This window comes from Paracoccus cavernae (assembly GCF_042430175.1).
Taxonomy (GTDB): Bacteria; Pseudomonadota; Alphaproteobacteria; order Rhodobacterales; family Rhodobacteraceae; genus Paracoccus; species Paracoccus cavernae.
The window spans coordinates 556231-611707 of record NZ_JBHMDZ010000001.1 but is presented as its reverse complement, the minus strand read 5'-3'; the positions used below and the strand labels follow the sequence as shown (position 1 = coordinate 611707).

The 55477-nt window shown below is 64.1% G+C and carries 53 protein-coding genes (2 of these 53 running past the window's edge); 27 read left to right on the top strand and 26 right to left on the bottom strand.

The features are described from left to right. Both addA and trxA (ACFFUC_RS02980) read left to right on the top strand, forming a co-directional pair. Positions 1 to 2505, top strand: partial view of a double-strand break repair helicase AddA gene (gene addA, locus ACFFUC_RS02985; protein WP_377683368.1) — the 3' portion only. The gene continues 891 nt to the left of window position 1, outside the view; 2505 of the gene's 3396 nt are visible here — the last part of the coding sequence; its start codon lies off the left edge, out of view; its stop codon occupies positions 2503 to 2505. 54 nt (positions 2506 to 2559) lie between these two features. Further along, the gene (gene trxA, locus ACFFUC_RS02980; RefSeq protein WP_377683366.1) at positions 2560 to 2880 is read left to right on the top strand and encodes a thioredoxin; all 321 of its coding nucleotides are present in this window, start codon (positions 2560 to 2562) and stop codon (positions 2878 to 2880) included. A 101-nt stretch (positions 2881 to 2981) separates the two neighbouring features. On the opposite strand, the gene ACFFUC_RS02975 is transcribed toward trxA (ACFFUC_RS02980), so the two are convergent. Further along, a complete protein-coding gene (locus ACFFUC_RS02975) occupies positions 2982 to 3884 on the bottom strand; it encodes a hypothetical protein (protein ID WP_377683364.1) in 903 nt (300 codons plus the stop codon). An 81-nt stretch (positions 3885 to 3965) separates the two neighbouring features. On the opposite strand from ACFFUC_RS02975, the gene hslV reads away from it, so the two are divergent. The 4 genes from hslV (at position 3966) to ACFFUC_RS02955 (ending at position 8250) form a co-directional block, all read left to right on the top strand. Beyond that, positions 3966 to 4529, top strand: a complete 564-nt coding sequence (hslV, locus tag ACFFUC_RS02970; protein WP_377683363.1) for an ATP-dependent protease subunit HslV — start codon at positions 3966 to 3968, stop codon at positions 4527 to 4529. A 77-nt stretch (positions 4530 to 4606) separates the two neighbouring features. Next, positions 4607 to 5680: a hypothetical protein gene (locus tag ACFFUC_RS02965; RefSeq protein ID WP_377683361.1), complete on the top strand. Its 1074-nt coding sequence runs from the start codon at positions 4607 to 4609 to the stop codon at positions 5678 to 5680. Continuing rightward, positions 5677 to 6984, top strand: coding sequence for an ATP-dependent protease ATPase subunit HslU (gene hslU, locus ACFFUC_RS02960; RefSeq protein ID WP_377683360.1), 1308 nt, complete (start codon positions 5677 to 5679; stop codon positions 6982 to 6984). The genes ACFFUC_RS02965 and hslU overlap by 4 nt, the downstream gene beginning before the upstream one ends. Before the next feature lie 165 nt (positions 6985 to 7149). Beyond that, entirely contained in the window at positions 7150 to 8250 is a 1101-nt protein-coding gene (locus ACFFUC_RS02955; RefSeq protein WP_377683358.1) for an alpha/beta hydrolase, read from the top strand. Here ACFFUC_RS02955 and ACFFUC_RS02950 read toward each other — a convergent pair. Then, positions 8235 to 8858 (bottom strand): Smr/MutS family protein, encoded by a 624-nt coding sequence (locus ACFFUC_RS02950; protein WP_377683356.1) that lies wholly within the window; start codon positions 8856 to 8858, stop codon positions 8235 to 8237. The genes ACFFUC_RS02955 and ACFFUC_RS02950 overlap by 16 nt on opposite strands. Positions 8859 to 8861: 3 nt before the next feature. Further along, positions 8862 to 9521 carry a Tim44/TimA family putative adaptor protein gene (locus ACFFUC_RS02945; RefSeq protein WP_377683354.1) on the bottom strand — a complete coding sequence of 220 codons (660 nt, stop codon included), beginning with the start codon at positions 9519 to 9521 and terminating at the stop codon, positions 8862 to 8864. A gap of 154 nt (positions 9522 to 9675) precedes the next feature. On the opposite strand from ACFFUC_RS02945, the gene ACFFUC_RS02940 reads away from it, so the two are divergent. From ACFFUC_RS02940 to ACFFUC_RS02930, 3 genes are all read left to right on the top strand, one after another. Beyond that, entirely contained in the window at positions 9676 to 10224 is a 549-nt protein-coding gene (locus ACFFUC_RS02940; RefSeq protein WP_377683352.1) for an FxsA family protein, read from the top strand. Between the two features lie 50 nt (positions 10225 to 10274). After that, complete coding sequence (gene secB / locus ACFFUC_RS02935; protein ID WP_377683350.1) at positions 10275 to 10787, top strand: protein-export chaperone SecB; 513 nt, start codon at positions 10275 to 10277, stop codon at positions 10785 to 10787. 140 nt (positions 10788 to 10927) lie between these two features. Next, positions 10928 to 11533, top strand: a complete 606-nt coding sequence (locus ACFFUC_RS02930; protein WP_377683615.1) for a YfbR-like 5'-deoxynucleotidase — start codon at positions 10928 to 10930, stop codon at positions 11531 to 11533. 56 nt (positions 11534 to 11589) lie between these two features. Here the strand turns inward: ACFFUC_RS02930 and ACFFUC_RS02925 are convergent, their stop codons facing one another. From ACFFUC_RS02925 to ACFFUC_RS02915, 3 genes are all read right to left on the bottom strand, one after another. Continuing rightward, positions 11590 to 11898 (bottom strand): H-NS histone family protein, encoded by a 309-nt coding sequence (locus ACFFUC_RS02925; RefSeq protein WP_377683348.1) that lies wholly within the window; start codon positions 11896 to 11898, stop codon positions 11590 to 11592. 70 nt (positions 11899 to 11968) lie between these two features. Then, positions 11969 to 12514 (bottom strand): ActR/PrrA/RegA family redox response regulator transcription factor, encoded by a 546-nt coding sequence (locus tag ACFFUC_RS02920; protein WP_377683346.1) that lies wholly within the window; start codon positions 12512 to 12514, stop codon positions 11969 to 11971. A gap of 117 nt (positions 12515 to 12631) precedes the next feature. Further along, a complete protein-coding gene (locus tag ACFFUC_RS02915; RefSeq protein WP_377683344.1) occupies positions 12632 to 13264 on the bottom strand; it encodes an SCO family protein in 633 nt (210 codons plus the stop codon). Positions 13265 to 13353: 89 nt separating this feature from the next. On the opposite strand from ACFFUC_RS02915, the gene ACFFUC_RS02910 reads away from it, so the two are divergent. Continuing rightward, positions 13354 to 14694 (top strand): ActS/PrrB/RegB family redox-sensitive histidine kinase, encoded by a 1341-nt coding sequence (locus ACFFUC_RS02910; RefSeq protein ID WP_377683342.1) that lies wholly within the window; start codon positions 13354 to 13356, stop codon positions 14692 to 14694. Positions 14695 to 14784: 90 nt separating this feature from the next. After that, on the top strand, positions 14785 to 16440 hold the full coding sequence (locus tag ACFFUC_RS02905; protein ID WP_377683341.1) for a PAS-domain containing protein: 1656 nt from the start codon (positions 14785 to 14787) through the stop codon (positions 16438 to 16440). A gap of 122 nt (positions 16441 to 16562) precedes the next feature. Here ACFFUC_RS02905 and ACFFUC_RS02900 read toward each other — a convergent pair whose 3' ends face one another. From ACFFUC_RS02900 to ACFFUC_RS02870, 7 genes are all read right to left on the bottom strand, one after another. Further along, positions 16563 to 18194: a DUF4139 domain-containing protein gene (locus ACFFUC_RS02900; RefSeq protein WP_377683339.1), complete on the bottom strand. Its 1632-nt coding sequence runs from the start codon at positions 18192 to 18194 to the stop codon at positions 16563 to 16565. A gap of 161 nt (positions 18195 to 18355) precedes the next feature. Then, on the bottom strand, positions 18356 to 19378 hold the full coding sequence (locus tag ACFFUC_RS02895; RefSeq protein WP_377683337.1) for an aspartate-semialdehyde dehydrogenase: 1023 nt from the start codon (positions 19376 to 19378) through the stop codon (positions 18356 to 18358). A 156-nt stretch (positions 19379 to 19534) separates the two neighbouring features. Then, positions 19535 to 20149 (bottom strand): glycosyltransferase family 29 protein, encoded by a 615-nt coding sequence (locus ACFFUC_RS02890; RefSeq protein WP_377683335.1) that lies wholly within the window; start codon positions 20147 to 20149, stop codon positions 19535 to 19537. Further along, positions 20146 to 21192 carry a glycosyltransferase family 4 protein gene (locus ACFFUC_RS02885; RefSeq protein ID WP_377683333.1) on the bottom strand — a complete coding sequence of 349 codons (1047 nt, stop codon included), beginning with the start codon at positions 21190 to 21192 and terminating at the stop codon, positions 20146 to 20148. Before ACFFUC_RS02885 ends, ACFFUC_RS02890 begins: the two co-directional genes overlap by 4 nt. Further along, on the bottom strand, positions 21185 to 22378 hold the full coding sequence (locus ACFFUC_RS02880) for an MFS transporter (RefSeq protein ID WP_377683332.1): 1194 nt from the start codon (positions 22376 to 22378) through the stop codon (positions 21185 to 21187). Before ACFFUC_RS02880 ends, ACFFUC_RS02885 begins: the two co-directional genes overlap by 8 nt. 58 nt (positions 22379 to 22436) lie before the next feature. After that, on the bottom strand, positions 22437 to 23399 hold the full coding sequence (locus ACFFUC_RS02875; protein WP_377683330.1) for a glycosyltransferase: 963 nt from the start codon (positions 23397 to 23399) through the stop codon (positions 22437 to 22439). A 73-nt stretch (positions 23400 to 23472) separates the two neighbouring features. Then, entirely contained in the window at positions 23473 to 24747 is a 1275-nt protein-coding gene (locus ACFFUC_RS02870; RefSeq protein WP_377683328.1) for an MFS transporter, read from the bottom strand. A gap of 181 nt (positions 24748 to 24928) precedes the next feature. On the opposite strand from ACFFUC_RS02870, the gene ACFFUC_RS02865 reads away from it, so the two are divergent. Next, entirely contained in the window at positions 24929 to 25516 is a 588-nt protein-coding gene (locus ACFFUC_RS02865) for a glutathione S-transferase family protein (protein WP_377683326.1), read from the top strand. Here the strand turns inward: ACFFUC_RS02865 and ACFFUC_RS02860 are convergent. The 5 genes from ACFFUC_RS02860 to ACFFUC_RS02840 form a co-directional block, all read right to left on the bottom strand. After that, positions 25495 to 26667, bottom strand: a complete 1173-nt coding sequence (locus ACFFUC_RS02860) for a TIGR03862 family flavoprotein (RefSeq protein WP_377683613.1) — start codon at positions 26665 to 26667, stop codon at positions 25495 to 25497. The genes ACFFUC_RS02865 and ACFFUC_RS02860 overlap by 22 nt on opposite strands. 41 nt (positions 26668 to 26708) lie before the next feature. Further along, positions 26709 to 27737 carry a DNA polymerase III subunit delta gene (holA, locus tag ACFFUC_RS02855; protein ID WP_377683324.1) on the bottom strand — a complete coding sequence of 343 codons (1029 nt, stop codon included), beginning with the start codon at positions 27735 to 27737 and terminating at the stop codon, positions 26709 to 26711. Next, complete coding sequence (lptE, locus tag ACFFUC_RS02850) at positions 27734 to 28237, bottom strand: LPS assembly lipoprotein LptE (RefSeq protein ID WP_377683322.1); 504 nt, start codon at positions 28235 to 28237, stop codon at positions 27734 to 27736. The genes holA and lptE overlap by 4 nt, the downstream gene beginning before the upstream one ends. Continuing rightward, positions 28224 to 30758 (bottom strand): leucine--tRNA ligase, encoded by a 2535-nt coding sequence (leuS, locus tag ACFFUC_RS02845; RefSeq protein ID WP_377683320.1) that lies wholly within the window; start codon positions 30756 to 30758, stop codon positions 28224 to 28226. The genes lptE and leuS overlap by 14 nt, the downstream gene beginning before the upstream one ends. A gap of 115 nt (positions 30759 to 30873) precedes the next feature. Then, positions 30874 to 31395: a DUF3576 domain-containing protein gene (locus ACFFUC_RS02840; protein ID WP_377683319.1), complete on the bottom strand. Its 522-nt coding sequence runs from the start codon at positions 31393 to 31395 to the stop codon at positions 30874 to 30876. 279 nt (positions 31396 to 31674) lie between these two features. On the opposite strand from ACFFUC_RS02840, the gene ACFFUC_RS02835 reads away from it, so the two are divergent. Both ACFFUC_RS02835 and ACFFUC_RS02830 read left to right on the top strand, forming a co-directional pair. Next, on the top strand, positions 31675 to 32655 hold the full coding sequence (locus ACFFUC_RS02835; RefSeq protein ID WP_377683317.1) for a porin: 981 nt from the start codon (positions 31675 to 31677) through the stop codon (positions 32653 to 32655). A gap of 81 nt (positions 32656 to 32736) precedes the next feature. Continuing rightward, on the top strand, positions 32737 to 33390 hold the full coding sequence (locus tag ACFFUC_RS02830) for a YggS family pyridoxal phosphate-dependent enzyme (RefSeq protein ID WP_377683315.1): 654 nt from the start codon (positions 32737 to 32739) through the stop codon (positions 33388 to 33390). On the opposite strand, the gene ACFFUC_RS02825 is transcribed toward ACFFUC_RS02830, so the two are convergent. Beyond that, complete coding sequence (locus ACFFUC_RS02825) at positions 33381 to 33926, bottom strand: L,D-transpeptidase family protein (RefSeq protein ID WP_377683313.1); 546 nt, start codon at positions 33924 to 33926, stop codon at positions 33381 to 33383. The genes ACFFUC_RS02830 and ACFFUC_RS02825 overlap by 10 nt on opposite strands. Further along, positions 33923 to 34984, bottom strand: coding sequence for a GTP cyclohydrolase II (gene ribA / locus ACFFUC_RS02820; protein WP_377683312.1), 1062 nt, complete (start codon positions 34982 to 34984; stop codon positions 33923 to 33925). The genes ACFFUC_RS02825 and ribA overlap by 4 nt, the downstream gene beginning before the upstream one ends. A gap of 133 nt (positions 34985 to 35117) precedes the next feature. On the opposite strand from ribA, the gene ACFFUC_RS02815 reads away from it, so the two are divergent. The 5 genes from ACFFUC_RS02815 to ACFFUC_RS02795 all read left to right on the top strand — a co-directional run bounded on the left by ACFFUC_RS02815 (position 35118) and on the right by ACFFUC_RS02795 (position 38903). After that, a complete protein-coding gene (locus ACFFUC_RS02815; RefSeq protein WP_377683310.1) occupies positions 35118 to 35804 on the top strand; it encodes a response regulator transcription factor in 687 nt (228 codons plus the stop codon). A 318-nt stretch (positions 35805 to 36122) separates the two neighbouring features. Beyond that, positions 36123 to 36908, top strand: a complete 786-nt coding sequence (locus ACFFUC_RS02810; protein ID WP_377683308.1) for an exodeoxyribonuclease III — start codon at positions 36123 to 36125, stop codon at positions 36906 to 36908. A gap of 245 nt (positions 36909 to 37153) precedes the next feature. Continuing rightward, positions 37154 to 38065 carry a thioredoxin gene (trxA, locus tag ACFFUC_RS02805; protein WP_377683306.1) on the top strand — a complete coding sequence of 304 codons (912 nt, stop codon included), beginning with the start codon at positions 37154 to 37156 and terminating at the stop codon, positions 38063 to 38065. After that, on the top strand, positions 38065 to 38703 hold the full coding sequence (locus tag ACFFUC_RS02800) for an LON peptidase substrate-binding domain-containing protein (RefSeq protein WP_377683611.1): 639 nt from the start codon (positions 38065 to 38067) through the stop codon (positions 38701 to 38703). Before trxA (ACFFUC_RS02805) ends, ACFFUC_RS02800 begins: the two co-directional genes overlap by 1 nt. Before the next feature lie 38 nt (positions 38704 to 38741). Then, complete coding sequence (locus ACFFUC_RS02795) at positions 38742 to 38903, top strand: Trm112 family protein (RefSeq protein ID WP_377683609.1); 162 nt, start codon at positions 38742 to 38744, stop codon at positions 38901 to 38903. Positions 38904 to 39008: 105 nt separating this feature from the next. On the opposite strand, the gene argC is transcribed toward ACFFUC_RS02795, so the two are convergent. From argC to ACFFUC_RS02765, 6 genes are all read right to left on the bottom strand, one after another. After that, complete coding sequence (gene argC / locus ACFFUC_RS02790; RefSeq protein WP_377683304.1) at positions 39009 to 39917, bottom strand: N-acetyl-gamma-glutamyl-phosphate reductase; 909 nt, start codon at positions 39915 to 39917, stop codon at positions 39009 to 39011. A gap of 52 nt (positions 39918 to 39969) precedes the next feature. After that, positions 39970 to 40299 carry a DUF779 domain-containing protein gene (locus ACFFUC_RS02785; RefSeq protein WP_377683303.1) on the bottom strand — a complete coding sequence of 110 codons (330 nt, stop codon included), beginning with the start codon at positions 40297 to 40299 and terminating at the stop codon, positions 39970 to 39972. Between the two features lie 70 nt (positions 40300 to 40369). Further along, positions 40370 to 41896 carry an aldehyde dehydrogenase gene (adh, locus tag ACFFUC_RS02780; RefSeq protein ID WP_377683301.1) on the bottom strand — a complete coding sequence of 509 codons (1527 nt, stop codon included), beginning with the start codon at positions 41894 to 41896 and terminating at the stop codon, positions 40370 to 40372. Between the two features lie 109 nt (positions 41897 to 42005). After that, on the bottom strand, positions 42006 to 43040 hold the full coding sequence (locus ACFFUC_RS02775) for a GAF domain-containing protein (protein WP_377683299.1): 1035 nt from the start codon (positions 43038 to 43040) through the stop codon (positions 42006 to 42008). A 176-nt stretch (positions 43041 to 43216) separates the two neighbouring features. Next, positions 43217 to 48745 carry an alpha-2-macroglobulin family protein gene (locus tag ACFFUC_RS02770; RefSeq protein ID WP_377683297.1) on the bottom strand — a complete coding sequence of 1843 codons (5529 nt, stop codon included), beginning with the start codon at positions 48743 to 48745 and terminating at the stop codon, positions 43217 to 43219. Positions 48746 to 48818: 73 nt separating this feature from the next. Then, a complete protein-coding gene (locus tag ACFFUC_RS02765) occupies positions 48819 to 49880 on the bottom strand; it encodes a quinoprotein relay system zinc metallohydrolase 2 (RefSeq protein ID WP_377683295.1) in 1062 nt (353 codons plus the stop codon). A gap of 333 nt (positions 49881 to 50213) precedes the next feature. Between ACFFUC_RS02765 and pqqA the strand changes: the two genes are divergently transcribed. The 8 genes from pqqA to ACFFUC_RS02725 all read left to right on the top strand — a co-directional run. After that, positions 50214 to 50306: a pyrroloquinoline quinone precursor peptide PqqA gene (gene pqqA, locus ACFFUC_RS02760; RefSeq protein ID WP_312524661.1), complete on the top strand. Its 93-nt coding sequence runs from the start codon at positions 50214 to 50216 to the stop codon at positions 50304 to 50306. A gap of 70 nt (positions 50307 to 50376) precedes the next feature. After that, on the top strand, positions 50377 to 51267 hold the full coding sequence (gene pqqB / locus ACFFUC_RS02755; RefSeq protein WP_377683292.1) for a pyrroloquinoline quinone biosynthesis protein PqqB: 891 nt from the start codon (positions 50377 to 50379) through the stop codon (positions 51265 to 51267). Then, positions 51264 to 52040, top strand: coding sequence for a pyrroloquinoline-quinone synthase PqqC (gene pqqC / locus ACFFUC_RS02750; protein WP_377683291.1), 777 nt, complete (start codon positions 51264 to 51266; stop codon positions 52038 to 52040). The genes pqqB and pqqC overlap by 4 nt, the downstream gene beginning before the upstream one ends. After that, complete coding sequence (pqqD, locus tag ACFFUC_RS02745) at positions 52040 to 52345, top strand: pyrroloquinoline quinone biosynthesis peptide chaperone PqqD (protein WP_377683289.1); 306 nt, start codon at positions 52040 to 52042, stop codon at positions 52343 to 52345. The genes pqqC and pqqD overlap by 1 nt, the downstream gene beginning before the upstream one ends. Next, a complete protein-coding gene (gene pqqE, locus ACFFUC_RS02740; protein ID WP_377683287.1) occupies positions 52342 to 53478 on the top strand; it encodes a pyrroloquinoline quinone biosynthesis protein PqqE in 1137 nt (378 codons plus the stop codon). Before pqqD ends, pqqE begins: the two co-directional genes overlap by 4 nt. Next, a complete protein-coding gene (locus ACFFUC_RS02735; RefSeq protein WP_377683285.1) occupies positions 53475 to 54269 on the top strand; it encodes a quinoprotein dehydrogenase-associated SoxYZ-like carrier in 795 nt (264 codons plus the stop codon). The genes pqqE and ACFFUC_RS02735 overlap by 4 nt, the downstream gene beginning before the upstream one ends. A gap of 194 nt (positions 54270 to 54463) precedes the next feature. Next, complete coding sequence (locus ACFFUC_RS02730; protein ID WP_377683283.1) at positions 54464 to 55168, top strand: response regulator transcription factor; 705 nt, start codon at positions 54464 to 54466, stop codon at positions 55166 to 55168. Further along, positions 55165 to 55477, top strand: partial view of an FIST N-terminal domain-containing protein gene (locus ACFFUC_RS02725; RefSeq protein ID WP_377683282.1) — the start only. Its footprint extends 857 nt past the window's final position; only the first 313 of its 1170 coding nucleotides appear in the window; it begins with the start codon at positions 55165 to 55167; its stop codon lies off the right edge, out of view. The genes ACFFUC_RS02730 and ACFFUC_RS02725 overlap by 4 nt, the downstream gene beginning before the upstream one ends.

The window sequence follows — 55477 nt, the reverse complement described above, 5'->3', positions numbered from 1 at the left end:
TTCATGGACGATCTCGATCATCTCATGGCACGGGTCGAGGGGGCGCGGGCGCAGCGCCTCGCGCTTTCCCATGCCGAGCGCACGCTGGCGCTGCAGCGGTTCGGCCATGCGTTCCATCTGCGCTACGAGGCGGCGAAACGCGGGGCGGGCTGGCTCGATTTCGACGATCTCATTGGAAAAACGGCGGCGCTTTTGTCGGAAAGCTCGATGGCGCAATGGGTGCTCTTCCGGCTGGACGGCGGGATTGACCACATTCTGGTCGACGAGGCTCAGGATACCTCGCCCGAGCAATGGCAGGTGATCCAGCGGCTGACCGACGAGTTCACCTCCGGCGACGGCGCGCGGGCCGATGACGAGCGCACGCTTTTCGTCGTGGGCGACCCGAAACAGTCGATCTATTCCTTCCAAGGCGCGGATATCGCGGTTTTCGAGGAGCGCCGTCAGGGTTTTTCCGAGGCGTTCGAGGCCGTCGGCCGCCCGATGCAGGTGCTGGAACTGCGCCATTCCTTCCGCTCTTCGGCTGCGATCCTGTCGGCGGTGGATGCGGTTTTTGCGGGCGATGCGGCGCGGGGCTTGGGCGATCCGCCGCGCCATATCGCTTTTCGGACCGCCCTTCCCGGCCGCGTCGATCTGTGGCCGGCAATTCCCAAACCCGATGCACCCGAGCCGGGCGACTGGACCGATCCGGTCGATCAGGGGGCGGAAAACTCGGAAACATCCGAGCTGGCGCGTGCGATTGCCGAAGGGATCGCGGGGATGTTGGGCCAGCCGATTTTCGATGCCAAGACCAACAAGATCCGCCGCATTCGCGCTGGCGACGTGCTGATCCTCGTCCAGCGCCGCTCGGATCTTTTCGCCGAGGTCATTGGCGCGCTGAAAGCCGCGCGGCTGCCGGTGGCGGGGGCGGACCGGCTCAAGCTGGCGGCCGAGCTGGCGGTGATGGACATCCGCTCGACGCTGGCGGTGGTGGCCACGCCCGAAGACGATCTGGCGCTGGCCGAGGCTTTGCGCTCGCCGCTTTTCGGCCTTTCCGAGGATGACCTTTACCGCCTCGCGGTCGGGCGCGAGGGCAAGGCCTATCTCTGGCAGCGCCTGCGCGAATCCGACCATCGCCAAGCGGTCGAGATCCTGTCCGACCTGATGGGCCAGACCGGCTTCATGCGGCCCTACGACATGATTTCGCGCCTGCTGATCCGCCATAACGGCCGCGAAAAGCTGATCGCGCGGTTGGGTCCCGAGGCCGAGGACGGTATCGACGAGCTGCTGTCGCAGGCCTTGGTCTACGAGGGCTCCGACGTGCCCTCGCTGACGGGGTTTCTGGTCTGGCTCGAGGGAGACGAGGTCGAGGTCCGCCGTCAGGCCGGCTCGGCCAGTGAAGAGGGCGAGGGGCTGATCCGCGTGATGACGGTTCACGGCTCCAAAGGGCTCGAAAGCCCGATCGTGATCATGCCCGATGCCGCCAAACGCCGTGCCCCGCGCGAGGCGCAGATCATGCGCGTGCCGGGTGCGGCACCGGTCTGGCGCGGCCGCAAGGACGAGCGGCCCGCCGATATCGCGACCCTCGCCGCCGAGCAGACCGAGCGCCAGATCCTCGAGCGCAAACGCCTGCTTTATGTCGGGCTGACCCGAGCCGAGACATGGTTGATCGTCGCGGCGGCGGGCGAGGTCGGACTGGGCGAAGACAGCTGGCACGCGCAGGTCGGCGACGGGCTGGCGCGTCTGGAGGGCATGGTCGAAAGCCGTCACAAAGCGCCTTTCGGCGGCGAGATCCGCCGCTTCAGCCACGGCGACTGGCCCGAGAGCGCCCCCGAGACCGCGCCGCGCGAAGAGGTCGTCATTGCCGAGCCTGACTGGCTGCGCCAACCCGCCCAGACCCGCAGCCGCCCGCCGCGTCCGGTGGCTGCGACCGCGCTTGGCGGGGCCAAGGTGATCGGCGCACCCTCGGATGTCGAAGGCGATATCGCGGCGGCGATGCTGGCGGGGACGCGGCTTCACCTGCTGCTCGAACATCTGCCCGACCATGACCCCGACGAATGGGAGCAATTGGCCCGCGACATCCTGTCGAACGAAGAAGGCGGCCTGCCCGATGACGAGACCCTCGCCGAGCTTCTGACCGAGGCTGCGGATGTCGTCGGCGCGCCCGAATTGGGTGAAGTCTTCGATCTGCCTGCGGATGCGGTGGTTCTGCGCGAAGTTTCTCTGGTCGGCGAACTCCCCGATTTCGGCGTGATCACCGGCGCGGTCGACCGCCTGATCGTGACGCCGGCGCGGGTGCTGGCGGTCGATTTCAAGTCGAACCGCGAGGTTCCCGAGGGTCCAGCCGCCACGCCTTTGGGGATTTTGCGCCAGCTTGCCGCCTATCGCGCCGCGCTGCGCCAGATCTATCCCGACCGCGCGGTTGCGGTTGCGGTACTGTGGACAAAGGCGCGGCGGATGGAGGTGATCGGGGACGACCTGCTCGATCAATCGCTGGTCGGGGTTGACCAGAGGCTGTTCGGCTCCTAGCTCTTTACCAACAGAATTGATCCGGTGCGTCCGGATGGGAAACAGGAGTTTCAGATGGCCACGACCGCCGTTACCGATGCGAGCTTCGATATCGAAGTCAAACAATCCTCTGTCCCCGTCGTCGTCGACTTCTGGGCGGAATGGTGTGGCCCCTGCCGCATGATCGGCCCGTCGCTCGAAGAGCTTGCCGCCGAATATGGCGACAAGGTCAAGATCGTGAAGGTCAATGTCGACGAGAACCCCGAGAGCCCTGCCGCCCTCGGCGTGCGCGGCATTCCGGCGCTGTTCCTGTTCAAGGACGGCGAAGTCGTCTCGAACAAGATCGGTGCTGCGCCGAAAGCGGCACTCAAGGCCTGGATCGACGATTCGATCTGAACGGATCCGGCCGGAGCATGAAAATGCCGGCGCATGCGTCGCCGGCATCTGTTCCACGTGAAGGCGAGCGCCCGAAAGGGCGGACAATCAGGGGGCGGCGGTCAGATGGGCCAGCCGCCCCTTCTCATTGCGGTGCGGATCTGTTCGGTCGCATCGGGGGCGGTGGCATTCACGGCCATGCGGCGCAGGAACCAGAACAGATAAAGCGCGAAATCGGGCCGGTAATGCGGCGCGAGCGCCAGCGCCTGCGCGGCCCCGAGCTCGGCCACATTCAGCGCGATATGGTGGAAATCGGACTGGCCGAAGAGAACGGCGGGTTTGTCGAAGAGAAAACCCTCGAAGGCCGCGGCGCTGTTTTGGGTCGCGACAAAGGCGCATTCGGGCAAAAGCGCCGCCGTCTGGCCGCCGATGGTCAGATTGGGGAAGCGCGCCGCCAGCTCGTCCAGCGCCTCGCGGTCCCTTGACGAGTAATCCTCGCCCGGATGCAGGGTGGCTATGGCGGGGCGGCCGGTTTCGGCAACGGCCGCGACCATGTCGATCGGGCTCATGGTCTGGAACGAGCGGCAGATGCGGATGCGGCCCTGGAGCGGGATCAGCACGAAATTGCCCCTGCTGGCGGTCTTGCCGGGGGCGACGCGGGCGCGGAGCTTGGCGGTGAAGCTCTCGGCCTCCTGCACGGCATGTTCCTGCGGCGCGAAAGTCTCGGTCGCGACATGGAAGCGCCAGCGTTGCTGATGCGGCTCGATCTGCCAGAACGGGTAGAAATAGGCGCGCCGGAAGCTGAGCGCGCGCGCATGGGTCGGGGCTTCGGCGTGAAACAACGCATAGCCGGATTCAGCGGGGGCTTCGTTGCGGGCAATGGCGCCGGTTTCGCGCCATTCGAGTTCCCATCCGGCCTCGGTGACCGCGGCCTTGACCTGATTGAGGAAGTTGAAGGTTCCGGCCCGTGCCGTTTCCAGCATGGGCGCTTCGAGATAGACACGCAGACGCTTGATTTCGCTCATGACGGGAACTCTAGCCAGAGGTGGCGGCTTGCGAAAGCCCCTGTGCGGCCATATTTCAAAGCCAACGAAGGAGTTAATCGCATGGCGGAAGACAAGTTTCCCGGTTGGCATGGCACGACGATCCTTGCGGTCAGACGCAACGGCCGCGTTGTGGTCGCGGGTGACGGACAGGTGAGCGTCGGGCCGACCGTGATGAAGGGCACCGCGCGCAAAGTGCGCCGGCTCTCGCCCGGCGGGCGCGATGTGGTGGTGGGTTTCGCGGGCTCGACCGCGGATGCCTTTACGCTGCTGGAGCGGCTGGAGAAGAAGCTGGAGGCCCTGCCCGGCCAGATGGCGCGCGCCTGCGTCGAACTGGCGAAGGATTGGCGCACCGACAAATATCTGCGCAACCTCGAGGCGATGCTGATCGTCACCGACGGCGTCGATATTTTCGTGGTGACCGGCGCGGGCGATGTGCTCGAGCCCGAACATGATGTCGCGGCAATCGGCTCGGGCGGGAACTACGCTTTGGCTGCGGCGCGCGGCCTGATGGAGGGCGGCGAGGATGCCGAGACCATCGCGCGCAAGGCGATGAAGATTGCCTCGGACATCTGCGTCTATACCAATGGAAACCTGACCGTCGAAGTTCTGGGTTCGGATGCATGATGGGGGCTCTGCCCCCGTCCTGCGGACTCCCCCGGGATATTTCGGCATGAAAGATCGGGCGCGGAGGTAACCGGCTGATGGTGGAAGTGACGCAGGGTGATTTGCGGGCGGCAGTGGCGGCCGGCATGGTGAGCGAGGCGCAGGCGGCCTCTGTGCAGGCTTTGGCCGCGCAGCGATTGGCCGGTGCCCCTGCCCGCGATGACGAGGCCTTCGAGCTGTTTCGCGGTTTTGCCGAGATTTTCATCTCTGTCGGGCTGCTCATCCTGATGTCCGGGATCATGGGATTGGCCGCGATGAGCGGGGATGCCTTGGTCCTGAGCATTGTCGGCATCGTGCTGAGCATGGGGCTTGCGCGCTACTTCACCCTGAAGCGGCGGATGGTCCTGCCGTCGATCGTGCTGGTTTGCGGCTATGCCCTCGCGGTTCTTGTGCTGCTGGGCTGGCTGGTCTTGTCGAACATGACGACACAGACCGGTCTGCGCGGCAGCCTGTTGACGGTCTTCGGCGGAACATTGGCGGCACTGCTTCTGTGGTACCGCATCTTCCGCCTGCCCTTCACCATGCTGCTAATCGGCTTGAGCGGGCTGATGGTGATGCTGGCCGTGGCGGCGCCATACGAGACGATGGCTTTTCTGGGCCGCCAGGATTTCGACGTGATGTTCGACCTCTGGCAGGGCTCGCGGCTGGCCTTCACGACGCTGGTCTTCGGTCTGGCGGCTGCGGCGGCAGGGCTGTGGTTCGATATGCGCGACCCCCATCGCCTGGGGCGCTATTCGGCCTCGGCCTTTTGGCTGCATCTGCTGGCTGCGCCCGCGATCGTTAATACTCTGGCGCAGACCGCGCTGGGGTTGGTCGGCGCGGCGCAGTTTGTCGCAATGGCATGCGTTCTGGTCGTGATGACCATTTTCGCGCTGGTCATCGACCGGCGCAGTTTTCTGACTGCGGGCCTCGGCTATCTGGCCTGGCTGATCTGGGCGCTTGCGTCGCGGAGCGGCGAGGGGCTGGACTGGCCCGTGGTCCTGATCCTGATCGGCGGTGCGGTTACCGCTTTGGGCGCGTGGTGGGTTCCTTTGCGGGCCCGACTGATGCGCGTTTTGCCCGATTTCCCGGGCAAGGACCGCCTGCCTCCCTATGCAAAAGGTGCACTATGACTGACCTCACCCCGCGCGAGATCGTAAGCGAGCTGGACCGCTTCATCATCGGGCAAAAAGACGCCAAGCGCGCCGTTGCCGTTGCGCTTCGCAACCGTTGGCGCCGAAAGCAGTTGGGCGACGACCTGCGTGACGAGGTTTATCCCAAGAACATCCTGATGATCGGGCCGACCGGCGTCGGCAAGACCGAGATCTCGCGCCGTCTGGCCAAGCTGGCGCGTGCGCCTTTCCTCAAGGTCGAAGCGACGAAATTCACCGAGGTCGGCTATGTCGGCCGCGATGTTGAGCAGATCATCCGCGATCTGACCGATGCCGCCATCGTCGAGACCCGCACCCGTATGCGCGAGGAGGTCAAGGCAAAGGCCTATCAGGCCGCCGAGGACCGCGTCGTGGCCGCTTTGGCAGGCGAGAACGCCCGCGAGCAGACCCGCGAGATGTTCCGCGACAAGCTCAAGCGCGGCGAGCTGGACAAGACCGAGATCGAGCTGGAGGTCACGGACAATTCCAACCCGCTCGGCGCGATGGAGATCCCCGGCCAGCCGCCGGGTGCGATGGGCGGCATGATGGATCTGGGCAGCCTGATGAAGGCGTTCGGCGGTCGTCGCGTGCGCCGCAAGGTGACGGTGGCCGACAGCTACGAGCTGCTGATTTCGGAAGAAGCCGACAAGCTGCTGGATGACGAGGTCGTCAAAGAGGCCGCACTGGAATCGGTCCAGCAGAACGGCATCGTTTTCATCGACGAGATCGACAAGGTTGCCGCGCGCTCTGATGTTCGGGGCGGCGATGTTTCGCGTGAAGGCGTGCAGCGCGACCTGCTGCCGCTGATCGAGGGCACGACGGTTTCGACCAAATACGGGCCGGTCAAGACCGACCATATCCTGTTTATCGCATCGGGCGCTTTCCATATCTCGAAACCCTCGGACCTGCTGCCCGAGCTTCAGGGCCGCCTGCCGATCCGTGTCGAGCTGCGCGCTTTGACCGAAGAGGATTTCGTCCGCATCCTGACCGAAACCGACAATGCCCTGACGCGCCAATATACCGCGCTGATGGCGACCGAGGGCGTGACCGTCACCTTCACTGCCGACGGGATCGCCGCTTTGGCGCGGATCGCCGCGGATGTGAACGGATCGGTCGAGAATATCGGGGCGCGCCGTCTTTACACCGTGATCGAGCGCGTCTTCGAAGAGCTCTCCTTCAGCGCGCCCGACCGTTCGGGCGAGGCGGTTCAGGTCGATGCCGCTTTCGTCGAGAAGCATCTGGGCGATCTGTCGCGCTCGAGCGATTTGTCGCGCTACGTTTTGTAAGTGCTGCAAGGGAAGGCGCTTTGGTGCCTTCCCTTCTGCCCGATCGCGCGCGCAGGGCGGAATGCGCGTCCCTGCCTTTGACGCTTTCAGGTTGCGCGAATTTCGGTTTTCAACCGGAGCCGGCTTTGGCATGGTATGTCCAGACAGGCTGGCGGGAGCGTCGATTTGCGCAAGTATCTGATTTCATTTGTTATCATTCTGTCAGCCTGCGCGCCGCGCGGCGAGGTCAGGGTTGATCCCTCTGCCGCTACTGTCGGCGAGGTGCAGGAAATTCTGGTCGGCACCACCCGCGCCTCTGAAGGGCCGGAGCGCAGCGAAGAGGTACGCTACGGGCGGGTCGATGTCTCGGTTCCGCCGCAACGCAAGGTCGGGACCATCAAATTCCCCGTCAAGGACCAGCCCGCAAATCCGCAAACCGACTTCCTCACGACGCAGCGCCTGTCCTATCCCACCCGCGAGGGCTTCCGTCAGGCGGTGCGCGAGCAGCTGCGCAATCCGCAGGTGCAAAGCGACGGGGACGCGGTGATTTTCGTTCACGGCTACAACAACACCTTCGCCGAGGGGCTCTATCGCTTCGCGCAATTCGCGCATGATCTGGATATGCCGGGCACCTATATGCACTTCGCATGGCCCTCGCGCGGGCAGACGCTGGCCTATGCGGCCGATCGCGATTCCGTGCTGTTTTCACGCGACGGGCTGCAACAGATGATCGAGGATACCCAAGCGGCCGGGGCACGTCAGGTCGTGCTGGTCGGGCATTCCATGGGCACCGAACTGGTGATGGAGACCTTGCGCCAGATGGCGATCGGCGGCAAACGCAAGGAACTCGACAAGATCGGCGGCGTGGTGCTGTTCTCGCCCGATATCGATGTCGATGTTTTCCGCATGCAGGCCAAGGCGATCGGCAAGCTGCCCCAGCCCTTCCTGATTTTCACCTCCTCCAAGGATAGCGCGTTGCAGCTTTCGGCGCGTCTGTCGGGCGAGCCGGTGCGTCTGGGCAGCTTGCAGGACGCGCGGCGGGTCTCTGATCTCGAGGTGATGCTGGTCGATACGGCCGCATTCAATACCGGCAGCGGCCATTTCGATGCGGCCAGCTCTCCCGCGCTGCTGTCGATCCTGACACGGGCCGGCGATATCGGTTCTGCCTTCGCCAATGATGCGGGCGGGCGTGTCGGGCTGTTTACTGGGGCGGCGCTGACGGTCGAGCGCGCGGCGCAGGTCGTGCTGCTGCCCGATCAATATGCGGCGGATTACTTCCGCAGATAGACGTAATAGGCGCCCTCGCCGCCGTGGCTGCGGTGCGCGGGGGTGACCTGAAGGACCAAGGGTGCCAGCGGCATCATCTGCAGCCAGTGCGGCACGTTGTGACGCAGCGCGCCCGGCCGGATCGGCAGAGGCGCATCGGGGCCTCCCGCTTTGCCCTTGCCCGTGATCACAAGAACCAGACGGCTGCCGCGGCTATGCGCGCCCATGACGAAATTGATCAGCGCGGGCTGGGCCACGGCCAGCGTCATGCCGTGAAGGTCGATGCGCGCCTCGGGACGCAGCTTGCCGCGCGTCATATGGCGATGTGTCTTGGCATCCATGCGCAGGGGCTGGGCGGCGAGACGCTCGCCCGGTTTGGGCGCGAGATCCTGATTGATGCGGGGATTGCGGCCCAGAGGCTCCGACGGCACGGAAAAACCGCCGATCCGGAAGGACGGCGGCAGCGGGGCCGGAGCAAAGGCGGCTGCGGCTTTCGCAATCACGCTTGCGGGCTTGGGCGGAGGCTCCGGCTTGGGATCCTTGCGCAAAGGCTGCATCGGCGCGATCGTCGCCGCGACACGGGACCATAGTGCCTTGTCTTCGGCCGAAAGACCCCGCTTGCGGCTCATGGTTCAGGCCGTAGCGACGAGTTGCCAGTTCGGATCGGACTGGCCCATATGGCGCGCAAAGGTCCAGTTGTCGCGCTGTTTGCGCGAGGTTTTGGCATCGCCTTCGACAATCTCGCCCGCGGCATTGCGCACGACAAGGCTGAGTTCGCCGACAAAGCGCACGGTGATCTCGGCAAGGCCTGTCGCGGGGTTGAATTCTGCGGCGGCCAGCGCGGTTTCGCGGGTGCCGAGGTAATTGGCTTCGGTTACGAGGCCCTTGGCCTTGCGGTCGGCAATCACGCTGTCGAAAGCCTCGGCCACCTGCGGCGCAAGGAAGGCGCGCACATCGGAAATATCCCCGCGCTCAAAGGCGAGAAGGATCATCTCGTAAGCGCCCTTTGCGCCCGAAAGGAACGGTCCGACCTCGAAATCGGGCTCGACGCGGCGCATCGCCTTGAGCGCGTTGGCGGCGGCGCTACCCGGCTCGGCATGGTCGGCGATATCGCCGTCCTCCTGGTTGGCGGTCCCCTCGATCACGTCGAAATTGCGGCGCGGCTGCTGTGCCTGCTGCTCGTTCTGGCTCGGCTCGAAACCATCGCGCGAGCCGAGGACGTTGCGCAGGCGCATGATCAGGAAAACCGCGATCGCGGCCAGCACGAGAAGTTGCAGAAAGGCATTCGACATCTGTTAACCTTGGCCGGAGTAACGTGAGTGGTGAGTTCCTGAGGGCAGGACGGTTGGTTTTGGCGGGATCACTCTCTATGTAGGGTTCAGGTCGCGACAAGTCTAGTTTCGGCTGTGAATTCAGTCGAAGTTGCTTCGACAAAGGAGATGAAAAATGCGCCTTTCCTGGGTTTTTATGTTGCTGCCCATCATAGAGATCGCGCTTTTCGTCATAATCGGCGGTGAAATCGGCGTTTTGGCGACGCTGGCGTGGCTGTTTCTCGCCGGTATCGCGGGTATGGCGCTGATCCGCCATCAGGGCGCGCAGGCGGCGATGGATCTCCAGCAATCGTTGCAGCAAATGCGCGGGACGACGACGCCGATGGCCGACCGGACGCTGCTGATGATCGCGGGCGTCCTGCTGGTCGTGCCGGGCTTTTTCACCGATTTTCTGGCGGGACTTTTGCTGATCCCGCCGCTGCGTAAACAGATCGTGAAGCAGATCGCGGCGCGCACAACCGTGACGGGCGCGAGCTTCGGTTTCGGCGGCGCGCAAAGCCGCTACCACGATGCCGGCGTGATCGATGGCGAATATGTCATTCAGGACGACCCCTATGTGCCGCCGTCCGATGTCGGCCTGCCGCGTCCGGGCGCCGACGGAGCGAACGGCAGTGGTCGCGATCGCGGCAACAGCAACGGAAATTCCGGCTGGACGCAGCATTGAGCGCCTCGTTGTGCAGTGCTAGAACCTTGTGAAATCCAAGGAGGATAGTAATGAGCGACGATACCCCGAACGGCGCGGCAGCCGGTCAAGCGCAGCCCGCAGCGGTTCGCATGCAGATCCTGACCCAATATGTCCGCGACCTCTCCTTCGAGAATGCCGTGGCCCAGAAGGGCGCGCCGGGTGGCGAGGTCCAGCCCGAGATCAACGTTCAGGTCAGCCTCGACGCGCGCAAGCGCCAGACCGAGAACCAGTATGAAGTCATTACGAAATTCCGCGTGACCTCGACCAATGCCGCCGACAAGACCCCGCTGTTTCTGTGCGAGCTGGACTACGGCGGGATCTTCCACATCGAGGGCGTGCCGGAAGACCAGATGCATCCGTTCCTGCTGATCGAATGCCCGCGCATCCTGTTCCCCTTCGTGCGCCGCATCATCTCGGACATGACCCGCGACGGCGGCTTCCCGGCCTTCAACATGGATCCGGTCGATTTCGTCGCGCTCTACCGTCAGGAAATCCAGCGCCGCGCGCAGAACGAAGTGCCGGCGAACCAGCCGCTGTCGTAATGTGACGTCACGGCAATTCATCGGGGCCGCGCCATTCAAGGGCGCGGCCCTTTTGTTTCGTGCACGGGATTGCGGATTTGAAGGTGAACTATTCTTTAACGAATGTTCCCTATTCAGAACGCAGCTTTAAGGAGATCGACATGGCATCGCAGCCGAAACGGGCATGGCAGAGAATGCTGTCTGGGCGCAGGCTTGATCTGCTTGATCCGACGCCCGTCGATATCGAGATCGAGGATATTGCCCACGGCCTTGCTTTCGTTGCCCGCTGGAACGGTCAGACCAGAGGTGATTGGGCGTATAACGTCGCGGAACATTCGATATTGGTCGAAGAGATATTCACTCTGCTCAATCCCGACGGGGCAATTCGCTGGCGCTTGGCGGCATTGCTTCATGATTCTCCCGAATATGTGATCGGGGATATGATCTCGCCGGTAAAGTCGGCGCTGGGTTCCGAATATGGCGAAATGGAGGCGCGTATCGCCGCGGCCGTGCATCGCCGTTTCGGATTGCCCGCGCAAATCCCCGTGGCGATCAAGCGCTCGATCAAACAGGCCGACCGGATCTCGGCGCGGATGGAGGCAATCCAGATTGCCGGATTCTCGCCGGAAGAAGCCAGAAAGCTATTCCCGACAATCGGCGGGGATATTGCTGCCGGCCTGACAATCCGCCTGCGTCCGCCAGCAGAAGCGCGCGCGGCATTCTTGCAAAGATTCAATGATATCATTCGTGGAATGGACGGCGGTTAAAGGCCGTCCAATTCCCGATCTAAAAAGAAAAATCCCACCGCTTGGTGGGATTTCAATCAGATTTCCAACTCGCCCATCGGCTTGCCATTGTCGAGGTGCTCTTGCACCCAACGCGGCTTGCGACCACGACCGCTCCAGGTCTGGCTGGCGTCTTCGGGGTTGGCGTATTTGGCGGCAACTTTCGATTTCGACAGTTTGATACCGGTGAGCTCGGCGAGGTTGAAGCCATGCTCGCGGGCGGCGCTTTCAATAGCCGCCATTGCTTCTTTGCGGCGACGGTCTTCGTAAGAAGAGATCGCGCGTTCGACTTTGTTGCGCAGGTCGCGCAGTTCGCTCAACGAAAGAGCGTCAAGATCAATAGGCATTCCAAATCCCGGAATAATAGGTTGTGTAATTTGATATTACGCCCTTTCAGGGAATTGCAATAGAATTGATTTATTTGGGACTGCGCTTGGCCAAAATCCGCTGGAGGGTCCGGCGATGCATGTGAAGACGGCGCGCGGTCTCGCTGACATTACGTTCGCATTGTTCAAAAACACGTTGAATATGTTCCCAACGCACGCGATCGGCCGACATTGGCGCTTCGGGCGGCGGCGGCAATGTTTCACCGCGTGCCAGGAGGGCGCGGGTGACATCATCTGCATCGGCGGGTTTGGAAAGATAATCGGTCGCGCCCATTTTCACGGCAGCCACCGCAGTCGCAATCGCGCCATAACCGGTCAAAACGACAATACGCGCGTCGACGCGGGCTTCGCGAATGGCATCGACCACATCAAGGCCGTTGCCGTCCTCGAGCCGCAAATCGACCACGGCATAAGCCGGAGGGCGGGCGAGTACCGCCGCACGCGCTGCCGCCACCGAAGGAGCCGCAACAACGTCAAAGCCGCGCTTTTCCATGGCGCGGCTCAAGCGCGTCAGAAAGACCTCGTCGTCATCGACAAGAAGCAGGCTGGGATCGGGACCGATTTCAACTGTATTCACGGTTAGGGATCTTTCACGATGTGACGGGACAGGGCGGGTCCGCAAATGGGCAATGCGCACAGGCTCTTGCCGATTGTTTTAAAGACGCCGGCCCTTCCCGTCAAAGTTTGCGGCCGCTTATCCGGCAGCTTCGACGAAACAACCGACGCGCGCTGCCATATCTTCGGGGGTGACGTCACGTCCAAAGAATTCCACCGTGCCCTGACCGGGCATGACGAGGAAAGTATTGGTCATGTGATCCACGAGATAGTTCTCGGCATCATCCTGATTGTTGAGTTTGTAATAGGTCCGCCAGCCTTTGGCGACCGCATCGATTTCCTCGGCCGAGCCGGTCAGGCCGACCATGCGCGGATGCATCGCATCGGTAAAGCTGCGCAGTACCTCGAGCGTATCGCGGGCGGGATCGACGCTCACGAAGACCGGATTGATCGACATGCCCTTGTCCTCGAGCAAGGCCGTAACCTCGCCATTGCGCGCGGCATCGAGCGGGCAGACATCGGGGCAGAAAGTATAGCCGAAATAAAGCAGCGTCGGTTCGGTGAAGACCTCTTTATCCGTGACCCGCGTGCCGTTCTCGTCGGTCAGGGTAAAGGGCGTGCCGAAGGATTCCATACCGCCGGCGACAACCGATTTGCGGCATTGCGCAAATTCGTCGCCCGATTTCGCTTTGGATAGCCACAGGCCACCCGTGACCAGAACAAGCACCGCTGCGACAGCGCCCAAAGCCAGAATCCGTTTATCGGCGGCCATGTCATACTCCTATCGAATGCGGGCGCATTGATTGCTTATCCGGCCGTCAGTATCAATGCCCCGTGCCGTCCTAGAACCGGAGCCGCCCCTTGCCTCTCGAACTCGTTTCCCGCCGGATAACCATGCTGCCGGGCCAACCGGCGCCCGAGCCGATCCGGCTCCGGACGCTTTTGCTGCTGCGCTGGGTTGCGGTTTGCGGCCAGCTTGGCGCGGTCGCGGCGGCGCTTTTGATCGGGGTCTATGTGCCTCTGGTACCGGTCCTGTCGACTATCGCATTGACAATACTACTGAATATCTGGCTGTCATGGCGCCCCGCCCATCGGGTCTCGGACCGCGAGGCAGCGCTTCAGCTCGGCTTTGATCTTTGGCAGATCGCGACGCTTCTGGCTTTGACCGGCGGAATGACCAATCCATTCGCGCTTTTGGTTCTCGCTCCGGTCACAATTGCGGCAACTTCGCTTCCGGCGCGACATATGATCGCGCTCGGGTTGGCCTCGCTAGTGATGGTGACGATTGCGGGTCTGGTGGCCGAGCCGCTGAGTTACGAGGGCGGCGGGACTTTGGCCTTGGACGAGCCCTACCAATTCGGCCATTGGGTCGCGATCGTGATCGGGGTGGTCTTTCTTTCGGCCTATGCGCATCGGGTCTCGAGCGATCTGGTCACGACCTCGAACGCGCTTTTCGCGGCGCGGATGGCGCTCGAGCGCGAGCAGAAACTCCAGCATCTGGGTGGGGTGGTCGCCGCCGCGGCCCACGAGATGGGCACGCCGCTTGCGACGATCAAACTGGTCAGCGCCGAGCTGGTCGACGAACTTTCGGATCTTCTGCCCGAGCGCCCCGATATTGCCGAGGATCTTGCCATTCTGCGCCAATCGGCGGACCGCTGCAGTACGATCCTCAAATCCATGGGTCGCGCGGGCAGGGACGATCTGCTGATCCGCGCCGCGCCGCTCGAAAGCATGCTCGCCGAGGCCGCCCGCCCGCATATGGAGCGCGGCATCATCGTCGATATCGTCGTGAGCGAGCCAGAGCAGACGGTCCTGCGCGATGCGGCCGTGGTGCATGGATTGCGCAACCTCATCCAGAATGCGGTCGATTTCGCCGGTAGTCGCGTCACGGTTTCCGCCGACTGGACGCCAAGCCAGCTGATCTTGCAGATTGCCGATGACGGCCCGGGCTATCCGCCGGCGCTGATGCCGCGTCTCGGCAGCCCCTTTCTCACCACGCGTCCCCGGGCCGAGGACGGCCGCGGATATGACGGGATGGGCTTGGGTCTTTTTATCGCCAAGGCGCTTCTGGAGCGCTCGGGCGCGCATCTGGCCTTTGCCAATTCGGGCAAGGGTGCCGTGGTGACCGTGACATGGCCGCGCGACCGGATCGAGGCCGATATGCGCGGCGCTCTGGGCGAAAATCCCGAAATCGAGAGCTGATCGCCCCGTCACGGCCTTCCTTCCGGCGCCGGTTAACCCTTCTTTAACCCGCATTTGCTAGGGCTTTGATGAAATGGGGGACCGAAGCAGATGGTGACGACTCTCTTATTGGCGCTCGGGGTCAGTGTTTGTGCGGTGATCGCCGCTGTCCTTTTCATCATGACGATGGAGGGCAGATCACAAGGAAAATCGCCCAAAGGCGGGCGGCTTGACCGTGACGTCGAGCCTCTGGCCCTGCTGTTTCGCAACAACAAGCTGGTGGACGGGACGGCCCCCGCGCGGGCCTTGCTCGACCTTCTGCCGGGCGAGGGAGAGTGGCAGCGGCTGATGGCTTGGGTCTCGATGCGGCTCCCCGAGGCGGGGGATGCCCTTGCCCATCTCGAAGAGGACGGGCGGATCGAGATCGGGGGCGATACCCGCGCGGGGCACCGGCGCTTGCGGGTTCTGATCGAACAGCTCGACAACCATTTCATCCGCGTCACGCTGAACGATCCGACCTCGGAAAATGCGGGGATCGTGGTGGATTCGCTGACGCTTTCCGCCATGGAAGAAGAGCTGGAAATGTTGCGCAACACCATGGACCGCTCACCCATGCTGGCATGGCGCGAGGATGCGGACGGTATGGTGACCTGGGCCAATTCGGCCTATATCCAGATCGCCGAACGGCAGGCCGAAGGCCAGACCGTCTGGCCTCTGCCTCGGCTGATCGACCTGCCGGTGCGTGCCGGTTCCTCCGATGCGCCGCGCCGCGCCCAGATCGAGGATCGGGGCCAGACGCTTTGGTACGAATGCCACGGGCGCGTTGTCGGCGATCATGTCGTCGGCATGGCGCTTCCTGCCGATACGGCCGTGCGCGCCGAGCGCAGCCTGCGCGATTTCGTCCATACTTTGACCAAGACTTTCGCGGATCTGCCGATCGGCCTTGCGATTTTCGACCGCGACCGGCGGCTGCAGCTGTTCAACCCCTCGCTGATCGATCTGACCACGCTGTCGGCGGGCTTTCTGACCGCGCGCCCGACGCTTTACGCCTTTCTCGACCGTCTGCGCGAGGCGCGGATGGTGCCGGAGCCCAAGGATTACCGCAGCTGGCGCAACCGCATGAGCTCGCTCGAGACGGCGGCGGCTTCGGGTCATCACGTCGAAACATGGTCGCTCCCCGGCGGACAGACCTACCGCGTGACCGGACGGCCCCATCCCGACGGCGCGATTGCTTTTCTGTTCGAGGATATCACCTCGGAAATCTCGCTGACCCGCAAGTTCCGCGCCGATTTGTCGCTGAACAAGGAGGTATTGGATACGCTCGCCAATGCGGTCGCGGTTTTCGACAGCAACGGCATGATCGCGATGTCGAACCGCGGCTATGGCGAGCTATGGGGAACCGAGATCAAGGAGTCACTTGCGGATCATCTGGGCGCATGGCGCGAGCAGGCCGGCGACGGGCCGGGCCTCAAGACCCTGCGCGAGGGCTTTCACGCCGCGCTTTTCGCCCAAGGCGACAAGGAAACGGTGCGCGGCGTCATGGCGGGGCCCTCGGGCGAGCTGCTGTCCTGGGTGCTGCGCTTTCTCAAAGGCGGGCGGGCGATGGTTACCTTCGAAGAGGTCGCGCCGCTCGCCCTTCCCGCCAAGGAGGGACGCCTCGCCTTCGGGCCGCATGGCCGTCCCAGCGACATTGCGGGAACCGCGACGGGCGGAAGCGCGACGGGGCTGCCGCCAATCACGCCCGTTCTGCCGGCTGCTACGGGATAGGATCCCGTGGGGCTAGAGCTTCTGCCGCACCCTAGGCCCCGCGCGAGGCATTGTGGACATGAAATCGGGCCGTGAAGCCCGATCCGGTATCCTGATCGCGGGGGTCTCGGGAATGGCGGGACTTAGTAATTGCCGAGAATCGACATTCCGTCCGGCCAGTTCAGATCGATAGTGAGCGAGATGTCCTGAACCTGTGCCGGCGCGATGGTCGAATCCCATTCCAGAATCCCGCGCTGGCCGTCGCGGTCCTGCGTCGTGGGTTCGGGCGTGGACGACCAGCCGATCTTGAGATCGTCCTGGCGCGTGACCGGAACCTGACCGATCACCCGCAAAGGCCAGCTCTCGTTGGTCAGATTGCTGACCCGCAGGATCGCCGAACGCGTTGCCGTATTCGATTTCGACAGAATACCGCGATCGCCGGTCGCCTCCTTCGGGATCTGGTACTCGACCTTCATGCCGTCGATCGGGCCGAAGCCCAGTTGCAGCCGGTCGCGGGTAGGGGTCTGCTCGATGCGGCTTTGGCCGGCCAAAAGGCCGTCGCGGTAGAGCGTGACCCGACCGGGGAGCAGAAGGTCATCGAGAGAGTTGGTGGTCTCGGCCACGAGATAGGCGGTGCTGTCGCGGGTCGGGACGGCTTCGGCGCGGATCTCGGGGGTCAGCTGGTGCGTATCGAGCTCGAGGCGCAGCGCATCGACCCCGTCGCGGATGGTGACAGGCTCGGGATAGACATAGGTCACGACTTCGCCCGCATATTGGATGCCGGCCGTGATCACCGAAGCCGCCTCGGCCATGACCGGCGCGGGGGCCATGGCCACACGCGCCGAGCCTTCGTCATAGCTGTAATCGGACATCCTCTTGTCGGCCGAGGGCTTGTAGGTCTCCTCGAAAATCGGGGTCAGGACGCTGGGCGCGGTCTGGTCGGCGGGCCGCGAGTTCGAGAGCATCAGCTTCACGTCGCGCCAATCCTCGCCCGAATTCTGCGCGATCATCAAGCCGCGGTCGAGTGTCAGCGTCTTTGCCTCGCGCTGAAGCCATGCGTCATAGATCGGCTCCCATTGCGCATCCGCGGTCAGGCTGGTGACCGACAGCCGGACCGGCTCCGCACCGGCTTCGATCGCGACGACAAGGGTGCGGCCTTCGCCTTCGGGCGGGCGCAGCGCGTCAAGGCGGGCGCGGGCGTTTTCCAGCGCGCGCTCGGCATCGTCGCGGCCCTGGGCTGCGGCTGCGGCCTCGGTATTGGCGGCAATCGCGGTCTCGCGCGCCTTGAGGATCTCGGCGCCGACGCTATTGGCGAGGGTGGCGATATCGCTTTGCGCCAGCCCGTCGGATTCCGCCATGGCCAGCAGGAAGGCGACCGTGTCCTCGGCGGCCTGCGCGCGGGCGAGGATCGCATTCACGCGGGCGTCACGCTCGAGCAGGGCGGTTTCGAGCCGGTTGACCTCGGCCTCGGCTGCCGCAATCTCGGGGGTTTTCCCGGCATCCGAGGGCAGCGCCCGACCTTCCTGCAGCGAGACCGCGCCCAGAACCGCGCCATCGGCAGTGACGCGCAGGGTCGCGGGATCGGTGCCTTCGGGCAGTCCGGGGATGACGAGCTCGTGTTTGCCGGCGGGGACCGTCAGCTCGGCGCTGCGCGTCACGCTGGCACCCCACGGGAAGACCGTGACCTCGCGGACGGGGGCCGCGGTTTCGATCTGATCGGCGAAGGCCGGAGAGCACAGGGCCGCGACCGCGGTGGAGATCAGGAAAAAGCGCATGGAAGCCTCGTGACTGGAAAGGCCGCGCGGAGCCGTGTCCGGAGACGGGCGCATGCGGAGCCGGATGCCCGAACGCTCGGCGAGGAGGGATCAAAAAGCAAGAGGGCGCCCGCCGGACGCCCTCTGACTTTCGTTCACGCTTGAGTTAGCGATTTGGCCGATCAGCCTTTTTTCAGGACGCGGTTGCCCAGAAGCTCGGCGATCTGGACGGCGTTCAGCGCCGCGCCTTTGCGCAGGTTGTCCGAGACGCACCAGAAGTTCAGGCCGTTTTCAACGGTCACGTCCTGACGCAGACGGCTGATGAAGGTCGCGAAATCGCCGACGGATTCGACCGGCGTGACATAGCCGCCCGGCTCGCGCTTGTCGACGACGAGAAGGCCGGGGGCCTCGCGCAGCAGGTCGCGGGCTTCGTCTTCATCGAGGAAGTCCTCGGTCTCGACGTTGATCGATTCCGAATGGCCGACGAAAACCGGAACGCGGACGCAGGTCGCGGTGACCTTGATCGAGGTATCCAGGATCTTCTTGGTCTCGGCCGCCATTTTCCACTCTTCCTTGGTGTCGCCACTGTCGAGGAAGACGTCGATTTGCGGGATCACGTTGAACGCGATCTGCTTTTGGAATTTCTTGGGCGAGACTTCCTGACCCGGCACATACATGCCCTTGGTCTGGTCCCACAGCTCGTCGATGCCGTCTTTGCCCGCGCCCGAAACCGACTGGTAGGTCGAGACGACGACGCGTTTGATGCGCGCGCGGTCATGGATCGGCTTCAGCGCGACAACCATCTGCGCGGTCGAGCAGTTGGGGTTCGCGATGATCATTTTGTTGCGGTAATCCTCGATCGCCTCGGGGTTCACCTCGGGCACGATCAGCGGGATTTCCGGGTCGTAGCGGTAGAGCGACGAGTTATCGATGACGACGCAGCCCTGGCTGGCGGCGATCGGTGCATATTGCTTGGTCGCATCCGAGCCGATGGCGAAAAGCGCCATGTCGTAGCCGGTAAAGTCGAAACCCTCGATGTCCTTGGTCTTCAGTGTCTTGTCGCCATAGCTGACTTCAGTGCCCATGCTCCGGCGCGAAGCCAGAGCAACAACCTCATCAGCAGGGAACTGGCGCTCGGCCAGAATATTCAGCATTTCGCGGCCCACGTTCCCCGTGGCGCCGGCGACAACAACCTTGTAGCCCATTCGGGGGTCTCCTTCAAAACAAGACGAGCCGATATAGGTGGGAATTCGCGAAAGTAAAAGCGAGTATCGGTCATTTTGACTGGCAGAGCGGCAAAAATCAGGCATTCTGCCAAGACTTTTGGCGAAGTGACCGATCCGGCTTTGCCGTAGCGGGCCCTAGCGGCGGATGATGCGGGCGTCGCGCTGCTGCAAAGCCCCGACCCAGGCCGCTTCGCTGCCGAAATCATGGGGCACCTGCGCGGCGGTGCGGCTGCCCGACAAGGATTGAGAGGCGAAGAAGTCGAAGCCGTAGAGCCGCAGCTCCGCCATATCCGAGCGCGCGATCAGGTCGATCATCATTGCTCCGGTCGTGGGCGGGGCACCGATCTCGGTCTTGAGTGCCGCGTAATCGGACAAAGGATGCAGGTAAAAGCCCGGACTGGTCGCGCTGGCGTAGTCCAGCCGCTTGCGTTTGTGCGACATCCACAGGAGGCGCGCCGGTTCGAGGCGGGCGCGGTCGGCATCGGGCAGGCGGGTCGCCAGCGCCAGCCAATCGGTACGCGTGCCGTGGCTTGCGGGCGCAGGCATCGGCGCGCGGTTGATGCGGATCACCAGGTCGGCGGCGTCGATTTCCGCGCCAAAAGCGCTCTCGGCCAGCGCGCGGGCATTGCCGATCAGCGCGATCCTTTTGCCCTCCAGCGCATCCGTCAGCACGCTTTGCGGGATCGAAAGCTGTTGCAGCGCCGCCTCGTCGCGCAGCAGCCGCGCGAGATAAAAGCGCAGCCGGTTCATCCCAAAAGCCCGCGATAGACGCCGACAATGGCGCGGGCTTCGCCCTCGATCGCGTGGTTTTCGACGACATGGGCGCGCGCGGCCTGACCTGCCGCGACGCGGCCGGCATCGTCGTCGAGCCAACGCGCCAGCGCGGCGGTCAGTGCCTCGGCATCATCCTTGGCGACCAGAGAGCCGGTGACATCCTCGCGGATCAGCGCCTCATAGGCCCCGACGCGGCTCGCCACGGTCGGAATGCCGCAGGCCATCGCCTCGAGCGGGGTCAGGCCGAAGCCCTCCCATCGTGCGGGGGCCGCGAAAAGATCGAGGGCCTGATAATGGCGCACGACCTCTTCCCACGGGATTTCGCCCAGAAAGCGCACGCGGCCATCAAGCCCTGCGGCCTTCAGTTTCGCCAGCAATTCGTCGGCAAAGGCACGGTTGTCGGCGGTGATGCGGCCGGTGAAGATCATCTGGGCGCGGGGGCGCGAGGGGAACAGCCGCAGCGCGGCCTCGACGAGAAGGTCGACGCCTTTTTGTGCGCGTACGCGGCCGAAACAGCCGATCAGCACCGCATCGGGATCAAGGCCCAGCTCGCGGCGGAGCGCGGACTTGTCCGTTGTCGGGTGGAAAATCGTGGTGTCGACGCCGTGCAGGATGACCGTCGCCGGACGCTCGAGATAGCTTGCCGCCTGCGGCGAGGTCGCGATCAGCGCATCCTGCTTGCGGATCAGCCAGCGGGTGAAACCGGTGTGGTGGCGCTGCGCCGCCGAGGTGAAAAGCAGCCGGTATTTGCGCCGCAGCACATGGCGCAGCAACAGCCCCAGCGCCATTTCCGTGTTGCGCCGCGCATGCCAGACGCGCCAGCGGTTGCGTGGAATGAGCGCGGCTTGGCCGAGCGTGATATGCGGCAGCTCGGCCGGCAGGCCCGGTCCGGTGGTCGTGATCGCGATCATTTTGCGCTGGATCGGGATCAGCCGCACCACGGTCGAGGTCACGCCGGACAGCCGTTTCTTGAGGTTGGGCGCGACGACCTCGATGTCGGAAAGGGATGTGTCAGACATGGCCGTCCTCGGGGCTGAAGAAGTAAAAGACCAACCCGATGATGAGCGGAATCAGGAAAAAGAGGAAGATATAGCTATAGGCGGCTGCAGGAGCATGGTTGGCCGAAGCCGCCAGATAGACCGGCCGCGAGATGAACTGCATCACGCCCACCCCTGCAATCGACACCATGTTGAGGAAGGTGATGCCCCTTCCCACCAGATGTTGCGGGATGAAGGCGCGGCCATGCGCCATGATAAGCGAATAGCTGCTGTCCGAGATGCAGACCATAACCAGCAGGATCGCCGATAGCGTCAGGCTGGTGCCGGGGAACAGCCACAGGCTGGTCAGTACACCGACCAGCAGCAAGGTATTGGCGATCGAGGTGCGCTTGTCCGATCCGAAGAGCCGCACGACCCTTCCGACCGAGAGGTTCGCGGTGACCATCGCGATCCCCATGCCAAGGGTCACCCAGCCGATCAGATTGTCGCTCGCGCCGAAGACTTCCGTCAGATAGGGGCCGGCCCAAAGCCCGCGGATACAGGCCGAGGCCGCATAGGTCACGCCCAGAAGCGGCAGGATGAAGCGCAGCTCGCGCACCTTCAAAAGTCCCCTCAGCGAGCTTTTGGGCTGGTCCGAGGCAAGCTTGGCCGGATCGGTCACGAAGGCGAAGATCGTCGCCGCGACCATCAGCGTGACGACGGCAAGGCCGATCATGGTCGGACGCCAGCCGATCTCTCCGATCAGCCAGACCAGCGGCGCGGCCCCCAGCATATTGCCGAGCGAGCCGATCCCGACCACCGCGCCGCCGGCCGTGCTCATGGCGGTCGCGGGCAGGGTGCGGGCGAAGATGAAATAGCTGCCGACCATGACCGGCGCGCAGCCGATCCCCAGCATGACCATCGCGACATGCAGGTGCCAGGGCGCGGTGGCCAGCGAGAAAAGCGCGGCTCCGCCGCCGCCGCCCAAAGCCAGCAGGGTCGAAACCGTCAGCCGCGGCCCGAACTTGTCCAGAGCCCAACCGACCGGCAGCTGCATCGCGGCAAAGGAGATATACCAAAGCCCTGAAGACAATGCCAAATCCGCAGGGCCCGCGCCGATCTCGGCCGAAAGGGTCGGGGTCAGGACGGCAAGGAAGGCCCGGTAAAACTGGCTCATCGTATAGCCGAGGATCAGGCTCAGGATCCCCGGCGACAATATCAGGCGCATATTCCCTCCGGATGCGGTTGGCGCGAAGCTGGCTGAGCGGGGGCCAAAGTTCAACCCGTCAGAGCCAGCCGAGCGCGGTGCTCAGCCAAAGGGCGGATTGCGCGGCGGTGGTTTGGCGGCGGATCTTGCTGCGGCGCAAAGCCGCGAGCCGTCTGAGCGCCCCGCTGCCCTGCATCACCGCGAAATCGTCGAGCACCGCGCGGTTTTCGGGGGTCAGGCGCAGTCGCGAGGCTGCAAGCGCGGCGAGAGTGACCCGGTTCCAGCTTTGGTGTTCGTCGCCGCCCATGCGCCGCATCGCCGCCCATTGCGCCATCGCGCCGCCCTGCCCGCCGACCGCATTGCGGCGGTGCTGCCGGTAAAGCGTCGAGGGCGCGTCGCTCCAAACCACCCTGCCGCCGGCACCGCTCACGAGCTGGTAGATCCACCAATCATGCATCACGACCGGGCCCGCCTCGGCATTGGCGGCGGCGACCAGCGCAAAAGCCGCGCGGTTGAGGGTCAGCGTGTGGCCGATCACGATGTTCTGGATCAGCGCATTGGTGAAAGAAGGCGGATGTCTGGGCGCGGGGGTCAGGCCGAGCGGGGTCAGGGTATCGGAGGTCACCTGCGCGCGGCTGCACCAGATCGCGGGCCCCTGCTCTGCCGCCAGATCGCCGATTGCCCGCGCCAGCTTGTCCTCCATCCAGATGTCGTCCTGATCGCAGAAAGCGACGAAACCGGCATCATGGGGGACATGCGCCAGCAGATGGCGGAAATTCGCGGCCGGACCTTTGCGCGGCCCGTCGATCAGGCGGATCTCGCGGTCGGGATGGGCGGCCGCGAAGGCCTCGGCAAGCGCGCGGCTGTCGTCCTGCGAGCCGTCATCGCTGATGGTCAGGCTCCAGCTGCCGTGGCTTTGCGCGACCAGACTATCAAGCTGTTCGCGCAGAAAATCGGCACCATTATAGAGCGCAAGCAGGATCGCGACCTTGCTTGTGGCGGAACTTGCCGCGCCGTCAGGAATGCTGCGATGCCCATACATTGGCGACCGTTACCTTGGTTTCGGGCCGCCCTCCATGCCGAAACGGAATGCGGGGGCGGCCGGTTGTGCAATCTCAGGCCGCGACGGCCGAAATGTTCATCGGTTTCTCGCGGATCGGCAGATGGATCAGCGCCGAGAAGGCACCAATGCCGACGCCCACCCACCAGACCAGCGTGTAGTCGCCGTAAAGGTCATACATCCAGCCGCCCAGCCAGACCCCGAGGAAGGACCCCAGCTGATGCGACAGGAAGACGAACCCGTAGAGAGTGCCCATATAGCGCAGCCCGTAGATATAGGCGACCAGCCCCGAGGTCAGCGGAACCGTGGCAAGCCAAAGCGCGCCCATGACCAGCGAAAAGACCAGCACGCTTGTCGGCGTGATCGGCATCAGGATGAAGGTCGCCGAGGCGATGGTGCGCAGCGTATAGATCGCGGCCAGCAGGTATTTCTTGGTATAGCGCTTGCCCAGCCAGCCCGCGAAGATCGAGCCCGCGATATTGGCCAGACCGATCACCGAAATCGCCACCGCGCCGAGAATGGATGTCGTTGAAATCCCGACGGAATCCAGCATCCCGCCCGGCATGATCGGGCCGCACATCTCGGCGATCATCGCGGGGAAATGCGCGGTGATGAAGGCAAGCTGGTAGCCGCAAGAGAAAAAGCCCGCGAAGATCATCAGATAGGACGGGTCGCGGAAAGCGCGTTTGAGAACCGTTCCGAGGCTTGCTTCCAGCTCGCTGCGGCTGGCCATCGGCGCGGCCTTTTTACCCAGAAGCGGCAGGAACAGCAGGATCAGAAGCGACAGTGCGCCGAAGATGATGAAGACGCTCTGCCAGCTGAAATAGGCCAGCAGGATCTCTGCCAGAGGGGCGCCGACGACCTGCCCCGCCGATCCGGCAGCCGTCGCGATCCCGAGTGCAAGGCTGCGGTTCTCGTCGCTCGCCGCGCGGCCGATCACCGCAAGGATGACGCCGAAACCCGTGCCCGCAACGCCGAATCCGACCGCGACCTCCCAAAGCTGCATCGCCTCGGGGGTGGTGGCATAGGCGCTCATCACCAGTCCCAATGCGTAAAGGAAGACGCCCAGAACGATGGCGAAACGGTCGCCCCATTTCTCGGCCAAAGCGCCGAAAAGCGGCTGTCCGATGCCCCAAGCAAGGTTCTGGATCGCGATGGCCAGCGAGAAATCGGTGCGCGGCCAGCCGAATTCTTCGGCGATCGGAATCTGGAAGACGCCGAAACTGGCGCGCAAGGCGAAGTTGATCAGCAAGATGATCGAGCCGCCGATCAGGATGGGCGTGAACAGCGACGCGCGCGCCGCTGGGGAATGGCTTGGGGTTTGCGACAAAGGCGTGCTCCGGATCGGGATGACGGCGAAGCCTGCGCCTCCGGCCGTGCTGCGTCAACCGGCCGCACCGCGCAGGACGCATAGCGGCGGGCAAAGCCATGCAAAAAGCGCATGGCTAGGATGCGTTGCCGGTCAGGCGCGCGCGCGGTATTCTTGCCGAAGGGGAAATGGGGGGGGCGAGATGTATCAGGTGATCGGAACCACCAGAAGCCGCGCGATGCGCGTTCTGTGGATGCTCGAAGAAATTGGTGCGCCTTATCAGCATGTTGCGGAGAATCCGCGCTCGCCCGGCGTCGTTGCGCTCAATCCCGCGGGCAAGATCCCGATCCTGATCGTCGACGGTACGCCGGTCACGGATTCGACGGCGATCCTGACCTATCTTGCCGATCACCACGGCACGCTGACCCATCCGGCAGGCACGCTGGCACGGGCGCGCCAAGACAGCCTGACGCAATTCCTGCTCGACGAATTTGACGCGGCGCTTTGGCTCGCCGCACGTCACAGCTTCATCCTCCCCGAGGAAATGCGGCTTGCGGGCATTAAAAACACCCTGCGCTGGGAGTTCGAGCAAAGCCAGAAGGTGCTGGTCAACCGCATGGGCGAGGGCGCTTACCTCATGGGCGACCAGATGACGGTGCCCGATTTCATCCTCGCCAATTGCCTCTCATGGGCGCTGACCGCGAAATTCCCGATCACCGAGCATCGCCTGACCGATTATCTCGAAAGAATGCGCGCGCGTCCGGCCTATCAGCGCGCTTTGGCGAGATAGGCCAAGGCACCCTGCCCCGCCTTGCGGCCCGAGGACAGGCAGCCGGTCAGCAGATAGCCGCCCGTCGGCGCCTCCCAGTCGAGCATCTCTCCCGCCGCGAAAACATGGGGCATGGCCCTGAGCGAAAGATCGGCATTCAGGGCATCCGCGCTGATCCCGCCGGCCGAAGAAATCGCGCGCTCCAGCCCCGCAGGGCCTGCATGGCGCAACGGCAAAGCCTTGAGAAGCGCGGCCAAAGCGCCCGCATCCGCAGGCAGAGGCCGCCCCCATTCCAGCGCCAAAGCCGCACGGACCGGATCGCCCAGAACCCGCCGCAAGCGGTTGCCGAGCGAGAGTTTCGCGGGTGCTTTGGCCAGCCGCGAAGCCAGTACGTCAAGGCTTACATCAGGCGCAAGATCGACGGTGGCAAGCGCTCCGTCGCGGATCGCCGAAGCCAGCTCGTAGATCCCGCCGCCCTCGATTCCGTCTTGTGTGACCACCCATTCGCCGCGCCCGATCCGGCCGCCGACATGGATGGCGACGCCCTTGACCGCCGCCCCGAAGTGCCGGGCCATCTGTTCGGACCAATCGACGCGAAAGCCCATATTCGCCGGACGGAAACCGGCAATCCCGACCCCTGCCCCGCGCAGCCCTTCAACCCATGCCCCGTCCGAACCGAGTTTGGGCCAGCTCGCCCCGCCAAGCGCGAGAACCGCGACTTGGGGACGCAGGAACTGCGCGCCCTCCGGAGTCTCGAAGCGGAACGCGCCATCCTCGAACCCGCTCCAGCGCCAACGCTTGTGCAGCGCGACCCCCTGCCGGTCCAGCCGCGCGAGCCATGCCCGCAGCAAGGGAGAGCCCTTCATGCCGCGCGGGAAAACCCGCCCCGTGGAGCCTGCGAAAAGCGGGATCCCCAACCCCTCGGCCCAGGCCATGACCTCGGCGGCCGCGAAATCTTCCATGCCCAAATATCCAACGGGCGCTGCCGCCGTCGCATCGGGCGCAGATTGGGCACAACTGCCGGAAAAATGGCTGATGAAGGCCTGCCTCGGCTCGTCCTTGGTCAGGTTCAGACCCGATTTTCCCGCCATGAGGAACTTGCGTGCGGGCGTAGGCATGGCCTCGGCGATCACTACCTTCGCCCCGCCTGCGGACAGCACTTCGGCCGCCATCAGCCCTGCAGGGCCCGCGCCGATCACCAGTGCGTCAAGGCTCACCGACGGCTCCGCGGCATCATGGTCAGGCGGATCAGCGCGCGTTCCATCACCGCCATCGCCGGCGCGCGGCTGGAAGAGCGCAGCACGAGATCGGTGTCGATCAGATGGTGGATCGCCTCTTCGAGCGAGCGCATTCCCCAGCTTTGCAGCTGCCGCGCCATGCGGTCGCGGCGCGGGCCGAAGACCGGCGGGCGCAGTTTCGCCATGCCCTGCGCGGGTCCGTCGGGATCGGCCGCGGCCTGATGGAGCGTGCGGAAATGGCGCAAAGCCGCGATGCAGAGCGATACCGGCGTCGTGCCCTGCGCCTCGATCCGGCGCATGAGACCGGCAAAGGCGTCGCTGCGGCCCTCGGCCACGGCGGCGATGAGATCGTCCAGCTCGGCATCGATCGTGGCGGGGGCGAGGCCCGCGATTTCGGCAGGTGTCAGCGGGCTTTCGTCGCCGAATTTGTAGAGCGCGATCTTTTCGACCGTTTGGCGGAAGTCGCCGGGATCGATGGTGCGCGACAGCGCCACAAGATCCTTCATCGCCTCTCGGGGGACGTTGCGCAGACCGGCATCCGAAAGCCAGCGGTTGATTTCCTCTTCGCCGGGCGGGTCGTCATAGACGGGGGCTGCGACGGCCGCGCGATGGGGCTCGAAGATCTTGCGCAGGGCGGAGTTTTTGTTGAGCGCGCCCGCCGCAACCACGATCACCGCATCGCCCGCGCGCCATTCCTCGATCGCCGCGCCGATGGCGGGGGCAGCGCTGTCGGGCGTATCGTCGAGCAAAACCACGCGCTGGCCGGGGAAAAATCCCACCGCCTTGACCGCATCGAGCAGCAGCGCGGGATCTTTGCGCAATTCCGCGCCTGCCATGCGGGTCAGACGCATTTCCTCTTCGGCATTGGGGCCGGTCAGGGCCTTGACCGCCTCGGCACGTTTGAGCGCAACGCGCATCGCATCCTGCCCGTAGATCAGAAGTGCGGGCCGCGTCGGGTCCGGCTTGGCCAGATAACGGGCGATTTCTGCGCCTTTGAGGTTCACGGCGTTCCCGCAGGGACCGCGCCGTAAAGGCGGGTGATCACCTGATCGGCGAGCATGAAGGCGAGCCGGTCATGGGCGTCCTGCTCCGACGACATGGTGGCGATGGTGGTGCCGGTCGTCGAATAGGAGGAGAAGTTGTTGACCTGACCACGCGTGACGACCTTGCCGGTCACCGCATCGGTCAGGGTGAATTCGGCGCTGCCGTTGAGCGCATAGCGCGTCGTGATTTCGTCGGGGGTAATCGCTTGGGGCACGATGGCGATGCGCAGATTATAGCCCAGATCGAAGGCGACATCCTGCGGCGGGCCCAAACGCTCGGTAACGCGGCGCACGAAGGCGAAATCGTCGACCGTTTTGGGATCGGCGGCGCGGACCTTGCCGAAAAGCTTGGTTCCCGGCCCCGAAGGACCGTAAACCGGCGTGAAGCCGCAGGCGGCGAGCCCGCCGCCAAGGGCGACGAGCAGGCCGGATTGCAGGAATTTGCGTCTAGATGACGACATTGACGATACGCCCCGGAACCACGATCAGCTTTTTGATCGCCGATCCTTCCAGGAAACGCTGCACGGATTCATCGGCCAGAACAAGGGCCTCGATCTCTTCCTTGGACATATCCTTGGAAACAGCGATCTCGGCGCGGCGCTTGCCGTTGATCTGGATGGGCAGGGTGACGGTATCGTCGACCAGCATCGCCGGATCGGCTTTCGGCCAGGGGGCATCGACCGCCATGCCTTCGCCACCGGCTTTCGACCAGATTTCTTCGGCCAGATGCGGCACCATCGGCGCCATCAGCTGGGCAAACATCCGCAAAGCGGCACGGCGCGATTCGCCCCCGCCCGAGGATTTGCCGAAAACGTTGGCAAGCTCGTAGATTTTGGCCACGGCCTTGTTGAAGGCGAAGCTATCGATCGAGCGGGTGATCTCGTCGATCGCGCGATGGGTTGCGCGCGTCAGGTCGAGATCTTCGGTACCTTCCGGAATCTGGTCGGCCAGACGCCACAGGCGCGACAGGAAGCGGTGCGAAGCTTCCGCCCCCGAGGCCGTCCATTCCACGTCACGCTCGGGCGGGCTGTCCGACAGCATGAACCAACGCGCGGTATCGGCCCCGAAGCTCGAGACGATATTGACCGGATCGACCACGTTTTTCTTGGATTTCGACATTTTGGCCGAGGGGATGATCTCGACCGGCGTGCCGTCGGCCAGTTTGCCGTCGGTAATGTCTTCGGGCAGGTGATAGACCGGACGGCCGCGCTCGTCGCGGGTCAGGTAGATCTCGTGCGTGACCATGCCTTGCGTGAACAGAGCGTCGAAGGGCTCTTTCGCGGCTTCGGGCAGGTGGCCGGTCTTGACCATCGCGCGGGCGAAGAAGCGCGAATAGAGCAGGTGGAGAATCGCGTGCTCGATGCCGCCGATATATTGATCGACGTTCATCCAGTAATCGGCATCCTCGCGCAGGGTCGGGGTCGGCGCATGGGGCGCGGTGAAGCGCGCGTAATACCACGACGAATCGACGAACGTATCCATCGTATCGGTCTCGCGGCGTGCCGGTTTGCCGCAATTGGGGCAGGCAGTGTTGCGCCAGGTCGGGTGACGGTCGAGAGGGTTGCCCGGAATGTCGAAGGTGACATCCATCGGCAGCAGAATCGGCAGATTCTCTTTCTTCTCGGGAACGGTGCCGCAGCTGTCGCAATGAACGACCGGAATCGGGCAGCCCCAATAGCGCTGGCGCGAGATGCCCCAGTCGCGCAGGCGGTATTTCGTGACGCCTTCGCCATAGCTTGCCGCTTCGGCATGGGCGATGGCGGCGGCAACCGCGGCCTCGCCGGTCTGGTCGCCCTCGCCCGAGAAGCCGCGGACATAGGTCACGACTTCGGTTTTCGCGGGAACGAAGGGCGCTTTGGCGACGAAAGCATCGGCTTGGGCCTGATCCATGCCCTTCTCGCCGAAGGTCGCGCGGATCGGCAGGCCGTATTTCGTGGCAAATTCGTGGTCACGCTCGTCATGGGCCGGAGAGCCGAAGATCGCGCCGGTGCCGTAATCCATCAGCACGAAATTCGCGATCCAGACCGGCAGCTCCCATTCGGGGTTGAGCGGGTGACGCACGCGGATGCCGGTGTCGTAGCCGACCTTCTCGGCCTTCTCGAGTTCCTCTTCCGAGGTGCCGATCTTGCGGGCCTCGGCGGTGAAGGCCGCGACTTTCGGGTCGGATTCCAGCGATTTCGCCAGCGGATGATCGGCCGAGATCGCAACGAAGCTTGCACCCATCAGCGTGTCGGGGCGGGTGGTATAGACCTCGATCCGGTCGAAACCCGCGGGGGCATTGACGGTATCGAAGTGGAACTGCAGCCCGCGCGAACGCCCGATCCAGTTTTGCTGCATCAGGCGGACCTTTTCGGGCCAGCCGTCGAGATTGTCCAAAGCGTCGAGCAACTCGCCCGAGTAATCCGAGATGCGGAAGAACCATTGCGTCAGCTCGCGGCGCTCGACCGGCGCGTTGGAACGCCAACCCTTGCCGTCGATAACCTGCTCGTTGGCGAGCACCGTCATATCGACCGGATCCCAGTTCACCATGGCCGATTTGCGGTAAATCAGCCCCGATTCGAGGAAATCGAGGAACATCGACTGCTGCTGGCCGACATAATCATCGTCGCAGGTCGCGAATTCGCGGCTCCAGTCGATGGACAGACCCAAGGGCTTCAGCTGGTCGCGCATCGTGGCGATATTGTTGTAGGTCCAGGTGCGGGGATGGCCGCCCTGCTCCATCGCGGCGTTTTCCGCGGGCATGCCGAAGGCGTCCCAGCCCATCGGATGCAGAACGCTGAAACCCTGCGCGCGTTTGTAGCGGGCAACCACATCGCCCATCGTATAGTTGCGCACATGGCCCATATGGATGCGCCCCGACGGATAGGGGAACATCTCGAGGACGTAGTATTTGGGCCGCTCGTCGCGGATGGCGCGGAAGGAATCGGCGGCATCCCATGCAGCCTGCCAGCGCGTTTCGCTTTTTGCGGGATCATAGGACATGAAAGCCTCCGGGCGTCAGATGTGCCCGCAGGGTTTATACGCGGCATAGCAAGAGGTCCAGCGTCCCCGTTGGGGGATGCCGGACCTCTTCAGGCACAAAATTCTTTAAACGGGATTAAAGATTGCCGTCGCGCACGCGCATTTGGCGCGCACGGGTCAGGATCGCATCTTCGACCTGACGCACGGTTTCGGGAGCAACGGCGCTGCCGCCCGAACCTTGCAGCGAGACTTTGAGCGAGCGCGCGTCAAGCGCGGGATCGGTAACCATGATCGTCGCGCGGTAAGAGCGGCCGCCACCCGGAGGGGTGCCGTAGCCCGTCACGATGACGCCGGTGAACGGGTCGACCGACTGGATCGGCAGGAAGTTCAGCACTTCGAGGCTGGCGTTCCACAGGTATTTGTTCACCGCCACCGCGCTATTGGGGTTCTGGCGATTCGAGAACAGGTCCCAAAGCGTCGATTCCTGGCGCTGCGTGCCTTCGGGGGTCGCTCCCTGCCGGCCGCCTCCGCCCTGGCCGGAGCCCGAACCGATGCCGCCGGAGCCGAATCCGCCCGAACCGGAGCCGCCTCCACCGCAGGCGGCAAGACCCGCGACCAGGATCAAGGTTGCGGACAGGCGTACATTGCGTGTGATCATGTGAAGGTCCCCCGGAACGTTCTTGCGTTTGCCATAGCGCAATTTGTGTCATTGCGACAAGGGATCACCCGCGTGCGCCTGCAAAAGACAGGAAAATCCGCCTATAAGGCAGCTTTGTCCCGATGCAACGGACTGTGGCCCATGTGCATCACAAAATCTTGGAAACATTTTTGCTTCCGCCGTTTTCATTGCAAACAGGGGGGAGACAAGCGACATACAACCCATACCCCAAGCCGGGATAACTGGATGGGGCACATGAGAGAGATAAGAGGGAAAACCATGAAAAAGGTTCTTTTCGCTACCAGCGCCCTGGTTCTGTCGGCTGGCTTCGCTTCGGCTGAAGTCGCTGTCTCGGGCGACGGCCGTATGGGTATGATTTACGACGGTAACGACGTTCAGTTCTCGAGCCGTGCACGCGTCAAGTTCACGATGACCGGCGAGTCGGATGCTGGCCTGTCGTTCGGCGGTAGCTTCCGCGTCGACCAAGAAAACTACTCGGCGAACGAGTATCGTTCGGCAGCCCGCGGTACTGCAGGCCAAGTCTGGATCTCGGGCACCTACGGCAAACTGTCGATGGGTGACGTTGTTTCGGCATCGGAAGCTGCAATCGGCGACCTGTACGAAATCGGTTACACCGAAGGTGCATTCGCTGGTGACATCGAAGAAATCTCGTACCTGACGGGTGACGGTGAGAACCTCGATCAGGGCGCGAACATCCTGTACGAGTACGGCATCGAAGGCTTCACCTTCTTCGCGTCGGCTACGGACGGTTCGGACACCAATCTTGGTTCGATCAGCCCGGGTGCAAACGTTGACGACGAACTGAACGCGTCGTCGGATGACGTTGCTTACTCGCTCGCAGCGAAATACGAAGCTGGCAACTACAACGTCGGCCTCGGCTACGGCAAGCACGGCGATGCGGACGAAATCGTCCTCGGCGGTGAAGTGACCTACGACCAGTTCTCGGTCAAAGGCATCTACGCGAAATACAGCGATCGCTTCACCGGTGAACTTGATGCGGAAGAGTTCGACTCGACCATTGGTCTGGCCGCTGCTTACCAGGCTGACGCTCTGCTCGTGAAGGGCTTCTGGCGCCAGGACAAGTTCAAGTACGACGTTGCTGGCGACGAGAAATTCGACTCGTTCGGCATCGGCGCTGACTACGATCTGGGTGGCGGTGCTACCCTCGCCGGCGGCATCATCGACAGCGACTACCTTGATGACACCGTTGCTGACCTCGGTGTGAAGTTCAAATTCTGATCTGATCAGAATTGAGACTTGAAGAGCGGGCCTTGTGCCCGCTCCTTTCATTTGGAAGGTTGCCGTGGGAAGGTTGCCGATATGGGACTGACAGAAATCAAAGGCCGCATCACTGCGGCCGAGCGTGCTTATGGCCGCGAAGCGGGCAGCGTGACCTTGATCGCGGTCAGCAAGGTTCAGCCGCTCGAGCGGGTGAAGGCGGTGCTCGATCAGGGGCAGCGTGTCTTTGGCGAGAATTATGTTCAGGAAGCGGCAGGAAAATGGCCGCAATGGTGCGCGGCCTATCCCGATGCCGAGGTTCATATGATCGGCCCGCTACAGACCAACAAACTCAAACAGGCGCTCGAGCTGTTCGATGCGATCCATACGCTCGACCGGATGTCGCTTGCCGAAAAACTGGCGCGACAAATTCAGGCGCGCGGGGCCTCGCCGCAGCTTTTCATTCAGGTCAACACCGGATCCGAGCCACAAAAGGCCGGTATTCTGCCCGAAGATGCCGATGCTTTCATCGCGACCTGCCGCGGGCTCGACCTGCGGCTTGAAGGGCTGATGTGCATTCCCCCCGACGACCATGATCCCGCCCCGCATTTCGCGCATCTGGCGGAAATTGCCGCGCGCAACGGGCTTTCGGGCCTGTCGATGGGGATGAGCTCGGATTTCGAGACCGCCATCGCCCATGGTGCGACCCATGTCCGCGTCGGTTCGGCGATTTTCGGAGCGCGCGACTATACCTGATGCGCGACCGCGCTGCGGCTTGCGCTGAAACGCATCATGTCCGGCGGCACGATCAGCTTGGCGCCGGGGGCCAAACGCTCGGCAAGCCAGCGCAGGTTGCCGCGCGACATTGCGATACAGCCCGCGGTCGGCGCGCCCGGCCTGCGCCATTGATGCAGGAAAATCGCCGAGCCCATGCCGGCCTTTGCATCCGGCCAGTTCCAATCCGTGAGCAGTACCAGATCGTAAAGCGGATCGGCGCGACGCAGGTTTTCATGGCTATGGGCATAAGGCGCGCGGATGTGATGGTTGTAATCGGGCTCGCCCGAAGCGTCCGACCACAGGTCGCCCGGCAGGATCGGCGCCGCCCAAGGGGCAGGGCGGGTCACGCGGTCGGGGCGATAGAGCAGGCCGACGATGCGGTGATGTCCGACCGGCGTCGCGCCATCGCCTTCGCGCTTGTCCCGGCGCACGCCGCCTCGGCCGACGCTACAGGGCAAAATGCGGCCGTCGAAGAAAAGCCCGCGCGGGGTCAGCAAAAGATCACCCGCCTTCACAGCAAATGCCCCGATTTGTCGGCTTTGATCGCCAAATAATGCTCGTTGAAGCGGTTGGTCGGCGTGACCAGCGGCACGCGCTCGGCGACGGTGATGCCGTGGCTTTCCAGCGTCGTGACCTTGCGCGGATTGTTGGTCATCAGCCGCACCGTCGAGAAACCGAGCCGCCGCAGGATCTCGGCGCCGATGCGGAAGTCGCGCTCGTCATCCTCGAAGCCAAGGCGGTGATTGGCGTCCACCGTGTCGAAACCCTGATTTTGCAGCGAATAAGCGCGCATCTTGTTCGCCAGCCCGATGCCGCGACCCTCCTGATTGAGGTAAAGCAGCACGCCCGCGCCATTCTGCCCCATCGCGTCAAGCGCCGCATGAAGCTGAGGGCCGCAATCGCATTTGAGGCTGCCCAGCACATCGCCGGTATAGCAGGCCGAATGGAGGCGCGCCAAAACCGGCTGGTCGCGCGGCGGGTCGCCGATCTCGACGGCGTAATGCTCGATCTCGCCATTGTCGGGGCGAAAGATATGCAGTTTGGAATTCTGCGCCGCAGCCAAAGGCAGGCGGGCGGCGGCCACGGGCGCAAGATGGACCTCGGTCGTGAGCTGGGCCAGCGTCGCGGCGGCGGGCAGGGCGGTAAGCCCGGCGTGTGGCGCGGAAATCGCGACCATCAGCACCGCCGGCAGCAATTGCGCCGATTTCGCCAGCGCGATTGCCGCGCGATGCGGCTCGCTGTCGCCGCCGCGTAAGGATTGCAGCGGCCCCTTGAGCGGCGTCATCAGGTCGCCGGCCGGATCGGCAATCGCACGCAGCCAAGCCAGATCGGCCTCGGCGGGCAGTGCGATCCGCGCCAGATCGCCGTCATAGACCCGCGCCTTCAGCGTCGCGGCCCGCCAGTCCGTCACGGCCAAGGCCGCGGGCCCCAAGGCGCGCATTTCGGCCAGTCTGGGCGCGGAAAGCGTCTCGACCGCAGCCGCGAGATAGTCGCCGACCACGACCGGAAGCCCCATCCGCAGATCGGTGCGGGCGCGGGAAACGGTCTCGGCAAGGGTGGGGATGAGGCTCATGACGCTCGCGAAAGTGAAACAATTTGAAACATTAGGGCCAAATCCGACAACTCCGTGTGAGGAAACGCGCAAGTAGCTGGACGTCGGGCCGTTCAACTCACAGGTTTCCCCTAACACGCCAAAGGAGGCAAGTATGGCTGGACTGAAAAAGATCCTTCTTGTCGATGACGAGGACGACCTGCGCGAAGCATTGGCCGAGCAGCTTGTCGCGACCGAAGATTTCGACGTTTTCGAAGCGGGCACCGGTGCCGAGGCGGTCGAAAAGACCAAAGCGGGCATTTTCGACCTGATCGTTCTCGATGTCGGCCTGCCCGATACCGACGGTCGCGAGCTGGCCAAGCGCCTGCGCAAACAGGGCGTGAAATGCCCGATCGTCATGCTGACCGGCCACGATTCCGACGCGGATACCATTCTGGGTCTGGATTCGGGTGCCAATGACTACATCACCAAGCCGTTCAAATTCCCGGTGCTTCTGGCCCGTCTGCGCGCGCAGCTGCGCACTCACGAGCAGTCCGAAGACGCGATTTTCCAGCTTGGGCCCTATACGTTCAAGCCTTCGATGAAGATGTTGATCGACCAGAAGGACCGCAAGATCCGTCTGACCGAAAAGGAAACCAACATCCTGAAGTTCCTTTACCGCGCCTCGGACGGGGTAGTGCCGCGCGATGTGCTGCTGCACGAGGTCTGGGGCTATAATGCGGGGGTCACGACCCATACGCTCGAGACCCATATTTATCGCCTGCGCCAGAAGATCGAGCCCGATCCCTCGAATGCGCGGCTTCTGGTGACGGAAAGCGGCGGCTACCGCCTCGTGGCGTAAACTCTGCCGTAACGTCCTTTTCCCGTGCGGTGCATTTTCCGGATCGCACGGGAACCACGGGCGGCAGTCGCGGGTTGAGCGCATGTAAACGGGATGTGGTAAACATCTTGTTGCCCATATGGCCCGATCTTGTGGCCATAAGTTCTGTTCAAGTTATTTCTTCTGAACTTCTCTCCTCCCTGTTGGACTTGCCCCGACTCCGGTCGGGGCATTTCTTTTTTGGCGCGGCGGATTGGAGCGCAAGGCCGCAAGGGGCGAGCTGCTCGACAGGGGGGCGGGCAGGGGATAGGGTCTCGGCACCATCCCAAAGGAGCCGCCATGTTCACCCTTGCCACCTGGAACATCAACTCGGTCCGCCTGCGCGAGGCGCTGGTCGCGCGGCTGCTGCGCGAGGAGGCTCCGGATGTTCTGTGCCTGCAGGAATGCAAAAGTCCGGTCGACAAGATCCCGCTCGAGGCCTTTCACGCGCTCGGTTACACCCACATGGTCGCGCGCGGCCAAAAGGGCTATAACGGCGTCGCGATCCTGTCGCGCCTGCCGATCGAGGATGCGGGTGACCGCGACTACGCAGGTCTCGGCCATGCGCGCCATGTCGCGGCGCGGCTGGAAAACGGCGTCACCATCCACAATTTCTATGTCCCCGCCGGTGGCGATATTCCCGACCGCGAGCAGAATGTGAAATTCGGCCAGAAGCTCGATTTCCTGACCGAGATGCGCGACGTTTTCCATGCCGAGAACCCTCGGAAGTCGATCATGGTCGGCGATCTCAACATCGCGCCGCGCGAGGATGACGTCTGGAACCACAAGGCGCTGCTCAAGATCGTGAGCCACACTCCGGTCGAGGTCGAGCATCTCGCCCAGACGCAGGATGCCGGCAAATGGGTCGATGTCACGCGCAACGACATCCCCGAGGGCCGGCTGTTTTCGTGGTGGAGCTACCGCTCCCCCGATTGGGATGCGGCCGACAAGGGACGTCGGCTCGACCATATCTGGGCCACGCCCGATATCGCGAACGCGGCCCACGGCAGCAAGATCCTGCGTCCGGTGCGCGGCTGGGAACAGCCGAGCGACCACGTTCCGGTCTTCGCCAGCTTCGATCTGTAAGCCGCGCGCGGATGGGGCCTTCGGTCCGGCCCTTCGCGGCCCGACCTGCGCGGGCGCGACCTAGGGCCTAGCCTTGTCCAAGCCATTCCCGCCAAAGGGGATAGCCAAGGCGGCAATGGCTGGCCGCGCCCCCTTGGCGCGGCGGGTCCCGCGACCTTATATTCGGATCAACAGGTTTCAACTCGGCCTGCCGCGAGGCGGGTCTTGCGCGGGATGCGCAAATTAGATCGACGGGATTAATCACGATGCTGCTTACGGATTCTGCGGACCAACAGCCCCAGCCGACCGATTTCATCAAGGACGTCTCCGAGGCGACCTTCATGCAGGATGTGGTCGAGCAATCGATGGAACGTCCGGTGATCGTCGATTTCTGGGCGCCGTGGTGCGGCCCGTGCAAAACGCTCGGCCCCCAGCTTGAAGCCGAGGTCGCCAAGGCCAAGGGCCGCGTCGCCATGGCCAAAATCAACGTCGACGAAAACCAGATGATCGCGGGCCAGTTGCGCGTCCAGTCGATCCCGACGGTTTTTGCCTTCTTTCAGGGCCAGCCCGTCGACGCCTTCCAGGGCGCGATCCCACCCAGCCAGATCAAGCAATTCGTCGACAAGCTGGTCGAGCTTGGCGGCGATGACGGCGGGCTTGGCGCGGCGCTCGAAGCGGCCGAGGCCATGCTTGACGAAGGCGCGTTCGAGGATGCCGCCGAAACCTTCAACGCCATCATCGGCGAAGAGGCCGAGAACCCGCAGGCTTGGGGCGGGTTGATCCGTTCGCATCTGGCTGCAGGCAAACTGGACGATGCCGCCGATGCTTTGGCCCGTGTTCCCGCCGCTGCCGCCTCGGCCGCGCCGGTCGAGGCCGCGCGCGCCCAGCTTCAGCTCGCGCAGCAGGCCGCCGAGGCAGGCCCGCTCGACGAGCTGCGTGCTGCGGTCGAAGCCGACGCCAAGGACCATCAGGCCCGTCTCGATTACGCCACCGCGCTCCATGCGGCGGGCGATGTCGAAGAGGCGATCAACCAGCTGCTGGAATCCTTCCGCATCGACCGGGAATGGAACGAAGGTGCGGCGAAAGCGCAGCTGATCACGATTTTCGACGCGCTGAAGCCGACCGATCCGCTGGCGCAAAAGGGACGTCGACGGATGTCTTCGCTGATCTTCTCGTGATGCTGCGGCGTTTCGACCTTCCCGATACGATCCCGCTTTTTCCGCTCGAAGGGGCGGTGCTGATGCCGCGCGGCCGTCTGCCGCTCCAGATCTTCGAGCCGCGCTATTTGCAGCTTGTCGAGGATGTGCTCAAGACCTCGAACCGGCTGATCGGGATGATCCAGCCGCAAGAGGGCGGGGCGGACGGGCTGGCGCAGATCGGCAGCGCGGGACGGATCGTCAGCTTTTCGGAAATGGACGACGGCCGCTATATGATCACGTTGCGCGCCGTCTCGCGTTTCCGGCTGGGCGCGGTGCAGGAGGGGTTCATGCCCTATCTGCAAGGCGATGTGGATTGGAGCGGCTTCCCGCTTGATCGCGGCCTCCAGCCCGAAATCGACGCCGGCCTGAACCGCGGCGCGTTTCTCGACCGGCTGCGGCGCTATATGGATGCGCACGAGCTGTCGACCGATTGGGAGGCGGCCGAGCATGTCGATGACGAGATGCTGGTGAACTCGCTCGCCATGGTCCTGCCCTTGGGGGGAGAGGAAAAACAGGCATTGCTCGAGGCCCAGACCCTTGTCCAGCGGCGCGAGTTGCTGGATGGCTTGCTCGAATATGCTTTGCGCAACGGCGATAATGAGGAAATCATCCAGTGAGCGTCACCCAGCCCAATGGTCGCGAATTCGACCGCCATATGCTCGAGGCTCTGGTCTGCCCCGTGACCCATACCGTGCTGCATTACGATGCCGCGCGGCAGGAGCTGGTCTCGAGGGCGGCAGGGTTGGCTTTTCCGATCCATGACGGCATCCCGATCATGCTGGTCGGCGAGGCGCGCCAGATCAAAGCCGACGATTAAGCCCCGAAACCCGTGAAAAAAGCGCGGAGGCAGAACCTGCCCCCGCGCTTTTCCAATTCCTGCGGCCCGCTCTTGCAGATGGCCGTTCGTTCCCGTGGCCGCGCCTTAGAGGCCTGCCGCCTCGTCGGTGCCAAGCATGAGGTTGAGGTTCTGGACCGCCGCGCCGGACGCGCCTTTGCCGAGGTTGTCGAGCACCGCGACCAGCACAGCGCAGCCGTTCTCCTCGTCGCCATGGACCGAGATTTCGAGCTGGTTGGTCCCGTTCAGCCGCGTCGGCACCACCCGCGGCTCGGCATCGATCACCGAGACGAATTGCTGGCCTGCGTAATGCGCCTGCAAGGCATCGCGCAGATTGTTCATGTTGCGCGAATTATCCAGATGCAGCGGGATCTGGACCGCCATGCCCTGCGCGAAATTGCCCACCGAAGGTGCGAAAACCGGACGTTTGGTCAGGCCGACGTAATGCATGATCTCGGGCAGGTGCTTGTGGTGCTGGGTCAGGGCATAAACGAAGAAATCGGGCGCCTCGCCGCGCTCGTATTCGCCGATCAGCTCCTTGCCGCCGCCGGTATAGCCCGAGACGGCATTGATGGTCAGGTCTTCGTCGCGGCTGACGAGGCCGGCCTTGACCAAGGGCGCCAAAAGCGCGATCGCGCCGGTCGAATAGCAACCGGGATTGGCGACATATTTCGCGCCCGCAATCCGCGCGCGCATGTCGTCCTCAAGCTCGGCCAGGCCGAAAACCCAGTCGGGATTGACCCGATGCGCGGTCGAAGCGTCGATGAAACGCACATCCAGCCCCGCGGCCAAGGCCACGGCCTCTTTGGCGGCGGCATCGGGCAGGCAGAGGATCGCCACATCCGCCTCGGCCATGGCGGCGCGACGGGCATCGGCATCCTTGCGCAACGCCGGATCGATCTGGATCAGCGTAATATCGGAACGCGGAGCCAGACGCTCGCGGATCTGCAGACCCGTCGTGCCGGCCTCGCCGTCGATGAAAACCTTGTTTGCCATGGATGCGTCTCCTTTGAGGCGACTAGATAGCGCCCACAGGCGCGCCGTTCAATCAGCGCGCGCAAATCTCCGAGCGCACGAGGAAACGCTTCTCGCGGCCGTTGTCCAGAGAAAACATGCCGCCGCGCCCTGCGACAACATCTATGACCAGATCGGTGTGCATCCAAGCCACAGCGTGACTTTCCGCCATATAAAACGGCATTCCGCCGATCTCGCCCAGCTTCAGATCGCGTTCGCCCAAACGGAAATCGCCTTGCGCATAGCACATCGGGCTCGACCCGTCGCAACAGCCGCCCGATTGGTGGAACATGACCGGCCCGTGATCGGCCACGATCTCGGCCAGAAGCTGCAGGGCCTCGGGGGTTGCGCTTACGGTGCCCATCTCTTTCTCTTTCACAAAAATACCCGTGCCACAGGCAACGGCCCCCGCTTGGGGGGCCGTTTCAGGGAGCTTAGAAGAAGCCCAGCTTTTTCGGCGAATAGCTGACCAGCATGTTCTTGGTTTGCTGGTAGTGGTCGAGCATCATCTTGTGGGTCTCGCGACCAATGCCCGACTGCTTGTAGCCGCCAAAGGCCGCATGCGCCGGATAGGCGTGGTAGCAGTTGGTCCAGACGCGGCCGGCCTTGATGCCGCGACCCATGCGGTAGCAGGTATTGGCGTCACGCGACCATACGCCGGCACCAAGGCCGAACAGGGTGTCGTTCGCGATTTCCAGACCTTCTTCCTGCGTCTTGAAGGTGGTCACAGACACGACCGGCCCGAAGATCTCCTCCTGGAAGATGCGCATCTTGTTGTTGCCGAAGAAGACGGTCGGCTCGATGTAATAGCCGCCTGCCAGCGCGTCGCCCAGCTCGGCCGCCTTGCCGCCGGTCAGTACCTCGGCACCCTCTTTCTTGCCGATGTCGAGGTAGGAAAGGATCTTTTCCTTCTGCTCGCTCGAGGCCTGCGCGCCGATCATGGTCGCTGCATCGCGCGGGTCGCCCTGTTTGATCGCCTGAACGCGTTTGATCGCGCGTTCGATGAAGCGTTCGTAGATCGATTCCTGAATCAGCACGCGCGACGGGCTGGTGCAGACTTCGCCTTGGTTCAGCGCGAACATGGTGAAGCCTTCGAGCGCCTTGTCGAAGAAATCGTCGTCCTCGCGGGCCACGTCTTCAAAGAAGATGTTCGGCGATTTGCCACCCAGTTCCAGCGTGACCGGAATGAGGTTTTCCGAGGCATATTGCATGATCAGACGGCCGGTCGTCGTCTCGCCGGTAAAGGCGATTTTCGAGATGCGCGGGCTCGACGCCAGCGGCTTGCCTGCCTCCAGACCGAAACCGTTGACGATATTGAGCACGCCCGGCGGCAGCAGATCGGCGACGATGGTGATCCAGACCATGATCGAGGCCGGGGTCTGCTCGGCGGGTTTGAGGACGACGCAGTTGCCGGCGGCCAGCGCGGGAGCAAGCTTCCAGCAGGCCATCAGCAGCGGGAAGTTCCACGGGATGATCTGGCCGACGACGCCCAGAGGCTCCTGGAAGTGGTAGGCAACGGTGTCGTTGTCGATCTGGCTGATCGAGCCTTCCTGCGAGCGCAGGACGCCTGCGAAATAGCGGAAGTGGTCGATGGCCAGCGGCAGGTCGGCGGCGCGGGTCTCGCGGATCGGCTTGCCGTTGTCCCAGGTCTCGGCAGTCGCGAGCAGCTCGAGGTTCTGCTCCATCCGGTCGGCGATTTTCAGCAAGATGTTGGAACGCTCGGTCGGCGAGGTCGCGCCCCATTTGTCTTTGGCGGCATGGGCAGCATCCAGCGCCGCTTCGATGTCGTTGGAATCAGAGCGGGCGATTTCGCCGATCTCGGCACCGGTGATCGGGGTGGTATTGGTGAAATACCGGCCCGATTTCGGCGCGACGAACTGGCCGCCGATAAAGTTGTCATAGCGTTTCGCGAAGGGCGAAACGTTCACGCCTTTGAAGTCATGCGTTTGGTCGTTCGGCATTTGAATTCTCTCCCTAGGAACCGGCCTCCTCGACCGGATTGCGTTGAAGCTTCAGATCCTGTCCCGCGCCGGTCAATCGGGCCGCGCGTGCCGCAGCGCAGAATGTGTCTCAGGGGTGAGACAGTCGGCTGCGGGCAGCGGGCAGGGCAGGGGTGGCGGACGTGGCACTTCTGGCGGTGCCTTCGGTAATCCCGAGCCGCGACATGCGGCGGTAAAGCGTGGCGCGCCCGACGCCGAGCGCGCGCGCGGCGGCCGAGACATTGCCCTGCGCCCGCGTCAACGCGCCCATCACGGTCGAGCGCTCGGCCTGTTCGAACCCCGTGATCTCGTCGCTTTGCCCCAGCAGGTCCGAGGCCGGCCGCGGCCGCAGGATGCCTTCCTTCTCCAGCCCGTAGGCGCGGCGCGCGGCGCGGTTCGCCCCGATCATCAGATCGTCGCGATCGACCGCGATCAGCAGGTTCTGCTCGGGGCTCTCGCCCTCCGCGATGATGATGCGCGCCGCCGGAAAGCTGGCGCGAAAGTAGGCCGCCTCGATCATGCGCGCGGTTTGGGCGACCTGCGCCATGATCAGCGCATTGAGCCGTTCGTTGTGGTCGCGCCGAGCATTGGAGACATCGAGCGCCGCGACGACGCGGCCGTCTGGTCCCCAGATCGGCGCATCCACGCAGGTCATGCCGGTGTTGCGCGAAAAGAAATGTTCGTCGCGATGGATCGTGACCTGACGGCCCTCGACCAGACAGGTGCCGATGCCGTTGGTGCCCTCGGCGGCCTCGGACCAGTCATGCCCGCGCCACAGTCCCCAGGCGCGGAAGCTGTCGCCGTCGCCGTCGCTGATGCGCTGGTCGAGCACAATCCCGTCGGCATCGGTCAGCAGGACCGAACAGCCGGTCGGGCAAACCAGCTGGTAAAGCTGGTCGAGCCGCGGCGCCGCGACCGCCAGCAAGTCGCCCAGCCTTTCGCTGCGCGCGGCGGTGGCCGAAGCGTCGAGGCGGTTGCGCTCGGCGGCGACGGCCGGATCGAGGCCGTATTTCACCATCGAGCGCCGCCAGCGTGCCGCCTCGCGGCTGACCGCTGCGGGGGATTGCGATGCGCTGGTGACCCGATCTTCGTGACGGGGGCGGGTGTCGTGACGGGGGCGTGGCAAGGCGTCCTCCCAAGATCTCCTCGGGGATCAGCGTAACACGGGGTCCGCAGGCGCTGGCAAGTCAAAGCTTCTTGTTCTTTGGTCGCATGATTCGCGGGCTTTTACGCGAAACACCGGCCCGTTTCGGGGCCGGCGTTCCGGTTGTTCGCAAAGCGACTTGCGGGCAGATTTCGCGGTCAGGGCGTGATCGCGACCGTCCCGCCATCTGTCCATGCGCGGTATTCGGGGCGGTACATATCCTCGACGCTGGCCGCCGGATGGCGGAAGCTGCCGGGGGTGACCGCGCGCACGATATAGGCCAGCCGGAAGGGGCTGTCCGACATCCAGCTCAGCGAGGCCGCGAAACGGTCTTGCCGGAATTCGGCCATATCGGTCGAGGGGGTGTCCTCGCCCAGCCAGCTCAGCTGCGAGATGTCGCCCGCGCTGATCAGGTTGGGGTTGTCGATCTCGAAACCGGCGGGCAGGGGATCGGTGACCATCAGGCGTCCCCCTTCGGCGCTGTCGGGACGGACCGTCAGCACCGTGACCAGCCGCGTGCCAAGCGAGACCTGCGCAGGATCGACCGGCGCACCCTCCATGGTGAAATACTCGCGCAGCAGCGTATAGCCCTTGCCGCCCGCCGCCGGAGCGGTGACCGGCTGGCCGGTTGCGGTCAGGGTGATGGTGATCGGCGCGCCGCCACCATTGGCCAGAACCGCACCCTCGGGCAGATCCGCGACGGCAGAGCCGAGCGCGACCCCGTTCAGCGTCAGCGCGCTATTCCCGTCCGAAAGGCTTTGCGCGGCCATCACCGACCAGACCGATTCCTGTGTCGAAAGGTTCTGGCCGCGCTCGTTGGCGTACGCGATCCGGTCGGCGACCAGCGTCGTGAGCTGGCTTTGGTCGACGGCTTGGGTCTTGGCTTCGGTCGAGAGCGCCAGAACCGCCTCCATGTCGCGCAGATAGGTGCCGTAATCGCTGCGGTAGCCACGGCCCTCCGCAGGGGCAGCCCCGATTGCGCCATAGGCCTGACGGAACATCTTGTCCGCGCGCAACTGGTCGCCCGAAGATGCCAGCGCCGCACCCAGATTGGCCGCCGCCATCGGGGTCGAGAAAGCCTCGGGGGTGGTGTCGGCATAGTAGCGCAGATCGCCGATGGTCGCGGCCCGCTCGCGCGCGAGAACAGCGAGCGCATAGGCGAGGGCCGCGTTTTCGTCGGCCGAGGCCGAGCGCGGTTCGATCGATGTGTTGACGCGGTTGCGCAGGTTGTCGATCGCCTGTTTGAAGGCCGCGTCGGGGACCTCGTGGCCCGCCGCACGGGCACGCGACAGGAAGTCCGAGACATAGCTGTCGAGCCAAAGATCGCCCGAATCCGCCGACCAGAGGCCGAATCCGCCGCTCGAGGACTGGCGCGTCAGGATCAACGCGATGGCCTGTTCGATCGAGGTCGGATTGGGGTTGTTGGCGCTGATGTTCTCCAGCGCCGACAGCCGCGGCAGGTACAAAAGCGGCATCGCGATCGAGGTGATCTGCTCGGTGCAGCCATAGGGGTAGCGTTCAAGCCGCGCGAGCGCGCCGGCCACGTCGAGCCGCCCGTAATTGCCCACCGCGACCGAGATCGCCGCGCCGGGCAGCAGCCCGTCGGTCAGCTGCGGCGGGATGCCGAGGCTGGTTCCGGGGGCAATCGCCAGCCGGTCCTGACGCTGGATGTCGGGCTCGTTCATCGCGACGGAGATCGCGATATCCTTGGTCAGCGCGGTGCCGTCCGGCGTGGTCAGGGTCAGGCGCATTTCGGCAAGGCCGGTCTGCTCGCCCGCCGAAAGCGGCACGGACAGTTTGGCCTCGCCTTTCTCGGTCAGGGTCACGCTGTCTTGCGGCAGGGTAAAGCCGATCCCCGCCTCGCCGCCCGCTTGGGCCAGCGCGACGCGAACGTCGCCCGCCGGACCCGAAGCATGGGTCAGACGCAGCCCGATCTGGGCCTGATCACCCGGTGCAAGGAAGGCGGGGGCGGTCACGGTCATGACGACCGGATCGCGCGACAGGATGGTCGCATCGCTTTGGCCGATACCGGTTTCGGACCAGACCACCGCCATGACGCGGATCTGGCCGTTGAAATCGCCGATCGGCAGGTCGACGGTCACGGTGCCGTCCGCGCCGACGGTCAGCGGGCCGGAGAACCAGCTCATCAGCTTTTCGGTCGGAGGCGGGGCCTCGGTCCCCGAGACCTGCGCATCGCCGCCTTCGCGGAAGGTGCCGTCCGCTGCGCCCGAAGGCAGGATCAGGCGGCCGTAGAGATCGCGCAGACCGACGCCGAGGCGGCGCTGGCCGAAGTAATGTTTCGACGGATCGGGCGGGGTAAAGCCGGTGAGGTTCAAAATGCCCTGATCGACCGCCGCGATGGTCGCATGGACCGTCTCGCCAGCAATGCCGCCCTCGACCTTGAGGGTGACCGGCACCGATTGGCGCGGATTGGTTTCGGCGGGCACGGTCAGGCTGGCCTGAAGCTGCCGCTGACCGGGGTCGACGGCGGCATGGGCAATGCCGAGCGCGCGCACCGGCATGCGGTCGCCCGCCTCGATCCCCGAGATCGGACGGATCGCGCTGACCGAGACATAGACGCCCGCGCCCCAGTCATCCGTGACCGGAAGCGCGATGACGTTGTCGCCGGCCTTCAACGGGACGATCTGCTGGCTGACGAGCTTGCTCGACATCACCGAAACGATGCCTTGGCCGTCCGCAATCGCCTCGACCGTGACGTTGGCGGTGTCGCCGCTGCGATAGGCGGGTTTGTCCAGCGCGACCTTGAGGCGGTCGGGCGTATCCGAGCCCGCGCCCGCACTAAAGCCCCAGCCGGCATAGAAGCTGGTCGAGCTGACGGCACCTGCCGCGGTACGCGCCACCAATTCATAGCTGCCCCAGCCGACCGTGCCCGCGATTTCGACCGGCGTTTCGCCGATCTCGGCGCTGCCTTCGGCGACGCGCTGGCGGGTGGTCGTGGTTTCCCACTGCCATTGGCCGCCAAGCGAATACCATTCGTAATGGGTCTCGACGCGGTTGATCTCCCACTGCACGGCGGCCGCGGCAGGCTGCTGGTCGGGGCCGACCGCGATCAGCGCGAAGCGGGCATCGGAGCCGTCGGCGACCGTATCGTCCTCGAAGAGCGGGCGGATGCCGATGATGGGCTGGTCGGGCAGGATAAGCGTCGACTGGCTGCGCTCGACCGGACGGCCCGCGCCTTCACGCACATCGAGCACGACCTTGGCTTCGACGGGGCGCTGGCCGAGGGTCTCGGCATCGGGAAGGGTGACTTCTGTCGAGAAATTGCCGTCCGCATCGGTTTGGCCGCTGGCGATGGATTCCGCGGTGGACTGGCTTTCGTCGTCATAGCGGCCGAAGCGATAGTCTTTGAACGCGGCAAGGGTGGTGCGCGGCGACAGCAACAGCGAGCCGTCGACCGGCAGTTCCGCCGCCGGAGCGCCGAACAGCCAGTTCGCGGTCAACGAGACGGTCAGCGTTTCGCCTGCCTTGATCGGTCCCTCGGGCAGTTTGGGGGTGAAGTCGATGCGCTCGGGCAGGAAGTCCTCGACCATCATGCGGGTGGTGGCGAGCGCGGGGCCGTCGGCCTCGGCGCGGATTTCCAGCCGCCAGGTGCCGCGCGGCGCATTGCCCGGAATGGCCCATGACAGGACATGGCCGCCTGCTCCGGCCTCGGTCGCGATCATGCGGGCCTGCTCGACCCCGTCGGGGCGGATGATGACGGCGGTCAGCGGCAGGGCCGACAGCGCGCGGGTTTCGAGATCGCGGGCCGTCATGGTGGCGTTGACCGTATCGCCCGCGCGATAGGCGCCGCGGTCGGTGGCGACGAAAACATCGATGGCGGGGGCGGGGGCCTGCCCCTCGACGCCGCGATCCGAGAGGTCGAATTCGGCATCGGTCAGCGACATGAAGGCCATGTCCCGGGGCGCGCGCTCCGCACCTTCGCCCGACCATGCGGTGACGGTGATCAGCGCGGGCGCGGCCGGACCCTGACCCAGCGAAAGGCCGGGGGCGAAATGGGCGATGCCCTGATCATCGGTGATCGCGCGGGCCAGAACCTCGTTGGCGCGCGACACCAGCGCGACCTCGACGCCGGATTTGGCCGAAGTATCGGCGAGGCTGCGGACCGCGACGGTCAGCCCGTCGGTGCCCGAATAGCTCGAGATCCCGAAATCCGAGATCACGAACCATTGCGTCGCGACGCCGGTGTCATCGATGTCCTTGCCGTCGATCGAGGCCTGAAGCAGGTAGATGCCGGGGGCGAGATTGCCCGCCTCGGCCGGAATGGCGAGGCGCGAGGTGATTTCGCGGTTGAGCGTTTCCTGACCGCTGGGCTTGGCGGGTTCGGCCTTGCCGCGCCAGACTTCGGTCGCCAGCCCGTCCGAGAAGTAACCGGCCTGCCAGCTATCCAGCGGCGTTGCGAACAGCCCGTCGGACATGGTGCGCAACAGGTTGCGGTCCGAAAGGCGCAGCAGCGTCAAATCCATCAGATCGACGTTCACCGTCGAGACCGACAGCCCCTGATCTCCGCCCGAGGGCAGGACGAAGGCGCGGCTCGGGAAGCGCAACGAAGGATCACGGTCGCGGATATAGCTGCGCAGGGTGATGTCTTTGGGCAGCGTGTCGCCGCCCTTGGCCGGAAGGCCAGCGCGCAGCGTGACCTCGATCTGCTGGCCGAAGGTCAGGCCGGTCAGGCACAGTTCGGACCCGTTGACCGTCACCGCCATATCCGTCGCGGGCAGGCGCATGAAATCGGCGTAGTTCACTGCCGGATCCATCTGGCGCGACATCGCGATGCAAAAACGCGGCACGGCGGCGGCCGTATCGCTGCGGGTATCCGTCACGCGCATGCCGTTGCGGTCGGTCGAGGTCTGGAGATCGTCCAGAATGGCCGGATCATTCGGCAAGAGCTGGTTGGCAAGCTGCAGGGCCGCCAGACCGTCCTGCCCGCGACCCTGCCGCTCGTAGGCAAAGGACAGCCAGCGCAAGGCCAGTGCCGCCGCGGCGTCGTTGCCCGCGCGCAGATAGGCGTTGACCGCCGCCGAGGCGATGACCTGCGACGAGAAACTCCCTGCCCCTTCAGGCGCGTAAAGCATCTGCCGCGCGAAATTCGCCCAGTCCTCGCCGCGATCGAATTGCGCGGTCAGCGTGGCCGAAAGCCGGATTGCGGTCGCCATATCGCCCATTGCTTCGGCACGGGCGGCGGCTCCCGCGGGGTCGGGCTCGGCCGAGGGCGGATACATGGCCGCCATGCCGTTCGCGAGGCTGCGGGCTTCGCGCAGGTCGTAATCGCTCAGAAAGCGCGCGGCGGCGGCACGGGCCTGCGCTTGCGTCAGGCTTTGCGGCTGCAGATCCAGCACGCGCCCCGAAAGCGCATTGGCGAAAGGCACCGGCGCAGTGGCCGAGCCGTCCTTGGGGAAACAGGCACGCGCCGAGGCGTTATAGGTCAGGGCCTCGCATTGCAGCATGTTGAGACAGGCCTGCACGCAAGATTGCAGCGTGGTGTCGAAAATCGGACCAAGATCGCCGCCCGGCATGTCGTGATCGGCCAAAAGCTCGATCCGGCGTTCGGGCAGGGGGCTTGATTGCGGCTGATCGCCTGCGGGAGTTTGCGCGAGGGAGGCTACCGGCCACCCCAAAAGGAAGGCCGTCAAAGCCAAACGCGTCAGCCAGCTGATTTTTCCCGCCATATCTGCCTCGCATCCCGATTTATGTCTGAATTGATGAGGGTTGTGTCATTTCGTCGGCAAGGAGGCAATCGCCTCACTGCCATTCCAATTCGGAAAAGGCACTCGCGGCATTGCGCGCGGTGGTCGCGTCGAAATCGGCCCAACCGGCGGCTTGCGCCTGCATGTCCTTTACGGTTGCGGGCACAGCCTCCGACATGGCTCGGCCCTTGGCGATCAGCGCAGCGACGGTGCTGCGCAGGGCGTCCAGATAGGCTTTTTGCGGCGAGATCGCCTCCTTCCAGTCGTTCTGGATCGCGCCGTGGCCGGGGATGATCAGGCTTGGTGCGGGATCGCGCGGCGGCTCGGCCAGCCAGCTCTCCCATCCCGAAAGCGAGCCGTCGATGACGGGTGTCAGCTCCCGAAAGACCAGATCGCCGGTGAAAAACGCCCCCGAGCGACTGTCGAAAGCGGTCAGATCATTGTCGGTATGGGCGGCGGCGACAGGGGTCAGCGTGACCTTGGTCCGTCCCAGATCCAGCGTGAGCGGGGCCGAGACCAGCTGGTCGACCGGCGCGATCCGCGTCCCGAGCAGGGCCTTCGTGCCGATCTGGGCGGGGATAGACTGGCGCCAGCTTGCGCTGCGCATCGAGACTGCGGGCGGAAGTTTGGCATTGGCGACGATGGTGGCGCCGGCCTCGGAAAAGACCTCTGACCCCAAGATGTGGTCGGGGTGCATGTGGGTCAACACAAGATGGCTGATAGGAAGATCGGTCTCGCGCCGGATCGCGGCATAAAGCGCCTCGCCCTCGGCGCGGCTGCCGCCCGCGTCTATGACCAGAACGCTGTCGCCGATCACGAAGGACAGATTGGCGATGCGGCCGGCGTTTTCGGGCGAGAGCGCCTCGGGGCGCCCGAGATGGACGAAGACCCCATCCCCCGCCTCTTCGACCGCCAGCGCCGGAAGCGCATCGGTCGCGACGCAATCGGGCGGGTTCGGCGCGAAGATCTGCGGATGGCGCGCGAACCAGTCGCGGGCGATCTGCTCGCCGCCCTGGCGGCAATCCTCCTGACGTACGGAATCACCGGCCGGCAACATCCGCAGGTCGCACAGCGACGGGTCGGCATTGAGGCAGGCCATGACGACAAGATGGAACATGCCGACACCATAGCGGAGTTGCCGGTTTCGCGCAAAATAATTGCGCTGCGGCGGAGTTAGCCTTGATCGGAGCGGGGGCTTTTGCACGGGGTGCGCAGGGGAAATGCTGGGAGAAAGCATGCTTCCCGCGCCCCGATTTGTTAGTTGTGCTAACCGCGCCGCATCGCGTGAAAAGCGCTATCTGGCCTTGGCGGAATTGCGACTTATCGGCAGGTCCTCTGGCCGGTTCTTACAACTTTAGTCGGGTTGACGCTGTACCTTGCCCCCGTAAACTGGCATAGTCGCGCGATGCGATAACCGCACACGCATAATTTGCAGAGATGGAGCATCACTATGGCTTGGGCCAAACCGATCCTGAAAGAAGTCGCCTGCGGCATGGAAATCAATATGTACGCACCGGCAGACGACGAGCCGGTTCTGTTCTGATTTATCAGCACGGAAAGCGAAAGTTCCCTGTCCGGCTTTCGGGCGGGGAAAACCAACCGGTACTGATGACATGCGTGTTCTGATCCTTGGCGCGGGGGCCGGTGGTGGCTTGCCGCAGTGGAATTGTGGTTGCCGCAATTGTAACGCTGCCCGCACCGGCGAAATTCCCTCGATGACGCAAAGCAGTATCGCCGTCAGTGCCGATGGCGAGGCTTGGGCTTTGATCAACGCCTCCCCCGATTTGCGCGGCCAGCTGGCCCTTCATGCGCCGCTTTATCCCAAGGGATTGCGCGGCTCCGGCCTGCATTCTGTGCTGGTGACCAATGGCGATATCGACCATGTCGCGGGGCTTTTGACCCTGCGCGAAAGTCAGGCCTTCGATCTTTTCGCGACGCCTGCGATTCATGACGTTCTGGCCGCCAATCCGGTCTTTACCGCCATGAACCCCGAATTCGTGACCCGCAAACGCATCGCGCTCGACCATGAATTCGCGCTGCTGCCCGATCTTTCGGCGCGCCTGTTTGCCGTGCCGGGGAAGGTGCCGCTGTATCTGGAGGGCGAAAGCGTCCGGACAGATCTTCTGGGCGAAAACACCGTGGGGGTCGAACTGACCGCGAACGGGCGGCGCGGCTATTACATTCCGGGCTGTGCCCTTGTGCCCGACTGGCTGCTGGACCGCATCCACGGCGCGGATCTTCTGATGTTCGACGGCACTCTGTGGTCCGACAACGAGATGATCGAGGCGGGTCTGGGCAAAAAGACCGGCCGCCGCATGGGCCATGCACCGGTCTCGGGCGAGGGAGGCAGCCTCAATGCCTTCGACGAGGCGGCGCTTGGCCGCCGCATCTATGTCCATATGAACAATTCGAACCCGCTGACCGATCCGCGCAGCGCCCAGACGGCCCTTGCTGGTGCCTCGGGCTGGGATATCGGCCATGACGGGATGGAGATCACGCTATGAACATCCAGACGCCGGCCTCCGGCAAAGCCCAATCGCGGGCGGATTTCCACGAGCGTCTGCGCCAGATCGGTGCCGACCGCTATCACGACAAACACCCGTTTCACGCGCGCCTTCACGGCGGCGAATGCACCCCGGACGAGGTTCGCGCCTGGGTCATCAACCGCTGGCAATACCAGTCGCGCATCCCGATGAAGGATGCCGCTTTCATGTCGCGCGTGGTCGATCCCGACCTGCGCCGCGCATGGCGGTCGCGGATCGAGGATCACGACGGCGGTGTCGAGGAAGGCGGCGGCATCCGGCGCTGGCTCAAACTGGCCGAGGCGGTCGGGCTTGATCCCGATTACGTCGCAAGCGGCGTGGGCGTCATGGCGGGCACGCGTTTCGCGGTCGATGCCTATGTCCGCTTCGTGCGCGACATGCCGCTTCTGGACGCGATCGCCTCCAGCCTGACCGAGATGTTTGCCCCCAAGATCCACGCCCAACGGATCGAAGGCCTTTTGAAGCACTACGATTTCGCCGACGACAGCAGCCTTTCCTATTTCCAGACCCGCCTCAAAGAGGCGCCGAAGGATGTGGAATTCGGGCTGAACTATGTGCTCGACCATGCCGATACGCTGGAAAAGCAGGATGCGGCGGCGGCGGCTTTGACTTTCAAGACCGATGTGCTTTGGGCCCAGCTCGACGCTTTGTGGTACGGCTATGTCGAGGGCAATATCCCCCCCGGCGCATGGCGTCGGGGCGAGGGTATGGCCAAAGCCGCAGGGGCCGCGTGATGGCCGCACCCGCGCAGGAAAGCCTCGGCGATGATTGCGTGCCCTTTCTTCCGCGCGGCGTTCGCCTTCATGACGACAAGTTGCGCGGCATCCGCGTGCTTTTGGCCCCCGAACGCGCCATCCAGCTTGATATGATCGGCGATGCCATCTTGTCCGAACTCGATCGCAAGCGCAGTCTGGGAGAGATCATCGACCATCTCGCCACGACCTATGCCGCGCCGCGCGACCAGATCGCGCAGGATGTCCGCGAGTTCCTTGGCGGCTTGGTCGAGCGCCGGATGGTTTTCGTTGAGGACCCGTCATGAACCAAGACATCGCCCGCGACATCAAAGGCAATCCGGTCACCTCGGGCCTGCCGATGGCCATGCTGGCCGAGTTGACCCACCGTTGCCCGCTGTCCTGCCCCTATTGCTCGAACCCGCTGGAACTGACGCGTCAGGCGGCCGAGCTTTCGACCGAAGAATGGGCCAGCGCCTTTCGTCAGGCGGCCGAGCTGGGCGTGCTTCAGGTCCATCTGTCGGGCGGAGAGCCCGCCTCGCGCCGCGATCTGGTCGATCTGGTCAAGGCGGCGCGGGATGCGGGGCTTTACGTCAATCTGATCACCTCGGGGATCGGCCTGACCGAGGCGCGTTTGCGCGAATTGGACGAGGCGGGCGTCGATCACGTCCAGCTTTCCCTGCAAGGTGTCAATGCGGAAATGGCCGACTGGATCGGCGGCTATAAGGGCGGCTTCAACCGCAAGATGCAGGTCGCGCAATGGATTGCCGACATCGGCTTTCCGCTGACCGTGAATGCGGTCGTCCACCGCCAGAACGTCGACCGCCTGCCCGAGATGATCGCCATGGCCGAAGATCTGGGCGCGCGCCGGATCGAGGTTGCGACCGTCCAGTTCCACGGCTGGGCCGAACGAAACCGCAAGACCTTGATGCCGACCTACGAGCAATCGCTTGAGGCGCGCCGTATCGTCAACGAAGCGCGCGAGCGTCTGCGCGGCGTCATGGTCATCGACTATGTTCCGCCGGACCATCACGCGAAATTCCCCAAGGCCTGTATGGGCGGCTGGGGCTCGACCGGTCTCAATATCGCGCCGGACGGCAGCGTTCTGCCCTGCCATGCCGCGCAGACCATCACGGGGCTGAAATTCGACAATATCCGCGATCTGCCTTTGGCCGAGATCTGGCATAAAGGCAGCGCCTTCAACGCGTTCCGCGGCACGGCCTGGATGCCTGAACCCTGCCAGAGCTGCGAGCGGCGCGATATTGATTTCGGCGGCTGCCGCTGTCAGGCGATGGCGATGGCGCAGGATCCGACGCTGACCGATCCGGTCTGTTCGCGCTCGCCCTTCCAGGCGCAGCTACACGCAATGGCCGAGGCGGATTCGCAAAGCGGTGATACCGAGCTTGTTTACCGCACCATGCCCAAGGAGGCGCGGCCATGATGCGCGCTCTGCTTTTGACGGTTCTTCTGGGCGTGACTGCCGCGAATGCCCAGGAAGCAGAGAACCCGCTCCAGCCCTCGCCGGCTTGGGAGGATCTGCGCTCGAGCATCATCGGCACCGAGACCGATCCCCCGATCGATCCGCAGGTGCTGCTGCTCGATGCGCCCAAACGCGCCGATAATCCCGCCCTCGTGCCTGTCCGGCTGACCCAGCCCGAAGGCGCGCCGGCCATCGTGTCGCTGGTGCTGGTCGTCGACAACAACCCCGCGCCGGTCGCTGCCGAATTCACCTTCGGCGAGGCGCTGATGCCTCTGGATTTCGAGGTCAGGCTGCGCGTCGATGCTTATGGCGATCTGCGCGCCATCGCGACCTTGGCCGACGGCAGCAAGGTCATGGCGGGGCGATTCGTCAAAGCTTCGGGCGGCTGTGCAGCCCCTGCGGGTAAGAGCATGGAGCAGGTTCGCGCTCTCATGGGGCAGATGAAGTTTCTCTCCGTCCCTGACGAAGAAGAGGGGCAACCCCCACCGGACGGGCGCGAGATCGGTACCTTGATGATCCGACATCCCAATTTCTCGGGCCTTCAGCGCGATCAGGTGACGCTGCTCGATATTCCGGCAGAGTTCATCCAGACCCTGCGTCTGCGGCAGGGCGAAAGCGACCTCTTTACAATGGATGCGGGGATTTCCGTATCGGAGGATCCGGTCTTCCGTTTTGCCTATCGTCCGGGCAAGGGGCCGGTCACGGTACATGCGCAAGATACCGAAGGCCGCGTCTGGCAGCGAGAGTTCTAGGACTTTGCGGCCGCGCGGGGCGCAAAGCCCTTTGATGCGGCAAAATTTAAAATTTTCCGCACAGTGAAGCGCCTTGCACCATCCGGAAAGCGATTTCCGGTCTAGCCCCCTTGCGCGATGGGGCCGGAGCCTTAAGATTGTTGCTCAAGCAAGCTGGCTCGTCCGGCTCGCAATCGTTTTTGGGAGGAAAAACGATGACGACAGTTCAAGCAAACGAAAAGGCCGTGACCCCGCGTCCGTCGGCTGATCGCGTCAGGGAAATCCTGATCGTGGACGATCACCCGCTGATGTGTGACGCTTTGGCTTTGACCCTGAAAATCAGCTTCGGCCTCAAGAATGTGCGCACCGCGCGCAGTCTGACCGCCGCGGTCGAGCAGATCCGCACGATGGGGGCACCGGATGCGGTCATCCTCGACCTGAATTTGCCCGATGCGCGCGGCTCGGAAGGTTTGGTGACCCTGCGCCGCCAGATCCCCGATGTGCCGATCACCATGATTTCGGCCGATCTCGAGGGGGCGATGATCGGTGCGGCAATGGCCGCAGGCGCGCAGGGCTATATCTCGAAATCGCTCGGCCGCGAGGCTCTGGTCGATAGTCTGCGCCGCATGTGGGAAGGCGAACGCGTCACCCCCGAAGGCTACGAGCCCGAGGCGGCAGGCGAGGAGGGCGAGGCCCGCGCCGAGCTGGCGCGCCGTTTCGCCAGCCTGACGCCGCAGCAGATGAAGATCCTGCGCCTGATCTGTCAGGGCAAGGCGAACAAAGAGATCAGCTACGAGCTCTCGATCGCCGAGGCCACGGTCAAGACGCATATCACCGCGATCATGTCCAAGATCAACGCGCGCCGCCGCACGCAGGCCGTTCTGCTGGCCAATACCGTGCGCCTGTTCGAGCCCGCATGAACTATGCTGCCTCTACGCCCGCGCCGGATGCGGCACGGGCGCGGGCGCTTTTGGCGCCGGTCGCGATTTCCGTCGCCCTGAGCGACCCCGACATGGCCGGAAGTCTGCTGCGCGTTCTTTCGCCGGCCGACCCCGATCTGGTTTTGCTTTTCGCATCCCATGCCGAAAATCTGGCCGAATTGTCGCGCAAACTGGCGCGCAAACTGCCCGAGGATTGCAGCATCGTGGGCTGCTCTTCGGCGGGCGAAATCGGTCCGATGGGCTATTGCGCGGGCACGGTCACGGCTTTGGCCTTTCCCAAGGGCAGCT

What these genes read in the sequence shown, in the direction of transcription:
- trxA (WP_377683366.1), top strand. Translation starts at nt 2,560, where the DNA reads ATGGCCACGACCGCCGTTACCGATGCGAGCTTCGATATCGAAGTCAAA.
- ACFFUC_RS02975 (WP_377683364.1), bottom strand. Translation starts at nt 3,884, where the DNA reads ATGAGCGAAATCAAGCGTCTGCGTGTCTATCTCGAAGCGCCCATGCTG.
- hslV (WP_377683363.1), top strand. Translation starts at nt 3,966, where the DNA reads ATGGCGGAAGACAAGTTTCCCGGTTGGCATGGCACGACGATCCTTGCG.
- ACFFUC_RS02965 (WP_377683361.1), top strand. Translation starts at nt 4,607, where the DNA reads ATGGTGGAAGTGACGCAGGGTGATTTGCGGGCGGCAGTGGCGGCCGGC.
- hslU (WP_377683360.1), top strand. Translation starts at nt 5,677, where the DNA reads ATGACTGACCTCACCCCGCGCGAGATCGTAAGCGAGCTGGACCGCTTC.
- ACFFUC_RS02950 (WP_377683356.1), bottom strand. Translation starts at nt 8,858, where the DNA reads ATGAGCCGCAAGCGGGGTCTTTCGGCCGAAGACAAGGCACTATGGTCC.
- ACFFUC_RS02945 (WP_377683354.1), bottom strand. Translation starts at nt 9,521, where the DNA reads ATGTCGAATGCCTTTCTGCAACTTCTCGTGCTGGCCGCGATCGCGGTT.
- ACFFUC_RS02940 (WP_377683352.1), top strand. Translation starts at nt 9,676, where the DNA reads ATGCGCCTTTCCTGGGTTTTTATGTTGCTGCCCATCATAGAGATCGCG.
- secB (WP_377683350.1), top strand. Translation starts at nt 10,275, where the DNA reads ATGAGCGACGATACCCCGAACGGCGCGGCAGCCGGTCAAGCGCAGCCC.
- ACFFUC_RS02930 (WP_377683615.1), top strand. Translation starts at nt 10,928, where the DNA reads ATGGCATCGCAGCCGAAACGGGCATGGCAGAGAATGCTGTCTGGGCGC.
- ACFFUC_RS02925 (WP_377683348.1), bottom strand. Translation starts at nt 11,898, where the DNA reads ATGCCTATTGATCTTGACGCTCTTTCGTTGAGCGAACTGCGCGACCTG.
- ACFFUC_RS02915 (WP_377683344.1), bottom strand. Translation starts at nt 13,264, where the DNA reads ATGGCCGCCGATAAACGGATTCTGGCTTTGGGCGCTGTCGCAGCGGTG.
- ACFFUC_RS02905 (WP_377683341.1), top strand. Translation starts at nt 14,785, where the DNA reads ATGGTGACGACTCTCTTATTGGCGCTCGGGGTCAGTGTTTGTGCGGTG.
- ACFFUC_RS02900 (WP_377683339.1), bottom strand. Translation starts at nt 18,194, where the DNA reads ATGCGCTTTTTCCTGATCTCCACCGCGGTCGCGGCCCTGTGCTCTCCG.
- ACFFUC_RS02895 (WP_377683337.1), bottom strand. Translation starts at nt 19,378, where the DNA reads ATGGGCTACAAGGTTGTTGTCGCCGGCGCCACGGGGAACGTGGGCCGC.
- ACFFUC_RS02890 (WP_377683335.1), bottom strand. Translation starts at nt 20,149, where the DNA reads ATGAACCGGCTGCGCTTTTATCTCGCGCGGCTGCTGCGCGACGAGGCG.
- ACFFUC_RS02885 (WP_377683333.1), bottom strand. Translation starts at nt 21,192, where the DNA reads ATGTCTGACACATCCCTTTCCGACATCGAGGTCGTCGCGCCCAACCTC.
- ACFFUC_RS02880 (WP_377683332.1), bottom strand. Translation starts at nt 22,378, where the DNA reads ATGCGCCTGATATTGTCGCCGGGGATCCTGAGCCTGATCCTCGGCTAT.
- ACFFUC_RS02875 (WP_377683330.1), bottom strand. Translation starts at nt 23,399, where the DNA reads ATGTATGGGCATCGCAGCATTCCTGACGGCGCGGCAAGTTCCGCCACA.
- ACFFUC_RS02865 (WP_377683326.1), top strand. Translation starts at nt 24,929, where the DNA reads ATGTATCAGGTGATCGGAACCACCAGAAGCCGCGCGATGCGCGTTCTG.
- ACFFUC_RS02860 (WP_377683613.1), bottom strand. Translation starts at nt 26,667, where the DNA reads ATGGCGGCCGAAGTGCTGTCCGCAGGCGGGGCGAAGGTAGTGATCGCC.
- lptE (WP_377683322.1), bottom strand. Translation starts at nt 28,237, where the DNA reads ATGTCGTCATCTAGACGCAAATTCCTGCAATCCGGCCTGCTCGTCGCC.
- leuS (WP_377683320.1), bottom strand. Translation starts at nt 30,758, where the DNA reads ATGTCCTATGATCCCGCAAAAAGCGAAACGCGCTGGCAGGCTGCATGG.
- ACFFUC_RS02840 (WP_377683319.1), bottom strand. Translation starts at nt 31,395, where the DNA reads ATGATCACACGCAATGTACGCCTGTCCGCAACCTTGATCCTGGTCGCG.
- ACFFUC_RS02835 (WP_377683317.1), top strand. Translation starts at nt 31,675, where the DNA reads ATGAAAAAGGTTCTTTTCGCTACCAGCGCCCTGGTTCTGTCGGCTGGC.
- ACFFUC_RS02830 (WP_377683315.1), top strand. Translation starts at nt 32,737, where the DNA reads ATGGGACTGACAGAAATCAAAGGCCGCATCACTGCGGCCGAGCGTGCT.
- ribA (WP_377683312.1), bottom strand. Translation starts at nt 34,984, where the DNA reads ATGAGCCTCATCCCCACCCTTGCCGAGACCGTTTCCCGCGCCCGCACC.
- ACFFUC_RS02815 (WP_377683310.1), top strand. Translation starts at nt 35,118, where the DNA reads ATGGCTGGACTGAAAAAGATCCTTCTTGTCGATGACGAGGACGACCTG.
- ACFFUC_RS02810 (WP_377683308.1), top strand. Translation starts at nt 36,123, where the DNA reads ATGTTCACCCTTGCCACCTGGAACATCAACTCGGTCCGCCTGCGCGAG.
- trxA (WP_377683306.1), top strand. Translation starts at nt 37,154, where the DNA reads ATGCTGCTTACGGATTCTGCGGACCAACAGCCCCAGCCGACCGATTTC.
- ACFFUC_RS02800 (WP_377683611.1), top strand. Translation starts at nt 38,065, where the DNA reads ATGCTGCGGCGTTTCGACCTTCCCGATACGATCCCGCTTTTTCCGCTC.
- ACFFUC_RS02795 (WP_377683609.1), top strand. Translation starts at nt 38,742, where the DNA reads ATGCTCGAGGCTCTGGTCTGCCCCGTGACCCATACCGTGCTGCATTAC.
- argC (WP_377683304.1), bottom strand. Translation starts at nt 39,917, where the DNA reads ATGGCAAACAAGGTTTTCATCGACGGCGAGGCCGGCACGACGGGTCTG.
- ACFFUC_RS02785 (WP_377683303.1), bottom strand. Translation starts at nt 40,299, where the DNA reads ATGGGCACCGTAAGCGCAACCCCCGAGGCCCTGCAGCTTCTGGCCGAG.
- adh (WP_377683301.1), bottom strand. Translation starts at nt 41,896, where the DNA reads ATGCCGAACGACCAAACGCATGACTTCAAAGGCGTGAACGTTTCGCCC.
- ACFFUC_RS02770 (WP_377683297.1), bottom strand. Translation starts at nt 48,745, where the DNA reads ATGGCGGGAAAAATCAGCTGGCTGACGCGTTTGGCTTTGACGGCCTTC.
- ACFFUC_RS02765 (WP_377683295.1), bottom strand. Translation starts at nt 49,880, where the DNA reads ATGTTCCATCTTGTCGTCATGGCCTGCCTCAATGCCGACCCGTCGCTG.
- pqqA (WP_312524661.1), top strand. Translation starts at nt 50,214, where the DNA reads ATGGCTTGGGCCAAACCGATCCTGAAAGAAGTCGCCTGCGGCATGGAA.
- pqqB (WP_377683292.1), top strand. Translation starts at nt 50,377, where the DNA reads ATGCGTGTTCTGATCCTTGGCGCGGGGGCCGGTGGTGGCTTGCCGCAG.
- pqqC (WP_377683291.1), top strand. Translation starts at nt 51,264, where the DNA reads ATGAACATCCAGACGCCGGCCTCCGGCAAAGCCCAATCGCGGGCGGAT.
- pqqD (WP_377683289.1), top strand. Translation starts at nt 52,040, where the DNA reads ATGGCCGCACCCGCGCAGGAAAGCCTCGGCGATGATTGCGTGCCCTTT.
- pqqE (WP_377683287.1), top strand. Translation starts at nt 52,342, where the DNA reads ATGAACCAAGACATCGCCCGCGACATCAAAGGCAATCCGGTCACCTCG.
- ACFFUC_RS02735 (WP_377683285.1), top strand. Translation starts at nt 53,475, where the DNA reads ATGATGCGCGCTCTGCTTTTGACGGTTCTTCTGGGCGTGACTGCCGCG.
- ACFFUC_RS02730 (WP_377683283.1), top strand. Translation starts at nt 54,464, where the DNA reads ATGACGACAGTTCAAGCAAACGAAAAGGCCGTGACCCCGCGTCCGTCG.